General features: G+C 60.2%; 56 protein-coding genes (1 of these 56 cut by a window edge). 22 read left to right on the plus strand and 34 right to left on the minus strand.

Annotated elements, in window-relative coordinates; genetic code table 11:
• Positions 1–813: 813 nt before the first annotated feature.
• The gene (locus tag C9E91_RS06555) at positions 814–1,875 is read left to right on the plus strand and encodes a porin (RefSeq protein ID WP_107107563.1); all 1,062 of its coding nucleotides are present in this window, start codon (positions 814–816) and stop codon (positions 1,873–1,875) included.
• A 474-nt stretch (positions 1,876–2,349) separates the two neighbouring features.
• Positions 2,350–3,444, plus strand: coding sequence for a porin (locus C9E91_RS06560; RefSeq protein ID WP_107107564.1), 1,095 nt, complete (start codon positions 2,350–2,352; stop codon positions 3,442–3,444).
• Positions 3,445–3,575: 131 nt separating this feature from the next.
• Here the strand turns inward: C9E91_RS06560 and C9E91_RS06565 are convergent, their stop codons facing one another.
• The gene (locus C9E91_RS06565; RefSeq protein WP_107107565.1) at positions 3,576–4,466 is read right to left on the minus strand and encodes an alpha/beta fold hydrolase; all 891 of its coding nucleotides are present in this window, start codon (positions 4,464–4,466) and stop codon (positions 3,576–3,578) included.
• A gap of 84 nt (positions 4,467–4,550) precedes the next feature.
• Positions 4,551–6,605: a lytic transglycosylase domain-containing protein gene (locus C9E91_RS06570; protein WP_107107566.1), complete on the minus strand. Its 2,055-nt coding sequence runs from the start codon at positions 6,603–6,605 to the stop codon at positions 4,551–4,553.
• Between the two features lie 218 nt (positions 6,606–6,823).
• On the opposite strand from C9E91_RS06570, the gene dapA reads away from it, so the two are divergent.
• Both dapA and smpB read left to right on the plus strand, forming a co-directional pair.
• Entirely contained in the window at positions 6,824–7,708 is an 885-nt protein-coding gene (dapA, locus tag C9E91_RS06575; RefSeq protein ID WP_107107567.1) for a 4-hydroxy-tetrahydrodipicolinate synthase, read from the plus strand.
• 137 nt (positions 7,709–7,845) lie between these two features.
• Positions 7,846–8,325, plus strand: coding sequence for an SsrA-binding protein SmpB (gene smpB / locus C9E91_RS06580; protein ID WP_107107568.1), 480 nt, complete (start codon positions 7,846–7,848; stop codon positions 8,323–8,325).
• Between the two features lie 63 nt (positions 8,326–8,388).
• On the opposite strand, the gene C9E91_RS06585 is transcribed toward smpB, so the two are convergent.
• Entirely contained in the window at positions 8,389–8,970 is a 582-nt protein-coding gene (locus C9E91_RS06585; RefSeq protein WP_028753432.1) for a LabA-like NYN domain-containing protein, read from the minus strand.
• Between the two features lie 311 nt (positions 8,971–9,281).
• On the opposite strand from C9E91_RS06585, the gene rpoZ reads away from it, so the two are divergent.
• The 11 genes from rpoZ (at position 9,282) to recO (ending at position 18,617) form a co-directional block, all read left to right on the plus strand.
• On the plus strand, positions 9,282–9,686 hold the full coding sequence (rpoZ, locus tag C9E91_RS06590) for a DNA-directed RNA polymerase subunit omega (protein ID WP_028753431.1): 405 nt from the start codon (positions 9,282–9,284) through the stop codon (positions 9,684–9,686).
• Between the two features lie 99 nt (positions 9,687–9,785).
• Positions 9,786–12,011 carry a RelA/SpoT family protein gene (locus C9E91_RS06595; RefSeq protein ID WP_107107569.1) on the plus strand — a complete coding sequence of 742 codons (2,226 nt, stop codon included), beginning with the start codon at positions 9,786–9,788 and terminating at the stop codon, positions 12,009–12,011.
• 188 nt (positions 12,012–12,199) lie between these two features.
• Positions 12,200–12,349: a DUF3563 family protein gene (locus C9E91_RS06600; RefSeq protein WP_107107570.1), complete on the plus strand. Its 150-nt coding sequence runs from the start codon at positions 12,200–12,202 to the stop codon at positions 12,347–12,349.
• A 231-nt stretch (positions 12,350–12,580) separates the two neighbouring features.
• Complete coding sequence (locus tag C9E91_RS06605; RefSeq protein WP_107107571.1) at positions 12,581–13,165, plus strand: DUF2062 domain-containing protein; 585 nt, start codon at positions 12,581–12,583, stop codon at positions 13,163–13,165.
• Between the two features lie 40 nt (positions 13,166–13,205).
• Positions 13,206–13,610 carry a holo-ACP synthase gene (gene acpS, locus C9E91_RS06610; protein WP_107107572.1) on the plus strand — a complete coding sequence of 135 codons (405 nt, stop codon included), beginning with the start codon at positions 13,206–13,208 and terminating at the stop codon, positions 13,608–13,610.
• A 115-nt stretch (positions 13,611–13,725) separates the two neighbouring features.
• Complete coding sequence (gene lepB / locus C9E91_RS06615) at positions 13,726–14,472, plus strand: signal peptidase I (protein ID WP_107107573.1); 747 nt, start codon at positions 13,726–13,728, stop codon at positions 14,470–14,472.
• Positions 14,469–15,188 carry a ribonuclease III gene (rnc, locus tag C9E91_RS06620; protein WP_107107574.1) on the plus strand — a complete coding sequence of 240 codons (720 nt, stop codon included), beginning with the start codon at positions 14,469–14,471 and terminating at the stop codon, positions 15,186–15,188. The genes lepB and rnc overlap by 4 nt, the downstream gene beginning before the upstream one ends.
• Positions 15,189–15,216: 28 nt before the next feature.
• On the plus strand, positions 15,217–16,158 hold the full coding sequence (gene era / locus C9E91_RS06625; protein ID WP_107108102.1) for a GTPase Era: 942 nt from the start codon (positions 15,217–15,219) through the stop codon (positions 16,156–16,158).
• A gap of 82 nt (positions 16,159–16,240) precedes the next feature.
• Positions 16,241–16,993 carry a Crp/Fnr family transcriptional regulator gene (locus C9E91_RS06630; RefSeq protein WP_107107575.1) on the plus strand — a complete coding sequence of 251 codons (753 nt, stop codon included), beginning with the start codon at positions 16,241–16,243 and terminating at the stop codon, positions 16,991–16,993.
• A gap of 200 nt (positions 16,994–17,193) precedes the next feature.
• The gene (locus C9E91_RS06635; protein WP_245407443.1) at positions 17,194–17,709 is read left to right on the plus strand and encodes a response regulator; all 516 of its coding nucleotides are present in this window, start codon (positions 17,194–17,196) and stop codon (positions 17,707–17,709) included.
• Positions 17,710–17,837: 128 nt separating this feature from the next.
• Positions 17,838–18,617: a DNA repair protein RecO gene (recO, locus tag C9E91_RS06640; RefSeq protein WP_107107577.1), complete on the plus strand. Its 780-nt coding sequence runs from the start codon at positions 17,838–17,840 to the stop codon at positions 18,615–18,617.
• Between the two features lie 70 nt (positions 18,618–18,687).
• Here the strand turns inward: recO and C9E91_RS06645 are convergent, their stop codons facing one another.
• The 5 genes from C9E91_RS06645 to C9E91_RS06665 form a co-directional block, all read right to left on the minus strand.
• Positions 18,688–19,368 carry a peroxiredoxin-like family protein gene (locus C9E91_RS06645; RefSeq protein ID WP_107108103.1) on the minus strand — a complete coding sequence of 227 codons (681 nt, stop codon included), beginning with the start codon at positions 19,366–19,368 and terminating at the stop codon, positions 18,688–18,690.
• Between the two features lie 72 nt (positions 19,369–19,440).
• The gene (locus C9E91_RS06650; protein WP_107107578.1) at positions 19,441–22,686 is read right to left on the minus strand and encodes an adenylate/guanylate cyclase domain-containing protein; all 3,246 of its coding nucleotides are present in this window, start codon (positions 22,684–22,686) and stop codon (positions 19,441–19,443) included.
• Between the two features lie 122 nt (positions 22,687–22,808).
• Entirely contained in the window at positions 22,809–23,657 is an 849-nt protein-coding gene (locus C9E91_RS06655; RefSeq protein ID WP_107107579.1) for an MOSC domain-containing protein, read from the minus strand.
• 9 nt (positions 23,658–23,666) lie between these two features.
• Entirely contained in the window at positions 23,667–24,320 is a 654-nt protein-coding gene (locus C9E91_RS06660) for an HD domain-containing protein (protein WP_181316027.1), read from the minus strand.
• A gap of 73 nt (positions 24,321–24,393) precedes the next feature.
• Positions 24,394–27,147 (minus strand): DUF2339 domain-containing protein, encoded by a 2,754-nt coding sequence (locus C9E91_RS06665; protein WP_107107580.1) that lies wholly within the window; start codon positions 27,145–27,147, stop codon positions 24,394–24,396.
• A gap of 301 nt (positions 27,148–27,448) precedes the next feature.
• Here C9E91_RS06665 and C9E91_RS06670 point away from each other — a divergent pair, with 301 nt between their 5' ends.
• The 3 genes from C9E91_RS06670 (at position 27,449) to C9E91_RS06680 (ending at position 29,109) form a co-directional block, all read left to right on the plus strand.
• Entirely contained in the window at positions 27,449–27,778 is a 330-nt protein-coding gene (locus C9E91_RS06670) for a hypothetical protein (RefSeq protein WP_107107581.1), read from the plus strand.
• 144 nt (positions 27,779–27,922) lie between these two features.
• A complete protein-coding gene (locus tag C9E91_RS06675; protein ID WP_107107582.1) occupies positions 27,923–28,429 on the plus strand; it encodes a superoxide dismutase family protein in 507 nt (168 codons plus the stop codon).
• Between the two features lie 260 nt (positions 28,430–28,689).
• Positions 28,690–29,109 (plus strand): hypothetical protein, encoded by a 420-nt coding sequence (locus C9E91_RS06680; RefSeq protein WP_245407444.1) that lies wholly within the window; start codon positions 28,690–28,692, stop codon positions 29,107–29,109.
• Between the two features lie 58 nt (positions 29,110–29,167).
• Here C9E91_RS06680 and C9E91_RS06685 read toward each other — a convergent pair whose 3' ends face one another.
• From C9E91_RS06685 to C9E91_RS06715, 7 genes are all read right to left on the minus strand, one after another.
• On the minus strand, positions 29,168–29,701 hold the full coding sequence (locus C9E91_RS06685) for a tyrosine phosphatase family protein (protein WP_107107584.1): 534 nt from the start codon (positions 29,699–29,701) through the stop codon (positions 29,168–29,170).
• Complete coding sequence (locus tag C9E91_RS06690; RefSeq protein WP_107107585.1) at positions 29,698–30,315, minus strand: YfbR-like 5'-deoxynucleotidase; 618 nt, start codon at positions 30,313–30,315, stop codon at positions 29,698–29,700. The genes C9E91_RS06685 and C9E91_RS06690 overlap by 4 nt, the downstream gene beginning before the upstream one ends.
• Positions 30,312–31,151, minus strand: coding sequence for a CAF17-like 4Fe-4S cluster assembly/insertion protein YgfZ (gene ygfZ / locus C9E91_RS06695; protein ID WP_107107586.1), 840 nt, complete (start codon positions 31,149–31,151; stop codon positions 30,312–30,314). Before ygfZ ends, C9E91_RS06690 begins: the two co-directional genes overlap by 4 nt.
• A gap of 73 nt (positions 31,152–31,224) precedes the next feature.
• On the minus strand, positions 31,225–31,992 hold the full coding sequence (locus C9E91_RS06700) for a hypothetical protein (RefSeq protein ID WP_107107587.1): 768 nt from the start codon (positions 31,990–31,992) through the stop codon (positions 31,225–31,227).
• 15 nt (positions 31,993–32,007) lie between these two features.
• Entirely contained in the window at positions 32,008–32,265 is a 258-nt protein-coding gene (locus tag C9E91_RS06705) for a hypothetical protein (RefSeq protein ID WP_028753410.1), read from the minus strand.
• Positions 32,266–32,369: 104 nt separating this feature from the next.
• The gene (locus tag C9E91_RS06710) at positions 32,370–32,807 is read right to left on the minus strand and encodes a TIGR02301 family protein (protein WP_107107588.1); all 438 of its coding nucleotides are present in this window, start codon (positions 32,805–32,807) and stop codon (positions 32,370–32,372) included.
• Positions 32,808–32,906: 99 nt separating this feature from the next.
• The gene (locus tag C9E91_RS06715; protein ID WP_107107589.1) at positions 32,907–33,329 is read right to left on the minus strand and encodes an NUDIX hydrolase; all 423 of its coding nucleotides are present in this window, start codon (positions 33,327–33,329) and stop codon (positions 32,907–32,909) included.
• Positions 33,330–33,491: 162 nt separating this feature from the next.
• On the opposite strand from C9E91_RS06715, the gene C9E91_RS06720 reads away from it, so the two are divergent.
• Both C9E91_RS06720 and C9E91_RS06725 read left to right on the plus strand, forming a co-directional pair.
• Positions 33,492–33,812 carry a YnfA family protein gene (locus C9E91_RS06720; protein ID WP_107107590.1) on the plus strand — a complete coding sequence of 107 codons (321 nt, stop codon included), beginning with the start codon at positions 33,492–33,494 and terminating at the stop codon, positions 33,810–33,812.
• 43 nt (positions 33,813–33,855) lie between these two features.
• Positions 33,856–34,620, plus strand: a complete 765-nt coding sequence (locus tag C9E91_RS06725; RefSeq protein ID WP_107107591.1) for an SOS response-associated peptidase — start codon at positions 33,856–33,858, stop codon at positions 34,618–34,620.
• 75 nt (positions 34,621–34,695) lie between these two features.
• Here C9E91_RS06725 and C9E91_RS19755 read toward each other — a convergent pair whose 3' ends face one another.
• The 6 genes from C9E91_RS19755 to C9E91_RS06750 all read right to left on the minus strand — a co-directional run bounded on the left by C9E91_RS19755 (position 34,696) and on the right by C9E91_RS06750 (position 41,973).
• Positions 34,696–34,836, minus strand: coding sequence for a hypothetical protein (locus tag C9E91_RS19755; protein ID WP_172831040.1), 141 nt, complete (start codon positions 34,834–34,836; stop codon positions 34,696–34,698).
• Positions 34,837–35,154: 318 nt separating this feature from the next.
• The gene (gene pssA / locus C9E91_RS06730; RefSeq protein ID WP_028753405.1) at positions 35,155–36,015 is read right to left on the minus strand and encodes a CDP-diacylglycerol--serine O-phosphatidyltransferase; all 861 of its coding nucleotides are present in this window, start codon (positions 36,013–36,015) and stop codon (positions 35,155–35,157) included.
• 20 nt (positions 36,016–36,035) lie between these two features.
• Positions 36,036–36,734, minus strand: a complete 699-nt coding sequence (locus C9E91_RS06735) for a phosphatidylserine decarboxylase (RefSeq protein WP_107107592.1) — start codon at positions 36,732–36,734, stop codon at positions 36,036–36,038.
• 311 nt (positions 36,735–37,045) lie between these two features.
• On the minus strand, positions 37,046–37,744 hold the full coding sequence (locus C9E91_RS06740) for an acid phosphatase (protein WP_107107593.1): 699 nt from the start codon (positions 37,742–37,744) through the stop codon (positions 37,046–37,048).
• A gap of 94 nt (positions 37,745–37,838) precedes the next feature.
• Complete coding sequence (locus tag C9E91_RS06745) at positions 37,839–39,725, minus strand: ABCB family ABC transporter ATP-binding protein/permease (protein WP_107107594.1); 1,887 nt, start codon at positions 39,723–39,725, stop codon at positions 37,839–37,841.
• A 184-nt stretch (positions 39,726–39,909) separates the two neighbouring features.
• Positions 39,910–41,973 carry a LysM peptidoglycan-binding domain-containing protein gene (locus C9E91_RS06750; protein WP_107107595.1) on the minus strand — a complete coding sequence of 688 codons (2,064 nt, stop codon included), beginning with the start codon at positions 41,971–41,973 and terminating at the stop codon, positions 39,910–39,912.
• Positions 41,974–42,128: 155 nt separating this feature from the next.
• On the opposite strand from C9E91_RS06750, the gene C9E91_RS06755 reads away from it, so the two are divergent.
• Complete coding sequence (locus tag C9E91_RS06755; protein WP_107108105.1) at positions 42,129–42,752, plus strand: LOG family protein; 624 nt, start codon at positions 42,129–42,131, stop codon at positions 42,750–42,752.
• A 28-nt stretch (positions 42,753–42,780) separates the two neighbouring features.
• Here C9E91_RS06755 and rarD read toward each other — a convergent pair whose 3' ends face one another.
• The 11 genes from rarD to radA all read right to left on the minus strand — a co-directional run bounded on the left by rarD (position 42,781) and on the right by radA (position 54,203).
• Positions 42,781–43,692 (minus strand): EamA family transporter RarD, encoded by a 912-nt coding sequence (rarD, locus tag C9E91_RS06760; RefSeq protein ID WP_107107596.1) that lies wholly within the window; start codon positions 43,690–43,692, stop codon positions 42,781–42,783.
• A gap of 110 nt (positions 43,693–43,802) precedes the next feature.
• The gene (gene cimA / locus C9E91_RS06765) at positions 43,803–45,419 is read right to left on the minus strand and encodes a citramalate synthase (RefSeq protein ID WP_107107597.1); all 1,617 of its coding nucleotides are present in this window, start codon (positions 45,417–45,419) and stop codon (positions 43,803–43,805) included.
• A 91-nt stretch (positions 45,420–45,510) separates the two neighbouring features.
• Positions 45,511–46,470 carry a prolyl aminopeptidase gene (gene pip, locus C9E91_RS06770; protein WP_107107598.1) on the minus strand — a complete coding sequence of 320 codons (960 nt, stop codon included), beginning with the start codon at positions 46,468–46,470 and terminating at the stop codon, positions 45,511–45,513.
• Complete coding sequence (locus C9E91_RS06775) at positions 46,467–46,943, minus strand: GFA family protein (RefSeq protein ID WP_107107599.1); 477 nt, start codon at positions 46,941–46,943, stop codon at positions 46,467–46,469. The genes pip and C9E91_RS06775 overlap by 4 nt, the downstream gene beginning before the upstream one ends.
• On the minus strand, positions 46,936–47,427 hold the full coding sequence (locus tag C9E91_RS06780) for a GFA family protein (RefSeq protein WP_107107600.1): 492 nt from the start codon (positions 47,425–47,427) through the stop codon (positions 46,936–46,938). The genes C9E91_RS06775 and C9E91_RS06780 overlap by 8 nt, the downstream gene beginning before the upstream one ends.
• Positions 47,424–47,903 (minus strand): GFA family protein, encoded by a 480-nt coding sequence (locus C9E91_RS06785; RefSeq protein ID WP_107107601.1) that lies wholly within the window; start codon positions 47,901–47,903, stop codon positions 47,424–47,426. The genes C9E91_RS06780 and C9E91_RS06785 overlap by 4 nt, the downstream gene beginning before the upstream one ends.
• Positions 47,900–49,291, minus strand: coding sequence for a cysteine--tRNA ligase (gene cysS, locus C9E91_RS06790; RefSeq protein ID WP_107107602.1), 1,392 nt, complete (start codon positions 49,289–49,291; stop codon positions 47,900–47,902). The genes C9E91_RS06785 and cysS overlap by 4 nt, the downstream gene beginning before the upstream one ends.
• 361 nt (positions 49,292–49,652) lie before the next feature.
• Entirely contained in the window at positions 49,653–50,393 is a 741-nt protein-coding gene (locus C9E91_RS06795; RefSeq protein ID WP_107107603.1) for an SDR family NAD(P)-dependent oxidoreductase, read from the minus strand.
• 51 nt (positions 50,394–50,444) lie between these two features.
• Entirely contained in the window at positions 50,445–51,929 is a 1,485-nt protein-coding gene (gene purF, locus C9E91_RS06800) for an amidophosphoribosyltransferase (protein WP_107107604.1), read from the minus strand.
• 164 nt (positions 51,930–52,093) lie between these two features.
• Positions 52,094–52,705, minus strand: coding sequence for a CvpA family protein (locus C9E91_RS06805; protein ID WP_107107605.1), 612 nt, complete (start codon positions 52,703–52,705; stop codon positions 52,094–52,096).
• 94 nt (positions 52,706–52,799) lie between these two features.
• Positions 52,800–54,203 carry a DNA repair protein RadA gene (gene radA, locus C9E91_RS06810; protein ID WP_107107606.1) on the minus strand — a complete coding sequence of 468 codons (1,404 nt, stop codon included), beginning with the start codon at positions 54,201–54,203 and terminating at the stop codon, positions 52,800–52,802.
• A gap of 255 nt (positions 54,204–54,458) precedes the next feature.
• On the opposite strand from radA, the gene C9E91_RS06815 reads away from it, so the two are divergent.
• Positions 54,459–55,094, plus strand: a complete 636-nt coding sequence (locus C9E91_RS06815) for a LysE family translocator (RefSeq protein ID WP_107107607.1) — start codon at positions 54,459–54,461, stop codon at positions 55,092–55,094.
• 4 nt (positions 55,095–55,098) lie between these two features.
• Here the strand turns inward: C9E91_RS06815 and alr are convergent, their stop codons facing one another.
• Both alr and C9E91_RS06825 read right to left on the minus strand, forming a co-directional pair.
• Positions 55,099–56,262: an alanine racemase gene (alr, locus tag C9E91_RS06820; protein WP_107107608.1), complete on the minus strand. Its 1,164-nt coding sequence runs from the start codon at positions 56,260–56,262 to the stop codon at positions 55,099–55,101.
• 111 nt (positions 56,263–56,373) lie between these two features.
• A protein-coding gene (locus C9E91_RS06825; RefSeq protein WP_028753385.1) for a replicative DNA helicase crosses the window boundary here: on the minus strand, positions 56,374–56,602 show its end. The gene runs 1,268 nt beyond the window's last position; only the last 229 of its 1,497 coding nucleotides appear in the window; its start codon lies off the right edge, out of view; its stop codon occupies positions 56,374–56,376.

Here is a 56,602-nt window from a genome sequence, read left to right on the forward strand (position 1 = left end):
CCCGCCCATATTGGGCTGAACCCCCTCGCCCATTTCTCCCCCCCCCCCGCCCCTCCTTTTTTTTAAGATTTGCGATCTTTCCCCCCGCCCTTCGCCGGGATGGTGCCCCCCCCCCCCCCCCCCCGGCAATCGTCGCTCATTCCTTCGCCATCCAGCAACGGTACAGAACGTTCCGTATCTCTCAGGTCGGGCAATTCCGCCCGCACGCGCAGCGCAGAACAAGTCCGTCCAAATTTGCGGTATGAAGCAGGACGTCTCTCAATCTCGTCCGCATTCGATTCTCTTTTGTCATTCCGCTGCAATCTTGCTGGCAAATAATCGGCGCTGCCGATTCTCGATCGAATCGGCGACGGCGGAATCATCGACTCGCGATGCCATGTTGAGATGGCGAAGGTGGATTCGCTTGTTCCGCACTGTTGATAGCTATCCCGGCAAATGCCGAAATGGCGAACATCACGTCGCGGCAGCCATGGATTTGCCCTGAATCGGCCATTGTGACGGCCGGGCCTGTCGCCGCGTCCTCATTGAGAATTGGCCTGTAAGTGCCGGTACCGTAAGGGATTTCTTAACAGAATATAAAGAAATGGAGCATCCGCATCGTGGACTTGTGTCCTTTCGGCAACAGGAATTAGGGAAGGCTCACGCAAATCCCCCTTTCCGGTAAGATGTAGATTGCGTGACAGTTCGCGTCTTGTATTTTCAATCTCGGAAGCGAGGGCGATTGATCGTCCACTTCTTGAAACACGAGGATGGGGCAGGGAATGCCTTCGGGTAGTTCTCATTCTCGATTGAAACTTTGACTGGAGGTCAATAATGAACATCAAGAGCCTTCTTCTCGGCTCCGCTGCTGCCCTCGCAGCAGTTTCCGGTGCTCACGCGGCTGACGCTGTTGTTGCCGCTGAGCCGGAGCCGCTCGAATACGTTCGCATCTGCGACGCATACGGTGCAGGCTACTTCTTCATTCCGGGCACCGAAACCTGCCTCAAGATCGGCGGTAAGGTTCGTACGGAAGGTGAATGGTACGACGCTTACAACCCGAACAACGTTCGTGGCACGCTTTGGCATACCCGTGCTGAGCTCAACATCAACACGGCGACCGACACCGAATATGGTCCGCTGAAGACCAACACCATCCTGCGTTGGGATTGGCAGGAAGGCGGCTCCACGAGCACGAACCTTCTCTGGGCATACATCAGCCTCGGCGGCTTCACCGTTGGTAAGACGGACTCCTGGTTCAACCAGTTCACTGGTTACGCTGGCGACGTCATCAACGACGACGTGGTCTATGACGGCCCGTACGAACTCAACCAGATCACCTACAACTACGACGCCGGCAACGGCTTCACGGCTGTGATCTCGTTGGAAGACAGCAACTCTGGCGTTGGCGCACATGGCTCTAACGGCGAAGACAGCTCGGATCACTACGCTCCGGACGTCGTTGCCGGTGCTGGCTACAAGGCTGGTGCATGGTCCTTCAAGGTCGTCGGTGGTTATGACTCCATCGTCGAAGAAGGCGCTATCAAGGCTCGCGTCGATGCTGACTTCGGCGTCTTCTCTGCCTTCTTGATGGGCGGCTGGAACACGGACGGCGACAAGCTGAACAAGTACGCTGGCTCGAACGGTGGCGGCGACGCTGCTGACATCGGCTGGGGCGACTGGGCAGTTTGGGGCGGCGTTGGCGTTCCGATCAACGACAAGCTGAAGTGGAACCTGCAGCTCGCTTACACCGACTCCAAGATCTTCGCCGCTACGACGAACATCAAGTGGAACCCGGTTAAGAACCTGCTCATCGAGCCGGAAGTATCCTACACCAACTGGGATTCGATCAACGAAGACCAGTGGGCTGGTATCCTCCGCTTCGAGCGCACTTTCTAATCTGATTTGACCTCGGTCAAAATCTGATTGTCACATTTGTGACGAAAAGCCCGGCTTTCGAGCCGGGCTTTTTGCATTCTGTGCCCGTCGATCGCGGTTGTTTCGAATACCGGAGAGACGCTGAATATTATTTTCCAACTTTAGAATATGCTAATTAAGTATAGATTTGCAACTTGAGTGTTTTTTGAGAGTAATGCCAAGTAGAGTCCGATTTTAAAACTTGGAAACTATGTGACAGTTTTGCGACGTGATTTTTGTGCAACGCGAAATTCGAAACGAACGTCACATATGATTATAGTTTGTCTCTGATATTGCTCTGAAAAATTCGATCTGTAGGTTCGCAAATCGGAAGCGAGACTTATCGTCTTGGTTCTCCCAGATCAGGGGTCAACTTTGAACACAGGGTGGGGTAGGGCCCGTCGATTTCTCGGCGCGAATTCTCATACCTAATCGATATTTAGAACTGGAGTTATTATGAACATCAAGAGCCTTCTTCTCGGCTCCGCTGCTGCGCTGGCAGCAGTTTCCGGTGCTCATGCAGCCGATGCCGTCGTTGCTGCCGAGCCGGAGCCGCTTGAATACGTTCGCATCTGCGACGCTTATGGCGCTGGCTACTTCTTCATTCCGGGCACCGAAACCTGCCTCAAGATCGGCGGCATGGTCCGTACCGAAGGCGGCTGGTACAACGCCTACAATCCAGGCCCGGGCGGCGACCGCGGCACCTACTGGCACACCCGCGCTCAGCTCAGCGTCGACACCGCAACGGACACCGAATACGGTCCGCTGAAGACCAACACCGTCTACCGTTTCGACTGGAACGACGGCAACGCTACGACCACCAAGCTGCTCTGGGCTAACATCAGCCTCGGCGGTTTCCTGGTTGGTAAGCAGGACTCGCAGTACAACCTGTTCGCAGGTTATGCCGGCGACGTCATCAACGACGACGTGGTCTATGACGGCCCGTACGAACTCAACCAGATCACCTACAACTATGACGCAGGCAACGGCTTCAAGGCTGTCGTCTCGCTCGAAGACTCCAACTCCGGTTCGGATTCGTCTTCCTACGGCGGTGCTTGGGTTCAGTCCAAGGCTGACCACTATGCACCGAACGTTGTTGCCGGTGTTGGCTACAAGGTCGGCGGCTTCGGCTTCAAGGTTGTCGGCGGTTACGACTCGATCGTCGAAGAAGGCGCCATCAAGGCTCGCGTCGACGCCGACTTCGGCGCCTTCACTGCCTTCTTGATGGGCGGCTGGAACACCGACGGCGACAAGCTGAACCAGTACGCTGGTTCGAACCTGAACGCATCTGCTTGCCCGGTTGGCCGTGGCGATCTCTGCGGCTGGGGTGACTGGGCTGTTTGGGGTGGCGTTGGCGTTCCGATCAACGACAAGCTGAAGTGGAACCTCCAGCTCGCTTACACCGACTCGAAGATCTTCGAAGCCACGACGAACCTCAAGTTCAACCCGGTTAAGAACCTGCTCATCGAGCCGGAAGTTACCTACACCAACTTCGATTCTGTGAACCAGGATCAGTGGGCCGGTATCCTCCGCTTCCAGCGCAGCTTCTAATTCGGTTTTCAAAACCGAATTTGACATAGCCTACACTCTGATCCGACCTCCGATCAGAAGGGATTGGCCCGGTTTTCCCAACCGGGCCTTTTCTTTTTCCGCCGGGCATGTCGGTGGTGCTATGCGAGGGCTTAGATGGTTGCGAGAAAATGCCGGATTGCCGCCGGAATATCTGCGAGATGCAGGATGGGGGCATGTCCTTGCCCGACGGCGATCCGTGTCGCCAAGCCCGGATGCCGCCTTGCCATCTCCTGGACGGTCGCTGCCGCCAGCAGTTTCGAATTCTCGCCGCGAATCACCATCAAGGGAATCGTCTGAAACGCTTCGAACTGCGGCCAGAGATCCGGCAGCGGCGCTTCAAGGTCGAGCGACTTCATTTGCGCGGCAATAGCGGGATCGAAATCGGCAAGGACTTTTCCATCGCTGACCGTATAGATCGCCCGCGCCATGTCATGCCAATCGTCTTCCGTCAGCGCTGTGAAAGCACAGCCGTGATTTTCCTTGAGGATTGCGACAGCCTCGTTCCAATCGGTCGGCTTCCTGTCTCGGTTCAGATAGTCGCGGATATTGCCGAGCCCTTCTTTTTCCAAAACGGGACCGATGTCGTTGAGAATGACGGCCTTCAGGATATCGGGATGGCTTGCGGCCAGCAGATGCAGGACGAGACCGCCGCGTGACGTGCCGATGAAGACGGCTTTCGGTATGTCGAGGGCGACGCACGTTGCGAGCACATCCTGGGCCTCGACGGCGAGATTGTAGTGGCTTTTGTCGTCGTCCCAGGCCGACAATCCGCGCCCACGGAAATCGAGCGTAATCACCCTGCGCGGTGCCACCGGATCACGCGATAGAAGCAGCGCCAGATCGTGAAAGTCCCGAGAGTTGCGGGTCAGACCCGGCAGACAAACGATCGGCGGCAGGCTTGAGCTCGACGAATCGCCACCGTAATCGCGTGCGTAGAGCCTTAGCCCGTCCGGCGCCGAAATTGTTCTGCTGACAAAGCCGCTTTCATCGTCATTGCGCATGGATAGCCCTCGTGAATGGCGTTTCACGAGGGATGTAACGCGATTTCATCGTTTTGAACAATCGCGCCTGTGCCGGTGCGGAACTCAGCCGCGTCCGTCGATCAGATCGTGCTCGATATCAGTCTTCTGCCCAAGTCGGGCCTTGTAGACCTGATAATTCTCCATGACGCGCTGGACATAGTTGCGCGTTTCAGGGAAGGGGATGCGCTCGATCCAGTCGACGACATCGTCGATCGATTTGCCGCGCGGATCGCCGTAGCGGTTGACCCACTCCGGAACCTTGTTCGGGCCGGCATTGTAAGCAATGAAGGTCAGAATGTAGGAGCCGCCGAAGGCATCGATCTGCTCGCCAAGATAATGCGCTCCAAGCGTGGCGTTGTAGCCGGCATCCTGCGTCAGCTTGTCAGCGGAATAGGCGATGCCGTGACGGCCGGCGACGGCCTTGGCTGTCTTCGGCAGAAGCTGCAGCAGACCGCGCGCATTGGCGGAGGAGACTGCTGCCGGGTTGAAGGCGCTTTCCTGCCGGGCGATGGCGTAGGCGAGCGCCTTGCCGGAGCCGGAAATATTGGCACTGTCGGGAATGACGCCGATGGGGAAGGCAAGGGCTGCGACATCGACGCCGCGGCCATAGGCGATCTTGCCGACCTGCAAGGAAAGCTGATGATTGCCGGAGCGCTCGGCCTGTGCCGCCAGCATGGCGATTTCACCGGGGCTCTGCAATTGTTTGGCCAGCGCTCGATAAAGGGCGTCAGCCCGCCAGCCATGACCTGCCACTTCGAGATGCGCGATGGCCCGGACGGCTTCGCGCGCTTGGAAGCGCTGCCGGTCTTCTGTCGTTGGCGAGGGGTAGGTGACGTTCAGCGTCCGCCGGCCCAATTTTTCGGCCGCGAGCTGACCATAGAATGTGCTCGGGTAGGAGGCTGCCTTGGCATAAAAATCCGCCGCCCTGCCAGGCCCGCCCGCTTCGGTGGAGCGGCCAAGCCAATACCAGGCGCGCGACATCGAGATCGGGCCGTTCGACACCTGCAGAATCTTGCGGAAATGCGTTGCGGCTGTCGCTCCGTCCTGCATTCCGCGCAGCGCATACCAGCCGGCGTGGAATTCCGCCTCGCCGACATCCTGCGGGCTCTCTGCAACATTGGCGTCGACGACGCGATACGCTGCTTTGAATTCGCCTTGATCCACCAGGCCGCGGCTGACGATGCGCTGTTCATCCCACCATTGGCTGGCATTGACGAGTACGCTGCGGTCGCGCGGCATCTGCATCAGAAGATTGGCGGCATCGTCATATTTGTCCTGGCGACGCAGGTTCTCGACCTGCATGAAGAGATAGGCAGGGTCCTTGCGCCATTGCGGATCGATGGTGGCCAGCAAAGTCCCGGCATTGGCGGAGCGATTGTTGATCGCCGCCCAGGTCTTATAGAGTGATTGCGCCTTGCCGAGATCGCCGAAACGCTTCGCCTGGGCGGTGCGGCCGCGATAAAGCAGATAGTCCATGCGCGCCTTGTGATCGGCAGGCGTCAGAAGGCTGGAGAATTCGGCAAGGATCTTGTCTTCGAAGGGCTTGTCTAGCCCCTCATTGCGCCAGATCCTGCGGATAAGCTTGGCGGCTTGCGCCGATGAACCGCGCGAAACCAGCGCGCGCGACAGGATAACCGCGCCTTCCGGAGTTTCCGGCTGCGTATTGCCAAAGGCGGCAAGCACTTGATCGGCCGGCGGATTTTCAGTGTAAAGCGCGCGTTCGGAATTGCCGCGCAGGCTGGCGAGGCCCGGCCAACCGGCAAGTTCACGCGCCGCTGCGGCGATTTCGCCGGAGGGAACACCGGGCTGGCCGGACGTGGCGATTGCCCAGGTCAGAATGTGGCGATCGAGCGTGCCCTGGCTCATGCTGTTGCGGATGGCGAGCGCCTGCATCGGGTTCTTGCCGGTGAGGGCGTCGAGACCGGCTTTCAGGTCGCCGCTGACGGGAGCAATCGCAGAGCCGCGCGGGATAGATCCGGTATTCAACGGATCCGGCACGGTCATCGCCACATCGGTCGTTTCTTGGGTTGCTGTCTGTTCGCCAGGAAGCTGTGAGGCAAAAGCGCTCCACGCGACCGCCATGCCCATAGCGGTCAAGATCACGACAGGTCTTTTCATCCGGCTACTCACAACAAAAAACAGGCCCCCTCCATTTGCCGAAGTTTATATTAACGAAACCTTAGCGTTGGCCCGAATTTCAATCAATTATGATATCGGAAACTGCCCTTTACCATCGAAAGCGCGCTTGTCGCCGTCAAGTGGGCGCTCTATGGTGCGCGGATTCATAACCATGGATTGCGGCTGAAGCATGAAAGCGGCGCCGCGAGGAGACTTGCATGTTCCAGGGGTCCATTCCCGCACTCGTTACGCCCTTCACTGACGCCGGCAAGGTGGATGAAGCATCCTTCGCTTCCCATGTCGATTGGCAGATCAAAGAGGGCAGCAGCGGGCTCGTTCCCGTCGGCACGACGGGTGAATCGCCGACCCTGTCGCATGATGAGCATAAGCGCGTCGTCGAACTTTGCATCGAGGTGGCTGGCAAGCGCGTGCCGGTCATGGCCGGCGCCGGCTCCAACAATACCCGCGAAGCGATCGAGCTTGCCCTGCATGCCGAGAAGGTCGGCGCCAACGCGGTTCTGGTCGTCACACCCTATTATAATAAGCCGACGCAGAAGGGGCTTTACGCACATTTTTCGGCCATAGCCGAAGCGGTGAAGCTACCGATCTATATCTACAATATTCCCGGCCGTTCGGTCGTCGACATGACGCCTGAGACGATGGGCGCGCTTGCCAAGGCGCATTCCAATATCGTCGGTGTCAAGGATGCAACGGGCAAGATCGAACGCGTTTCCGAACAGCGCATCACCTGCGGCAACGACTTCCGCCAGCTTTCCGGCGAGGATGCGACGGCGCTTGGCTTCAATGCCCATGGCGGCGTCGGCTGTATCTCGGTGACCGCCAATGTCGCGCCGCGCCTCTGTGCCGAATTCCAGGCGGCGACGCTTGCCGGCGACTATGCCAAGGCGCTGGACTATCAGGATCGCCTGATGCCGCTGCATAAGGCGATCTTCATGGAACCGGGCCTCTGCGGTGCGAAATACGGCCTTTCCCGGCTTGGCCGGATGAGCCGCAATGTGCGCTCGCCGCTACTCTCGACACTGGAGCCCGGCACGGAGGCGGCCATCGACGCCGCCATGCGCCATGCCGGCCTGTTGAACTGACGGCACGCCAACGCGCTCATGAAATCCTCTATCGAGACCGCTCTCTTCACAAGGAGGGCGGTCTCGCTTATTTAAGGTTTGAAACCTTATCGCCGGTGGCCGCTGCCGGAATTGATGTACGAAAAAGAAGAAGAACCATGGCACCCAAAGGCAGCCAACGTGTGGTGAAGAAGATTGTCGCGGAAAACCGCAAGGCACGCTTCAACTACGAGATCATCGATACCTACGAGGCAGGGCTCGTGCTGAAAGGCACGGAGGTCAAATCGCTGCGCGAAGGCAAGGCTAATATCGCTGAATCCTATGCCTCCGATGAGGATGGCGAGATCTGGCTGATCAATTCCTATCTGCCGGAATATCTGCAGGCAAACCGCTTCAATCATGAGCCGCGCCGCCGCCGCAAGCTTTTGCTCTCCGGCCGGGAGATCGGCCGGCTGCGTTCAGCCGTCAATCGCGAAGGCATGACGCTGATCCCGCTGAAGATCTATTTCAACGATAGCGGCCGCGCCAAGCTGGAGTTGGCTCTCGCCAAGGGCAAGAAGATCCACGACAAGCGCGAATCCGAGAAGGAACGCGACTGGAACCGGCAGAAGAGCCGGCTGCTCAAGGATAATGGGTGAAATAAGCAAATGCGGAGCTTCATCTCGGCCTTACCGGCGAGATGAAGCTCCGCATTTCTTCGATTACTCGTCGACCTCGACGGCAGGCGCCGGTTCGACCGGGCGCTGCGGGCGCTCGGAGGGGTCGCGGCCGATTTCCGCCTTCAGCGATACCAGATCGATGAAGTGATCGGCCTGACGACGTAGGTCGTCGGCGATCATCGGCGGTTGTGTGGCCATCGTAGAGATGACGGACACTTTGCGGCCGCGGCGCTGCAATGCTTCCACCAGGGTGGTGAAATCGCCGTCTCCGGAAAAGATGACCAGATGATCGACGGTTTCCGACTGTTCCATGGCGTCGATTGCCAGCTCGATGTCCATGTTGCCTTTGATCTTGCGGCGGCCCATGGAGTCGGTGAATTCCTTCGCCGGCTTGGTAATGACCTTGTAGCCGTTGTAGTCAAGCCAATCGATGAGCGGCCGGATCGAGGAATATTCCTGGTCTTCGATAAGTGCGGTGTAGTAATAAGCCCGAAGCAGATATCCGCGCTTCTGGAAGGCCTTCAGCAGCTTGCGATAATCGATATCAAAACCAAGACTTTTCGATGCAGCGTAAAGATTGGCGCCGTCTATAAAAAGTGCAATTTTTTCGCGTGGGTCGAACATCGCTTACATATCCATTGTTACCAAAACGCAATTACTTTTACCCAAAATGCAGTCAAAACAATGACTTGTATGACGCCCAAGAATAATTCGTATTACTTTATGAATTATTCATATATCCGAGATTTAGGGCACGATTTATGATATTCCAAGCAACTGTAGGTTGAATACGTAATTTGTCTAATGAATTTTAGCCCATTGTGGAGGGATTGGCAGCCCTGAAGCAGGAAAAACTTGAATTTGCCATCGTTTGCTTGTATCGGGCGTGCTACTCCGAGACATGATGACGACATCACGACCGCAAAGGACAGGCAATGGCCCGTGTCACAGTAGAAGATTGCATTGATAAAGTAGAGAACCGGTTCGAGCTCGTGCTGCTTGCCAGCCATCGTGCTCGCCTGATTTCGCAGGGTTCCTCGATCACCATCGACCGCGACAACGACAAGAACCCTGTCGTCGCGCTGCGCGAAATCGCCGACGAGACCCTGTCTCCCGATGATCTGAAGGAAGATCTGATCCACTCGCTGCAGAAGCACGTCGAAGTCGATGAGCCCGAGCCCGATCCGGCAAGCCTGCTGGCCGCTGGCGGCACTGCTTCGGCTTCGGGCGACGAGGAAGAAGATCAGCCGGAAGCCGTTACTTTCGACCAGATGTCGGAAGAAGAGCTTCTTGCCGGTATCGAAGGCCTTGTTCCGCCAGAAAAAAGCGACGATTACTGATCGTCACGCTTGATGCTCTAACCAAGAGCGATATGATGAAATAATGCGTGCGCCGGTCGTATGACTGGCGCGCTTTTATTTTGCGGGAGTAGCTTGGGAATGATGCGGCAGTACGAGCTTGTCGAGCGTGTGCAGAAATACAAGCCCGATGCCAATGAAGCGCTTCTCAACAAGGCCTATGTTTATGCGATGCAGAAGCATGGGCAGCAGAAGCGCGCCAGCGGCGATCCCTATATTTCCCATCCTCTCGAAGTTGCCGCCATCCTGACTGACATGCGTCTGGATGAATCGACGATCGCTGTCGCTCTCCTCCACGATACGATTGAAGACACGACCGCGACGCGGGCTGAAATCGACGAACTGTTCGGCGAGGATATCGGCCGGCTAGTCGAAGGTCTGACCAAGATCAAGAAGCTCGACCTCGTCACCAAGAAGGCGAAGCAGGCTGAAAATCTCCGTAAGCTGCTGCTCGCCATTTCCGACGACGTCCGCGTTCTCCTAGTCAAACTGGCCGACCGCCTGCACAATATGCGCACGCTCGACCATATGTCGCCGGAAAAGCGCGCCCGCATTTCCGAAGAGACGATGGATATTTATGCGCCGCTTGCCGGCCGCATGGGTATGCAGGATATGCGTGAAGAGCTGGAGGAGCTTTCCTTCCGCCACATCAATCCGGAGGCGCATGACACGGTCACCAAGCGCCTCGAAGAACTGTCGCGGCGCAACGAAGGCCTGGTGAAGAAGATCGAGACGGAACTGCGCGACCTGCTGGTCGCCAACGGCCTCGCCAATGCCATGGTCAAGGGCAGGCAGAAGAAGCCCTATTCGGTCTTCCGCAAAATGCAGTCGAAGTCGCTTTCCTTCGAACAGCTCTCCGACGTCTATGGTTTCCGCCTGCTTGTCGACGATGTTCCTTCCTGCTATCGCGCACTCGGCATCGTACATACGCGCTGGCGCGTCGTGCCTGGCCGGTTCAAGGATTATATTTCCACGCCGAAGCAGAACGACTACCGTTCGCTGCACACCACCATCGTTGGTCCGTCCAGCCAGCGCATCGAGCTGCAGATCCGCACCAAGCGCATGCATGAGATCGCCGAATTCGGCATCGCTGCCCATACGCTCTATAAGGACGGCACCAACAATAACGGCGACGGTGAGCTGCTGTCGCGCGAAAGCAATGCCTATTCCTGGCTGCGCCATACCATCGAGGCGCTGGCCGAAGGCGACAGCCCCGAAGAATTCCTCGAACACACCAAGCTGGAACTTTTTCAGGATCAGGTCTTCTGCTTCACGCCGAAGGGTAAGCTGATCGCCCTGCCGCGCGGCGCAACGCCGATCGATTTTGCCTATGCCGTGCATACCAATATCGGCGACACCACTGTTGGCGCCAAGATCAACGGTCGCATCATGCCGCTGGTGACGCGTCTGACCAATGGTGACGAAGTCGAGATCATCCGCTCCGGCGTGCAGGTGCCGCCGGCCGCCTGGGAAGAGATTGTCGTGACCGGCAAGGCGCGCGCCGCCATCCGCCGCGCAACCCGGCTTGCCATCCGCAAGCAATATGCCGGCCTCGGCCATCGCATTCTGGAGCGCACCTTCGAGCGCGCCGGCAAGGTCTTTTCGCGGGAAGCGCTGAAGCCGGCGCTGCACCGCCTCGGCCAGAAGGATGTCGAGGACGCGATTGCCGCCGTCGGGCGAGGGGAGATGTCCTCTCTCGATGTGTTGCGTGCCGTCTATCCCGACCATCAGGATGAGCGCGTTACGATCAAGCCCGCCGGCGACGAAGGCTGGTTCAACGTCCGCAGCGCAGCGGGCATGATCTTCAAGATCCCCGGCAAGACCAAGGCCGATCTCGCCGCCAGCGTCGAGGGCGTCGATGCCTTGCCGATCCGCGGTCTCGCGGCGGATGTCGAGGTGCATTTCGCCCCGACCGGCGCCGTTCCCGGCGACCGTATCGTGGGCATCATGGAAAAGGGCAAGGGCATCACCATCTATCCTATCCAGTCGCCGGTCCTGCAGCGTTTCGACGACCAGCCCGAACGCTGGATCGACGTGCGCTGGGATCTGGATGAGGCCAACAAGTCCCGCTTCACCGCGCGCATTCTGATCAATGCGTTGAACGAGCCGGGCACGCTTGCCAAGGTCGCGCAGACGGTCGCCGATATCGACGTCAACATCCGCCTTCTCAACACGGTGCGCGTTGCCGCCGACTTTACCGAGATGGCGCTGGATGTCGAAGTCTGGGATTTGCGCCAGCTCAATCAGCTCCTGGTGCAGCTTAAGGAGCTCGATTGCATCGCCACCGTGAAGCGGCTTTACGAATAATTAGCCTTCCCGGCTTCGATTGCGGCAAATTGCATAGTTTGTGATCATTTTATGGTCAACTTCGCGTGGATTCTGGCGAAGGCATGCGCCATTTGCATGGCTGCCTCTATTTATGAGCTGTGGTAATTAACTTTTGTCATGCCTATCTTCTGGTTATCGAAGAAACGAAACAGAGAAGAGAGAAGACAATGTTTGGTCCGATCAAGAAAATCGCCCGCGCCCTGCGCGTTCCGAGTGCTCAAGAACGTGAAATGGCCTACCTGAATGGCTCGCACGACCGTTTTGATCTTGAATATCGTCAGCGTCAGGTCGATCAGGGCATCTTTCGCCAGCGTTAATCGCTGACAATACTTCCAAAGTGGGAAGGGGCGTGCCTGTTGCCACGCCCTTGGAGCGTCCCGCCGAAAACAGGCAGGATGATTCGCGTCAAATAAAGCCAGAGCGGCCTGTTTCTATTCGTTGAACGTGTGGCACTCTGGAGAGTATATAGGCGCTGCGGTCGGATAATCGACGCATGATATGCTTCGCCGCCCTTGTCATGACGGCCCTCCCTGCACTAGATAAGCCGCATGTTATTTCGCCGCCGAAAACCACTGACCTTGAGTGAAAAATTGCGGGAGCACCTTTGGCCCCGCAAAGGTTTCGTTCGTTCGTTCCAATATTTTGGAAAGCGCTTGGTGCGCCTTGCCGCTTCGCCGCATTCGGTGGCCGCTGGCTTTGCCGCGGGCATCGTCGTGTCCTGGACACCCTTCATCGGCGTGCACGTCATCATGGCGATCATCATCGCCTATGTCATAGGCGGCAACGTGATTGCGGCCGCGCTTGGTTGTCTGGCGGCCGGCAATCCCATCACCTATCCTTTCATCTGGGGCCTCACCTGGGAAATCGGTCATCTGATCCTGGCGCGCGACAGCGGCCAGAGTGGCGGCATCGATTTGCCGGCGCTGTGGCATAAGGGCGATCTCCTGCAGCTTTGGGACCCGATCCTGAAGCCGATGCTGATTGGCGGCATTCCGCCGGCAATCGTCTCCGGCGTCGTCGTCTATGCACTGACCTATTATGGCGTGAAGAGCTTCAAGACCCGCCGCAAGGCCCGGCTGATGGAGCGGGCGCGCGAACGCCTGGCCCTTGCCGAGAACGCATCGAGCGTCTGACGGAACGCGACGTCGCGGCGGCCGGCTGGAGGGCCTTTTCATGATCATCGGCATCGGCAGTGACCTGATCGATATCCGCCGCGTCGAAAAGTCGATCGAACGTTTCGGCACTCGGTTCACCGAGCGCTGTTTCACCGACATCGAGCGCGCCAAATCCGAAGGGCGCAAGAACAAGGCTGCGTCATACGCCAAGCGCTTCGCCGCCAAGGAAGCCTGCTCGAAGGCGCTTGGCACAGGTCTGGCGCAGGGCGTATTCTGGCGCGACATGGGTGTCGTCAACCTGCCGAGCGGCAAGCCAACCATGCATTTGACGGGCGGTGCCGCCAAAAGATTGGCCGCGATGCTGCCGGAAAATCATCGCGCCGCCATTCATTTGACGATAACCGATGATTTTCCTCTCGCTCAGGCCTTCGTGATCATCGAAGCACTGCCGATTGCGGGCTGAATGACGACCGTGTGTCGCTTTTAATACCTGCGCCATTGCCGCCGTGGTATGAAGCGGATAGAGAGTGCCTGAAAGTGAAGTGCGCCGGTGGGGTGCGAAAAAGGAATAAGACTGCGTGTCCGAGAAAGCCGAAAAACAGCAGAATGTCCTGTGGGAAAATATAAAGGTCATCGTACAGGCTCTGGTCCTGGCCATGATCATCCGCACGGTGCTATTTCAACCCTTCACCATTCCGTCCGGCTCGATGATGCCTACGCTTCTTGTTGGCGACTACATCTTCGTCAATAAGTTCGCTTACGGCTATTCGAAATATTCTCTGCCTTTCTCGCCGGATCTGTTCAGTGGCCGTATCTTCGGCAGCGAACCGAAGCGCGGCGATGTGGTGGTCTTCCGCTTCCCGCCGAATCCGGATGTCGACTATATCAAGCGCGTCATCGGTCTGCCGGGTGACCGTATCCAGATGAAGAACGATATCCTCTACATCAACGGCCAGGCCGTCCCGCGTCAGCCGCACGGAACCTTCGCTTCGGATTACAGCCAGGAGCCGGGCGACGATATCCCCGTTTACAGCGAGCGCCTGCCGGATACCGGCAAGGTCTACGACACGCTGGACCTGTCGCAGACGTCGCGTGGTGACAACACGCAGGAATATGTCGTGCCGCCAGGCAACTATTTCATGATGGGCGACAACCGCGACAATTCCGACGACAGCCGTTTCGATGTCGGTTATGTGCCGGCTGAGAACCTGATCGGCCGTGCCAGCGTTATCTTCTTCTCGCTCGGCCACGACACCTCGTTCCGCGAAATCTGGAAATGGCCGACCAACATGCGTTGGGACCGCCTCTTCAAGGTTGTCGAATGACGAAGACGCAGACGCTCCCGCAGGCGGATCGTGTCAGGCTTGAAGCCGTCATAGGCCACGAATTCGCCGAGAAGGGGCGCCTCGACTGGGCGCTGACGCATGCCAGCGCCCGAACGCACAAGGCCGGCAATTACGAGCGGCTGGAATTTCTCGGCGACCGGGTTCTCGGCCTGTGCATCGCCGAGCTCCTTTTTCAGACCTTTGGCACAGCGACCGAGGGCGAGCTCTCGGTGCGCCTCAACCAGCTTGTCAGCGCCGAGACCTGCGCCGAAGTCGCCGACGAAATGCAACTGCATCTCTTCATCCGCACGGGCGCCGATGTGAAGAAGTTGACCGGCAAGCGTATGCTGAACGTGCGTGCCGATGTCGTGGAAAGCCTTATTGCAGCGCTCTATCTCGATGGCGGCCTCGAAGTGGCGCGCAAATTCATTCTGCGCTATTGGGAACGCCGCGCTATTCGTCCGGACGGCGCCAGACGCGACGCCAAGACGGAATTGCAGGAATGGGCGCATGCGAAATTCGGCGTCACACCCGTTTACAGGGTTGATGACCGCAGCGGACCGGATCATGATCCCCGCTTCACGGTAACGGTGGAGGTGGCGGGAACCGCGCCCGAGACCGGTATAGAGCGCTCCAAGCGCGCCGCCGAACAGGTGGCCGCGACACGGATTTTGGAGCGCGAAGGTGTATGGCAGTCCCAGTCTATTCAGAAATGAAAATGACAGCCTAGAAATGACGGAAGAAATGACCAATCAGGAAGATCTGGCCGGCGAAGGTGCGGCTGAAAATATCGGCCCAACCCATTCGGGTTTCGTGGCCCTCATAGGCCCGACCAATGCGGGCAAGTCGACGCTTGTCAACCGGCTCGTCGGCGCCAAAGTGTCGATCGTCAGCCACAAGGTGCAGACGACGCGCGCCATCGTGCGCGGCATCGCCATCCATGACAATGCGCAGATCGTCTTCATGGATACGCCCGGCATCTTCAAGCCGCGCCGGCGCCTTGATCGCGCCATGGTGACGTCAGCCTGGGGCGGCGCCAAGGATGCGGATCTCATCATGCTGCTGATCGACAGCGAGCGGGGAATACGCGGCGATGCCGAAGCCATTCTCGAAGGGCTGAAGGAAGTTTCCCAGCCGAAAATCCTTGTTTTGAACAAGATCGACCGTGTTCGCCGCGAGGACCTGCTGGCGCTTGCCGCCGCCGCCAACGAGAAGATCACCTTCGACCAGACCTTCATGATTTCGGCCGAAAACGGTTCGGGCTGCGACGATGTCATGAACTATCTGGCAAAGACCCTGCCGGAAGGTCCGTGGTATTATCCCGAAGACCAGATTTCGGACCTGCCGATGCGTCAGCTCGCCGCCGAAATAACCCGCGAAAAGCTGTTCCTGCGCCTGCATCAGGAGCTTCCCTATTCCTCGCATGTCGAGACGGAAAAATGGGAAGAGCGCAAGGACGGGTCCGTTCGCATCGAGCAAGTGATCTATGTCGAGCGCGAAAGCCAGAAGAAGATCGCCCTCGGCAAATCAGGCGAGACGATCAAGGCGATTTCGACGGCCTCACGCAAGGAGCTGTCCGAAATTCTCGAACAGCCGGTGCACCTCTTCCTCTTCGTCAAAGTGCGTGAGAATTGGGGCGACGATCCCGAACGCTTCCGCGAAATGGGACTTGAGTTTCCGCGCTGACGGAACGATTTCCCGTTGAGTGGCTTACCTCACGACAGCCATCGGAAAGATCGCCTCAACCGGCGCGATCCAAGGGGCGTGAATGGTCAAGACCACGACGACGCACAAAGAGAAAACGCCGTGCCAGCTCTGTCCGCTGCGGCGTTTGCCGCATTTCCGCGAATTCAGTCGTGAGGAACTGGGTTTCGTCGCGGATTTCAAGAAGGGTGAACTCGTCGTCGATCCCGGTGCGACGATCTTCCTGGAGGGCGCCCACAGTGCTCATCTCTTCACGATTCTGTCCGGCTGGGGCTTTCGCTATAAAACCCTCGAGGACGGGCGCCGGCAGATTCTCAACTATGTGATGCCCGGCGACCTCATCGGCCTGCAGGGCTCGATCATGGGCGAGATGCAGCATTCGACCGAGGCTTTGTCGCCGGTCTCGCTCTGTGTTTTCGAGCGTGCGGAATTGATGGCGCTCTATAACAAGCATCCGTCGCTCGCCTTCGATCTCACCTGGATCGCTGCGCGGGAAGAACGTATTTTGGACGAACATCTCTTAAGCATCGGTCGCCGGTCCGCGCTGGAAAGAGCCGCTTATCTGCTCGCCTATCTGCATCAACGGGCCGGTGCCCTGCATCTCTTCGATGGCAGCAAGGGCATTCCGATCACGCAGCAGCACATTGCCGACACGCTTGGCCTCTCCATCGTTCATACGAACAAAACATTGAAAAAACTGTCGGAACGCGGAATGATCCGCTGGCAGGAGCGCGGCTGCGACGTGCTGAACGGTAAAGGACTCGCCGCTCTCGCCAAATGGGACGGCTTGGATTCGGGCAGGCGGCCGTTCATCTGAGACGGCGGCATTGATGTGGCTGCCACATGTCATTTTTAAATGTTCATGGCCGGTGTATCAGCATAGACTACATTTTCGTCACTTTTCGACCAGTTTCACCTTTTACTAACCGCGGCGGCAAAAGCGATTGGAGCACGTTGACGAGCCCATAGTCCCGCGAGACAAAAAGTGCGAAGCGGGTCAGGGCAAGGTCATGTCACATGAGATCTAGCCAACACGGATGGGGGAATACCATTCATTCAACACGGGCCGATGATCGGCGCCGGAGGGATAGATGTGGGAATGTTTACGGGGCACGGCGCCGCTTGGCGCAGGCATGCGGGGATGGCGCTGATATGACGGTTCAGCGCGTTCTCATTTTGGAAGACAATCTGATCATTGCCATGGAGGCGGAGGAAATCCTGCGTCTCATCGGGGTCAAGGAGGTGGAAATCGCCTCGAACCTCGAGCAGGCGGTGAACGCAATTCATACGGAGCGTTATGATTTTGCGATGCTGGACGTCAATCTGGGGGAGTCGATGAGTTTCGGCTTTGCCCGGTTGCTGGTAGAGCGCGGCATCGCCTTCGGTTTCGTCAGCGGCTATCCTGATACGCTCGATTTCCCGCCGGACATGCGGCATGTGCCGTTGCTCAACAAGCCTTTCGACGAGGCCGCTATGTGGGCATTCGTCGACAGGCTGGCATCGGTGGACGACCCATCAAGCAGCCAGCCCTAAAGTCTGTCGCGCCAAAGTGTGTAGCGATTTTGCGATCGCGGCGCGCTCTCGCTGATCGTCTGACATGTGACAGCGCCTGCCGTTTGTCCTAAACTCGAATCACGACATTCTGTGGGACGAACCGGCCGATGCAGTGGCAGGATCAGGCGATCATCTTGGGCGTCAAACGCCTCGGCGAGACCAGTGTCATTGCCGAGGTGATGACGCGTGATCGTGGCCGGCATATGGGATTGGTGCGCTCCGGCCGGTCACGCGCCATGCAGCCGGTGCTACAGGCGGGCAATCTGGTCGAAGTGACCTGGCGGGCGCGGCTGCACGAGCATCTCGGCGAGTTCCGCATGGAGCCGGTACGGTTGCGGGCGGCGCGGCTGATGGAGACGGCGACCGCCGTCTATGGCGTGCAGGCCATGGGCGCAGTGCTCCGCCTGCTGCCTGAGCGCGACCCGCATCCACATCTCTATGATGCGCTGAACGTCATTCTCGAAAACCTGCAGAACCCCATGGACGCCGGTGAACTTTTCGTCCGCTTCGAGTTGGCGGTGCTCAACGATCTCGGTTTCGGCCTTGATCTGACCGAGTGTGCGGCGACGGGCGTGCGCGACGATCTCGCCTTTGTGTCGCCGAAAACCGGGCGTGCCGTTTGCCGTGCCGCCGGTCTGCCCTGGGCCGACAAGATGCTGGCGCTGCCGCCGTTCCTTGCCGCCGGCGCCGTCGAGGCGGCGGATGGGGAAAGCCTCGCTGCTGCCTTCCGCTTGACCGGCTTTTTCCTGCATCGCCATGTCTACGAACCGCGCGGCATAGAGATCGCAGCCGCGCGCGACGGTTTCATCCAGGCCGCGTTGAAAGCGCTGAATGCGGCCACCTTGGAAGCGCCGCAGGAGCGGCCGACCATAGCCGCAAAAAGATAGAGCATGATCCCGACCGCGCGCGGATGGGATCATGCTCAAAATATGATTCGGAGCTGAAAGAGCGATCGCTTCAAATAGCCATGTTCGATGCTGCCGACATCACCTCTCTTGGGGCGGGGACGCCGAACATATGACGGCCGGCCTCTTCGACTTCCGTGAAGCACCAGCGGATGACGCCATCCCGATCAAGCAGGAATTCGCCGACAAGCTGGCCTTCACCGGTGGCGATCATCCGCTTGTCATCCTCGGTGACTTCATAGCCGTCCGCCTTGTCGAGGTATTCCATCGCGGCGATCGGATTCATAGGTTCTGGGAGCTCGCCCGGCATATCGATGCGCATCGACATCACCGCATCCATGCTGACCTTGTGCGGCCAGTTATTCTCGGCTTCGGTGAACTGAATATTCGGCAGGCCGAAGGCCTTGTGCGATACCCGCTCCGGATCGGAGGCGGCCAGCAGATTGGGAAGCGGATGATATCGGAAGTAGAGGCGGGCGCGGTCGATCGGCGTATTAACGACGGTCAGGCTGTCGATGCCCTTTTCCTGCAACGCATCGGTGAGTTCGGCCATGGCGGCGATCTGCCGGCGACAGAAGGGGCAATGCAGTCCGCGGAACAGCCCGACAAACACCGGTCTCTGGCCGCGAAAGTCGTCGATGGCGATCTTGCCCTGGCGGGTGATCGCATCCAGCACGACATTCGGTGCGCGATCTCCAGGCTGCAATGGTCTTTCGGCGTGGTTCTCCTGCATCTTCATTCCTCCCTCTATATGCTTGAATAGATTCTCCCACTGGTTTTCCGGCGATCGTCACGATAGGGACGGTCAGTCGAGAAACGGCAATACGACGAGTGTGCCCGGATCGAGGTTGTGGCGTGTGCACACATCCTGTGCCAGCGTGAAATACCGTTCCGCCTCATCCATGTCATCATGTTCAAGGCTCAGCGTCGCCAAGCCATCATAGCACGGAAAGAGCAGTTGCGGCTCGTCAATTTCCTTAGCTACCTCAAGGGCTTCCTCGTAATACTTACGGGCTAGCTTCGGCTGCCCGTGGCATTGATGAATCTGCGCGAGGACGATCAAGGGCACGGAGAGATGGTCGCGCTGATCGAGCGCGCGGTCGATTTCCACCGCCTTCTCCGCTGCCGGCACACCCTCGGCGGCGCAGCGGTCGGTAAAGGTGCAGCAGGAAACGGCGAGGTTGGCAAGAAGGCGCGCCTGGAAGCCGAGATCGCCGATGCGGGTCGCCACTTCCAGCCCGCGCCGGCAGACCTTGATGGCGTTGGCCGGATCGACAATCGTGTAAAGCACACCGAGATTGGAGTAGGCGCGACAGGCGGCACTTTGCAGATCGGCCTTTTCGGCAACAGTGAGGCTGCGCTCCACTTCCTGCACGGCATCGCGACGGCGGCCGAGCCGCGCAAGTGCTGCGCCTTTAGTGTTCAGCGCCTCCGCCATCGCGCGCGCTGCCTCTCGTCCGGCCTCGGTCGTTCCGTCGATGGGCAGCGTTTGCAGCCGTTGCAGGGCCTGCGTCGCCCATTCTGCGGCGGCGGCCTGGTCGCCCATGCGGAAGGCCAGATGGCCGCGCTCCTGCAGGAGATGTGCATGCTCGACCGGCGCATCGATCGTCGCGATCATGGCTTCGGCTTCAGCACAATGCGCCTCGGCCTGATCGCGGCGCCCCGCTTCGTGGTGCAGTCGGCCGATCTTGCGCAATATCCTCGCCGCCGCGATCCGATCGTCTCCGGTGCGATGCATCGCCAGCGCTCGCTGATAATGATTCAAGGCGGCGTCGCGGTGACCGGCCGGGCCGCAGAGATCGGCAAGACGCTCCAGGAGCGCCAATTGCTCCGGCGCCACCCCAGGCTCGTTCGCGAAGGCGGCAAGCGCCTGGCGGTAGAGGCGCATCGCGTCATCATTGGCGTAGGTCTTGCGTGCCAGATCGCCGGCGGCCATCAGATAGCTGGCCCCCTTCGCCTTCTCTGTGGTGAGGCTGAAGTGATGGCCGAGCTGGGCCAGATGCTCGGGCCGGTCGGGTGCTGCGCCATATTGGCGTTCCAGAACCCCGCCGATCCGGCGATGAAGCTCCATGCGCCGTTGCTGCAGGAGATTATGGTAGATGACGTCGTGCAGCAGGGACTGGCTGAAACGATAGGTGGGAGAAGCACCGGCATCAGGCCCGCGCAATTCCTCGATGATGTTGGCATCGCAGAGATAATCCAACCCGGCATCGATGGCAGCCGGATCGCTGGCGACGGTGCGGAGCAGGGCGGTGTCGAACTTCGGGCCGACCACCGCCGCCTCCTGCGCCAACCGTCTGATTTCCTGCGGCAGGCGATCGACGCGGGCAAGCAAGAGGGCCTGCAGATTGACCGGAATATCGACATCCGTATCTTCCGCCGCCACTTGCCAGCGCTGACCGTCATTGTGCAGCCTGCCCATATCGATCAATCCGCGAAGAATCTCTTCGATGAAGAGCGGATTGCCGCCGGCGCGCTCAAGGATGCGCTTGCGCATCGCGACCGGCAGCTTGGCATGACTTTCCCCGAAGAAAGCGGCGAGCAGCTTCTGCCCGTCGGCTGCGTTGAGCGGGCCAAGACGTTGTACGGTGACGCTGACGCGATTGGAATCGAGCGGGTCGATCTGCGATGTCGGCCGGTAGATCGCAAGCAGCATCAGCCGGCTGCGTTCCAGCCGATCCATCATGAAGCGAAGCACTTCCAGCGAGGCGGCGTCGGCCCAATGTAGATCCTCGATCACAAGCAGCAGGGGACCCTGCGCCAGCCGCCGCTCGAAGACGGTGCGGACCGCATAGAAGATCTGCCGCCGCAACTGTTCCGGCTCGATATGCCGCAGCGCTCCGCTGAGGTCGCCGAGGCCGAGGACGTGCAGAAAGAGCGGCAAAAGCCCGTCAATATCCTCCTGCGTGAGATCGAGTGCGCGAAATCCCGTCGCCAGCAATTGTCGTGTCCTGTCGAGATCGTCCCGCTCGCCGATGCCGTAGGCGCTGCGCACGACCGCGGCAAGCGTGCCGTAGGACTGTTCGCCGAGGGGGGAGCAAGTCGCCTTGCGAATGGCGAGGCCCTGGTAGCGAGCTGCATTGCCGGCTATGCCGATGAATTCATTGACAAGCCGCGACTTGCCGATACCCGCCTCGCCGATAAGGCGGACAAGCTGTGCCGCACCGCCACAGGCAAGGTCGAGGCAGGTCAGCAGCCGCGACAATTCCGTATCCCGTCCGATCATCGGCGCCTGAAGGCCAAAACTCTCGAGCCCGCGCGCCGTATGCGGCGCTTCCAGTGGTCCCGTCAGCCGATGGACAAGCACATTGCCGCTTTTGCCGCGCAAGGCTTGGGCGCCGAGGCTGTCGAAGGCGAAGGCATGGCGGGTGAGGCGGTAGGTTAGCGGCCCGACGAGGATATCGTTTTCGCCCGCCATGGATTGCAGACGTTGGGCGGTATTCACCGTGTCGCCTGTCACGGAATAGGATTTGGTGCTGACGGCGCCGAACCCGCCGGTGACGACGGGGCCGCTATTGATGCCGATATGCAGGCGCAACGGCACGCCGGCGCGCGCTTGCCAGCGCTCGCCGACCTGCGTTGCCCGATCGATCATGTTGAGCGCGGCATTGAGCGCCCGCACCGGATCGTCTTCATGAGCGACCGGCGCACCGAACAGCGCCAGCAGCGCATCGCCGACGAATTTGTCCACGAAGCCGCCATAGGCCTCAACTGCCTGGGTCATCTCTTCGAACAATTCGTTCTGCAGCACCCGCATGACTTCGGGGTCGATCTGCTCGCTCAGCGTCGTGAAGCCGCAGAGATCCGCAAAAAGCACGGTCACCGGCCGCCGGTCGGCATCGTCCTCGGATTTTGCCGGTGCAGCCTCGATGGTCGGCTTGGCTGCGGGTGGGGCTTTGTCGGAAATCGCGCCGCCGCATCTGGGGCAGAAGGCAAAATCAGGCTGGCAGGGATAGCCGCAGGCAGCGCAGGAGATAGGCTGCTTTGCGCCGCATCGCGGACAGAACGCAAAGCCGCTTTGAATATCGAAACCGCAGCCGGCGCACTCCATCGGACGCACCTCGTCAAACCCCGTGCGCCACGGCCGGTTCAGCCGCAACCGACGGGTTCAAAATGAGCGATCAGCATGCGCCTGCTACCTTGGGTCCGCAAGCTAAACAAACGGTGGAACGACTATCGCCGCTTGAATGCCCAGCCCTCCGGCCGCTCCTCGATCACAGTCACCGTATCGCCGATCTTTACCGAGCCTTCGCCGCGCGGCACGGCGTTCCAGCCGAAGAGCGGGCCGGGGACGCGGCGGTCGGCGGACATGCGGACGCGGCCCATGGCAGGCATGGGGTTCGGTACCTCGCGCGAACCGGTCTTCTGGTCCTGCGTCGTCATGATGCAACGGGCGCATGGCTTGACGAGATCGAGGCGAATGCCGCCGATCTCGATCGCCGCCCAGCGGTCCTCCGGCCATTCTTCATCGCAGTCGATAACGATGTTGGGGCGAAAGCGCTCCATGCCGACCGAACCTTCGCCATGGGCGGCAAGATCGGCATTGAGCGCCTTCAGCGAGCCGGTGGTGGTGATCAGGATCTGGTATCCGTCGGTAAAGGTGACCGGCGTGTCACTGCCGGCCCATTCCGGATTGGCGACGCGCTTCGCAAGCCTGTCAAAGAAGACCATCTTGACGTCGCGACCGAGCGAGGCGGACAGCGCGTTGTTTGTCTCCTCATCGGCGACGGAAGCGTTGACCGTCGATTTCCAGACGACGACATCCATGCGGTGGTCCGGGTGCGGCGGTGGCACGATGATGTCGGCCTTGCCCTCCATTTTCAGGCGCAGATAGGAAGGACCGGGCTGGATGTCGATGCGGGCAAGATCCTGCATTTCGCGTTGCGTGATGAAATGGCCTGATGGTTCGACCAGCATGGCGCGACGATCGCCGATCAGGCCGAAGGCGTCGATCGTGGCGGATGGAATGGCAATGCCGCGCGCGCTCTTGAGCGGATAGATGAAGAGATCGCTGACCTGCATGAATAGCCCTCAGATTTCGTCGATGAACATTGCCAGGATCGTCTTCAACCGATCATGCCGCTCGCCGGCAAATTTCCGGCCGGTTTCGGTCTGGAACCCGTCCGCCAGTTTGAACAGCTTTGTCTCGAAATGGTCAATGGCGAAGCGCTTGTCGTCGAGCGGCCGCTCGGTGGCAAGCGGGTCGAATGGATCGTAGAGGCCGGAGCCCAGGCGGCCCGCAATATAGAAACAACGGGCAGCGCCGACCATGCCGATCGCATCCAGCCGGTCGGCATCCTGCAGCATTTTCGCCTCCAGCGTTTCCGGCGGAATATTGGCGGAGAAGCTGTGCGTGATGATGGCGTGCGCTACGGCGGCGATATCTTCGCCAGCCCATCCAAGCTCCCTCAGGATGCCGGAAGCCTTTTCGGCCGCCAGCCTCGATGCCTGGGCGCGATGCGGCGAATTCTTCTCCACCGCGACGCAGTCATGCAGCAATACCGCGGCGGCGAGGATGCGGGCATCGCCGCCTTCTTCAGCCTGGATGGACATGGCATTCTTGAAGACCCGCAGGATGTGGGCGACGTCGTGCGAGCCGTCGTCGCCATCAGCCGCATGTGGAATGAGCTGCGCAGCCAGCGTTTCGAACGGGGCGAACGCCCGCGCCATACTGTTGATATCCATCTTCGGCCCCATGTCGGAATGATCTGTCGGAATGATCTCGTGCGTTCCTACCGAGCACAGAGATTCGCCGCAATCATTCCGTCGCTTTCTTGCCGGTCAGGACCTTTTGGTAGAACAGGCCGATGCCGATCAGCACCGCGCCGAGGCCGATGAAGGATAGCGCCCGCAGGAAGCCTTCGAGGTTTGACATGTCGATCAGAAAGACCTTCACGACAGCGACGAACACCAGCGCGGCCGAAGCGATACGCAGGCTGCGAGCTTCGAGACGCGCTCCTAGCCAAAGAAGGGCGATGCCGATCAGCAGCCAGACGACGGAATAGGAATAGACTTCCCCCTGGATGAAACCGTTCCAGAACGGGATGTATTCGCCCTGCCAGAAGCGGCGCACCGACAGCGTCGCCCAGGCAAAGGCCATAACCGCGCCGGCGACGGCCAACATCGTCACATAGGGCAGGGGCCGCTTGCCTCGGGCATAAGCCGCCAAGCCGCCATAGGCGATCGCCGGCAGAAGATAGCCGAGCAGCAGCAGATTGAAGAAAGGAATCCGACCCGTGCTTTCACCTGTCATGAACGGATTGAGCCCGATCAGATGCAGCGTCAGGATCAAAGTAACAGAGAGGACGCCGAGCGCCATTCCGCCATAACGGAAGACGAGGCTCGATGCGCTGAGATCAAGCGCCATCAGCGTCGCGGAGGCGCCAATTGCCAGCAATGTGTAGATCGATTGTTCGCCGAGCGTCGGAACGTTTGCATTCAAGACGCCGCCGTTCATCGCATGGCGCACCAGGATGGCGATGGTCAGCAACACCAGGAAGCTCGCAAGCGCCTGCAGAGCATTGCGCAGCCTGAGGTCTGGCGAATGGCGAACCTCGAAGGCAGCCCAGACGGCGAGCACCGCCGGGATACCGTAACCGGCAAGCAGCATATTGAATATCGGTGTCGTGCCGAGCTCGCCCGGATCGACGATGGTCGGTTGCCAGGCAATGCGCCCGAGGGTGATGATCAGCGCCGCGACCATCGTCCATGGCAGGACTGGCCAGGAGCGGGCGCGCCCGGCGAGCAGAAAGGCCATGCCAAGCACGGGCAGCAGCATCGTTGGAATAGCGTCATGAGCAAGCGTATGCAGGGCGAAGACCAAGGCCGCGAAGGAACCTGCCGCCAAAACATTGGTCGGCAAGGCCATGTTTTCCGCGGATCGGCGATACTGCAATTCGGCGAGTGTTATCAGGGCGATAGCAAGCACGATGCCATAGAGCCCATGCAGCGAGTCACGCGTCCAGTTGCCGAAGGTGACATAGCTGATCACGGCGATCGTCAGCGGCGTGGCAACCATGATGACGCTCCACAGAGCCGCAAAGGGCTTCTCGCTTTCGCCAAAACGCTTGAGAAAGAAGAAGCCGACGATGACGAAAACCGCGCCGAGGCCGAGACCGTCATAGACGACAAGGTGGGACAAGGCCGGAACGATCTGCGCTACATTCAGCTCCGCACCGATCTCCGGCTGCATCAGAGCGAGGAACATGCCAAAGCCGGCGGCGAGGGCCGACAGAATTGCAGCCCAGGCCGCATGCACACGGCTGGCCCCGAAGGCGGCAATAGTTGCAACAATTGCCGCAAAGTGGAAGGACGCGTCCGGCAGCGGGTAGGCGTACAAAAGGCTGTAAGCCAGGAGAGACAGAGCCACCACGGCGCTGCCTACGGATGCCGTCAGCGTCATTCCAAGCGGCGCGCGCGCCAGGAATGTTGCCCAATGGCTGGCCGGTGATAAGGCCGGGCGTTCTTCGATCTCGTCCGACCGGACAGTGCTTTCCTCACTCGTTGCGGTGACTTCATAGCGTCCCGGCCAAATGAAAATCGTGCCGGCCATCATTGCCAGCATGGTCAGGGTAACCGGCGCCAAGTCGACCACTTCGCTGTTGAAGATGTAAAGCAGCGGCCAGATGCTGAGTAGGGCATTGGCAAAGGAGGGTACGGTGTGCCAGCGGCGCAGCCGCGAGGCGGCGATGGTGGCGAGCCAGGTGAAGACGAGATAGCCGAAGAACGTCCAGGGATTCGGCGCCGCTGGCGCGACGAGCACCGGCGTGATCATGGAAGCCAGGAGCCCGAGACCTGCAAGCGCTTGCCCATGCAGCAGCGACAGGCCAAGCGTGGCGAGCGAAATCAGCCCCAGGAGGACGAAGGCGGTGGCCGGTCCGATGAAGCCGTAAATGCCGTGGGCGGCATAGGTTGAGCCGAACAGCGCGACGACGCCCGCCGCCGTCAGCACGCCAGGGATCATCGCGTTCTGGAAGGTGTTGGCCAGCACAGGTTCGGAGCGGCGCCGGATAATTTCGCCGGCAGCGACGAGCACCAAGCCGAAGATCGCGGCAAGCACCAGCCGCACGGCGGGGCTGAGCAGACCGCTTTCGATCGAATACTTGACCAGGAAGATGCCGCCGAGCGCCAGAGCAATGCCGCCCACCCAGACAGCCCAACGGGCGCCGATGGTGCTCTCCAGGCTTTCATCCTCCCGGGCAAGGGCTGGGGCGACTACATCCTCGGTTGCTTCCAGGCTGCCGCGTGCAGCGAGAGCAGTATCTTCCTCTTCCACCGCAGGTTCTGCGACTGTTTCAACGGATGATTCCGTTGCGCTTTCGGAGGGCTGAATGGCTTCTTCAGTAGGCTCTGCCGCTGTTGCTGATTCGCGCACACCAACCGCCAGCACTTGGCCGGCAAGCGCGTTTTGCAGCTCCAGAACGCGGCTTTCCAGCCGTTGTAGCCTTTGGTTGTAGCTGCGCAGGATCAAAATGCCCACGACCACAATCACGATCAGCAGCAGTTCCGTCATGTCCCCTCCATGGGCTTCTGTCGCCACATTATACGAAATGAGCAGGACAGGAAGGGTAAGGCGGTCGATTTCCTCTATGATTCCAGGCGATTACCCGAGGAGAAGTGGCACGCGCTGCACCGCCCACCTTCATCATTCTATTAGAAAATTAGGATTCATAACTCGCAAACTATTGTTAATACCCATTAACAATTCGTCTTTACCCGCGCGGCAAATCAGCCTATCAACGCCAATAGTTAACCAGAACGTATTGCGTACAAACGACGTCGCATGAGGCGGCTCCTGACCCTAGGAGGTTTGTATGTCCCATGTATCTTCCATATCCAACAGTACCTATCCTTATCGCGGTACGCTTTCGCGGCTCGATGCGAATGGCGACGGTGTTTTGAGCCAGGAAGAGCGCGAAGCCGACGAGCGCCCGGGTATTCTCGAAACCGATGCAGTCGATAGCGGTAGCGCGAATGGCGCAATGGGCAGCCTGATGGCAAAGCTCATGCAAATGCCCACCGGTGGCGTGATGACGGGCGAAATGTCTCAGGCCAGCAGTGCTTTCGACCTCGGTACGCTGACGCCGATGGATGCCTATAACAGCACTTACGGCCAATACGACACGGATAGCATGGCCGCCTGAGCGGCCGTCTTTCCCAAATTATCGCAACGGCCCGCTGGACAATGGCGGGTTGTTTTGCGGTTTGGGCCTGCTCATTTCTCTCTTCGCGGGAACACCCGACCCTGTGATGCGTTGCATTCACGACTCAAACGGGAGGAATGCTCCATGAGATCTATCCTTATTGCTGCGGCTCTGACCTTGGTGGCGGCTCTGCCTGCGACCGCGCAGGACAAGCAGACGGCAATTGCCAATTTTGTCGGCCTCGACGGCAAGCAGGCGGGACGGGCGGTCCTGACTGAGGGGAAGGCGGGCGTTATGATCGAACTCGACGTTTCCGGTCTGCCGGCCAATCGCTGGGTTGCCTTCCATATCCATGAGAACAATCATTGCGACCATACGCACGGGTTCGAATCGGCCGGCGGTCATTTCAATCCTACCAATGCCGAGCACGGCTTGCTTGCGGCTAATGGCCCGCATGCCGGCGATATGCCCAACCAATATGTCGACCAGGACGGCAAGCTCAGGGCGCAAGTCTTCAATGGCATGGTGTTGCTGGACGGCAAAAGCGGCATTCGCGGCCGAACGCTGATGATCCATGCGGAGTCGGATGATTACCGCAGCCAACCCGTTGGCGGTGCTGGTAAACGGCTGGCTTGCGCGGTCATCGAATAACCTTGCACAGAGGTGATTCGCCCATTCGTCGGGAACTTTGCCAAGCAGCGGTTGTCCCTCGTTCGCAGAGGCTCATCGCCAATATGATTCGCGGCCTGTCAATTGGGGTTAATAGTCAATTGACAACTATCTTTGACCGTCTTCGAAAATCGGCTATCCCAATTGCCATTTCAACGAGCGTACTGCGTCTCACCGAAAACGCCCGACGGCGTTTACTCCAGGAGATTTGGATGAGTGGTATTTCTTCAGTTGGAAGCAGCATGAGCGCTGCCTCGTACAGTCCCCTTGATAAAAATCATGACGGCGTTGTGGACGCTCAGGAACTGCAGGAAGCAGCGCAATCCGGTCTTCTGTCTGCAAGCGTTCTTGCCGACGAAAGCAGTGACGACAGCAGCGATTCGAGCGCTACGGATGCCTTCTCGGGCAATCTGGCGTCCATGCTGCTGCAGATGCAGCAGAGCAACGGTAGCGGTGGTCAGACCGCTACGAATTCGTCCACCGCCGGCACATCGTCTACGGGACAAACTTCCAGCGGCACGAGCGACAGCACTACCACCGGCAGCAATTCCAATGAGAACGCGTTGGAAGTCTTCATCCGCGAGATGGAGGCCTCGATGAATGCCTACCAGAATACCTACGGTCAATACGCTCCTGATTCGTCCGACAGCGTTGCCGCTTGATCGGCCGTTTCGCAAGGACTGCAAATGGACGGAGATTGCGCGAGCGCAGTCTCCGTTTTCATCTGACGCCGATGTCCGGCGACAGCGACAGGACGAAGGGCGCATTGCCGTCCGCATCCGCACCACGGCCGATCGCCTTGACGGCGTCGACGAGCCGGCCTTTGCGGTCAAGCATCTGGTCGCCGATCATAATCAGCCGTGTATTCGGCGTCGCATAGGGCGAGGCGGTGCGCAGGAGATGGACAAGCGCCAGATCGTCCGTTTCGGGATGGACGGCAAGCGCAGCGATCAGCGCCGCCGCCGGGGATCGTGACACGCCCATCCAGCAATGAATCAGCAGCGGCGCGGTGCGGTCCCAGCTTCTGGCGAAATCGATGATGTCGTGGACATGCGTCTCCTGCGGAGCGACGAGATCGCCGGTGCCGGCAAAGCTGATGTCGTTCATGCCAAGCAGCAGATGCCGTTCCGCCTTGATCACGGCCGGCCGGTGAAACGTTTGTTCCTTTGCCATCAGGCTGATCATTTCGGATGCGCCGTGACGAACGGCCATTTCTGCGATGCGTGCCAGCGGCGATACGACGATCGTGGTCATGCGTCGGCTCTCACGGCGGTGCGTTCGGCCTCGATCGCCTCGAAGCGCGCCAGGAAAAGCCGCTGCGCTTCGACCGCCGGCATCGGCTCGATCGGCAACATCTCACGCGTGATGCTGCGCGGTTGGCCGAAGAATTTGCGCGCTTCCTGCGGGGTGAAACCGGCAAGCAATGTCGCTTCGAAATAAGCGGAAACCGTATCGGCCTTCTTGATCTTATCCTTCAGCTCCGGGCTGCAATGCGGCGGCAGAGCAAAACGCCTGTAGATGGCGGCCTCCAGGCGCTTCTCCACCACCTTATAGTCCCCGCCGACCACGGATTTGAACGGCGAGATCATGTCGCCGATGACATATTCGGGGGCATCGTGCAGCAGCGCCGCCAACATCTCGTCCGGCGTCGCTCGATTGAGATGGCGGAAGATCGTCTCCACCACGAGACTGTGTTGCGCCACCGAAAAGGCATGATCCCCGGAGGTCTGCCCGTTCCAGCGTGCCACGCGGGCAAGCCCATGGGCGATATCGCTGATCTCGACGTCGAGCGGCGAGGGGTCGAGCAGATCCAGCCTGCGGCCGGACAGCATGCGCTGCCAGGCGCGCGCGGTATTGCCGGCTGTCATGCCGAAGCCTCATCGGTCTGCGTGGGGAAGGAGAGGCCGGACCACGGCGGTAACGTGAGCGAAACTTCGCGATCCGCCGCCAGGATCGGCGTGCCGGCCGCCATAGCTTCACCGGCGCGGTCGATGCGGACGATGGCGAGGCCCTTGGCGCCATCAATGGAACCAAGTGTGCCGATCGGCTTGCCGCTGGCGGTCAATTCGGTACCAGTGGCTGGCAGATCGGCACCACCGGACACGATGACGACCCGCCGCCTTGCGGTGCCGCGATGTTGCATGCGGGAAACCACTTCCTGCCCGACATAGCAGCCCTTGCGGAAGCCGAGGCCGCCGTTGATATCCATCATCACATCATGCGGAAAAGCGTCCTGCAGGGCGAAATCCGGGCCGGAAACGGCGATGCCATTGGCAATGCGCAGCGTCCTATGGAGCGTCTCGGCGTCGTCGCCGTGCTGGCCGGGAGTGCGCGTCAGCGTGATCCCTGCCTTGGCGAAACGGCTATCCCTATGGCTTTCGGCCGTATTCTCGTCCCAGGCGACGGTGACGCCTTCGGTGTCGATCGCAGCGAAATCGACCGGTGCGCGCAGCCGGTACATGGTGAGCCGCTTCAAAAGGCCGTCTCGCTGTTCCGCGTCGGTCTCCAGCAGAAAGCCCGGACCATCCCGCCAGATCATGAAGTCGAACAGGATCTTGCCTTGCGGCGTCAGCAGTGCGCCGGGACGAGCCTCGTCCGTGCCGAGCGAGGCGAGATCGGTAGTGATGAGATTGTGCAGAAAAGACTCGGCATCCGCGCCGGTGACGCGGAGAAAGGAGCGATCTCTGAGGAATACGGCTGGCATTGTGGACCCGCTAATTTGCCCTGTCGCTCAGAGGTAAGGCCTCTGGTCGGGAACCGCAAGTTCTGCGTCCGGATCATTCGCCCGAAGTAAAGAATTTCCATCTACCATCGGGCGTGATGCCGACGCGGTAGAAATTATAGCCGCCGAATTCCAGCATGTCGGAGTAATCGCCGGCGGTGACGATGCGCATCAGATCGACCTTCTCAGGCGCGGTCAGGGACTTGATGTCTTTTTCGGCGAAATAGGGCCAGACATACATTTCATCCGGTGTGCCCTGGCCGGTATGGGCAAAACCGGTCGACATGATGTCGAGCAGAATGGAGAGGATCTCGATGCCGTCGGGGTCGCCGGAAAGGTCATGCAGCGTCTTGATCGGGTCTTCGGTCGGATCATCCGCCGTCACCTGCGTCTGCTTGAGGCCGCCACCGACATTCATCAGTGGACGCAGACGCTCGAGATCACCGGAGGCGGCCGCCTCGACGATCGCTTCGCGCAGCTTGCGTACCGGCTCGGGCGCCTTGCTGATATCGAAGAGAATTTCCGCCTGTTTGCCGCCATTCGAGGCATTTCCGGATGCGGTGCCGCCGCTCTGTCCAGCCTGGTTGTTGACCAGCGGATCGGGCATGGGAATTGTTTTCGAGGGCGCCTCCAGCGCCTCTTCGACCGGCTTGTCATTGCGCTGCTGCGCAGATTTCCCGGCGACGCCCGGCTGGTTAGCCGACGGATTGAGCTGGGAGAAGGCAAGAGCCGGCAAAGGGAGGGCGAGGCTGCCGAAAAACATGGTCGCTACGGCAAGCGAGGCAATGGAACGTCGAAACTCATTGCCCGGTACGGTGTGCATAGGGATCTCTGGCTGTTATTGCAGGGTGCGGTTCGGAGAGAATTCACCAGCAAGCATGCGGTCCCTAAGTGATTCGAGCAAGGCTTCCGCGCCCTGTTCTCCTTGAATGCGAATAGTCTCGCGAATGGCATGGGCAATTGCAGCGTCGGCGATGATTTCCGGCTCGATACCATCAGCCATGCCATCGGCCCAGGCCTCGTTCTGGTATTCCAGCGCCGCCTGCCTTTTTTCGTGGACAATCATGTCGTCGATGTCGTTCAGGCTTGGTTCCATTGTTTCGTTCCTCGAGACGTCCATGTCCTTACCGCTTGATTAACGACTTTATCAGCCTTTTCCTAAAACGACACGGCTCGGCACGAAAAGGGGTTAATAAATCGTCAATTTCCAAAGCGAGCGGTTATTTCTGCGGCAAGTGTTGCACCTTCGTTACGGTATCGCTCCTCTGCCACGATGGCCTGCGGCGTGCAATCCGTGTAAACCGATGCGAAGGATCTATATCCTCGGTTGAACGAGGCGGTCAGTTTTTCCCTGCGTTTCGGCTCGTCTTTCGTCTCCGTGTCGAGCAGACGCTGCATGTCGGCGCGCCAGGAATCCTCTTTTCCGGTGTTGCAGAGATTGCGCAGATAGTGGATCGAGCCAAGAATTTCGGCGAGCCGCGACAGTTGATCGTCATAGGGCGTCGGCCGCTCGGCATCGCCGGTGTCGCTGGGCGCCTGCACCGCCGGAACAGCCGCCGTCGGCTGCGCAAAGGCCGGAAATGCGGCCGCAAGCGCGGCGCAGATCGGAAGCAGGTTGATGAGGCGGCAATGATTCATACGCCTAGTTGATATGGCAAGAGTGACGGTAACAAGGCGAAAATGCCACTTTCCACGCCGTTATTGCTTTGCATCGTTAACGCGGGAGCCCCGGAAGCCTCATCGGGTTCGAGCCATCGTCAGCCGTTCGGCGCATTCGAGCACGCTCGCCGGAACGGGCAGGGCGCGGATATCTTCGAGAGAATACCAGCCGATCGCGGCGGCATCATCGGCAGCCTCGACAACCACATCCGCGTCGGCATCGACCAGAAAAACCGACAGAACGAAATGACTGACGAGCCTCCCATCTGCTGCATGGCTCCTGAGGTCGTAGGTCTCGAACAGGCGGGGGTTTCGGGCGGTGATTCCGGTCTCTTCCCAGAACTCCCGCAATGCTGTTTCCGCCGGCATCTCGCCATCTTCGGCGCGCCCGCCGGGAAAGGCATACATATCGGCGGATGGCGGATTGCGCCGCAGCACCAGCAGGAACCGGCCGTCACGTTCGAGGATGGCGGAAGAGGCGGGGCGAGGAATAGAGATCATTGGGCCAGGTTTGGTTCAGATGAGGATATCGGGCGACGAATAGGCGTGCGGGGGCTTTCAACTCCATAAGATAGGGCCCTTGTCGTCCGAGAGGGAAGCCCTTTTACTCGCAAATGAGAATGGCGGCGATTCGGGTCCGCCAACCAGGCCGCCGAAATCATGATGACCTATGGACTTTACGCGCTCGCCGCGCTGGCCGAAATCGCCGGCTGTTTCGCCTTCTGGGCATGGCTGCGGCTGGCAAAGCCGATCTGGTGGCTTGCTCCAGGCCTAGTGTCGCTGGCACTTTTTGCCTGGCTGCTGACGCTGGTGCCGAGCGATGCGGCGGGTCGCACCTTTGCCGCCTATGGCGGCGTCTATATCGTCGCCTCCATTCTCTGGCTGTGGCTGGTCGAAGGACGGCCGCCGGACCGTTGGGATCTTTCCGGCGCGGCCGTTTGCCTTGCAGGCGCAACCATCATTCTCTTCGGCCCTCGCAACTGACCTTCACCTTGACCCGGCGCCTTACGGGTGCAACACAAGCTGCATGTGCGGACGATTTGCATTGACGGAAACGGAGAAGAAGGTACGGGAATTGCTCGGTTATCTCGAGCACGAAGACTTTCCCGCGCGCTTCAACATTGCCCCGACGCAGCCGATCCTGGTCGTCGTTTCAGGCGATCGGCAGGAGCGGGGCAGCAATTTGCCGGATCGCCGCGCGCTGCTCGTCCGCTGGGGTTTTACGCCGGCCTGGGTGAAGGATCCCAAGGAGTTTCCGCTGCTGATCAATGCCCGGGCGGAAACCGCGATTGGCAAGGCCTCGTTCCGGGCGGCTATGCGTCATCGGCGCATCCTGATTCCGGCGTCGGGATTTTATGAATGGCATCGCCCGTCGAAGGAAAGCGGCGAGAAATCGCAGGCCTATTGGATCCGTCCGCGCCATGGCGGCGTCATCGCCTTTGCCGGCTTGATGGAGACCTGGTCATCGGCTGATGGTTCCGAAGTCGATACCGGCGCGATCCTGACGACGTCGGCGAACCGAACAATGCGTCCCATTCATGACCGAATGCCCGTTGTCATCAAGCCGGAAGATTTTACGCGCTGGCTCGATTGCAAGACGCAGGAGCCGCGTGAGGTCCTGGATCTGATGGTGCCGGTTCAGGAAGATTTTTTTGAGGCGATTCCGGTTTCGGACCGCGTCAACAAGGTCGCCAATATGGGGCCGGAGCTGCAGGTGGCGGTAACAATCGAACCTCTGGCCAAGCCGTCGAAGAAGCCGGATCCCGGCGACGGCCAGTTGAGCCTCCTCTGAACGGCATTCATTCGAATCGGCGCTGCCATGAACCCCGGTGTTCAACCAGCGGGGTCATTGGCAGATGCTGCAAGCTTAGGCGATCTTCTTCTTCAGCGGCTTGGTTTTCAGCATCAGATGTGCTGCCAGGACGGCTTTGAGGCCAAGCGGACGATAAAGCAAGGTCGGGTCGATCTTTGCTTGCGGTTGTACAGTTTCGTCTTTTTTCTTGGTCATGTGTTACTTCTCAACGTGTTCCCTAGGGTGTCTTTTGATTCACGGCCCCGCCTCGTTGTTTTGTCATAAAACATGACAAATCAAAGGCATTTGCCGATCAGCTTTTGTAAACACCGACCATATTTCGCGAGGCTTACGCGAAATTTAACGCAAACTATATCTAATTTAGTTGTTTATTTTTCGTTAATTAGTTGCGTTCGGCGTGGCCGAATCTCATCGCAGAGGCGATAGGGGCCGCATGACCTTTTGTCGCAGCAGCCGTCTTCGATTCTTGGCGGCAATCCATGACCGTCGCCGCCAGATCGTCCCTGATTTGGGTTAGATATGCCGGCCGATGTCGTCGTTTGAATCGTCGACGTCAGGATCGGCCGGGCCGTTGATGGTGAAGGTGCCGTATTTGCGCGTCCAGGAACGGGCGCCCAACGGCAACGACAGGAGATAGGCAACGACGGTGACCACCATGACATGCCAGGTATAGCTCATCAGCAGCGCCACATAGACGACGAGGGCAAGCATGATCGGCAGCACCAGGTCGCGGCGGATGCGGCTGCTTTCCGTTTTTCCGGACCAGACGGGCAGGCGGCTGACCAGCAGGAAGCCGATCAGCACGGTGTAGGCCGCACCCCAATAGGCGAATGTCTTGGTGGGCGTTAGGCCCAGGAAGCCGAGATAGACAGGCAGCAACACCAGCATCGCCCCGGCCGGCGCCGGCACGCCGACAAAATATTCAGACTGCCAGGACGCCTTGTTCTCCCGCTCCGCCATGACGTTGAAGCGTGCGAGCCGCAGACCGGCCGCAATGGTGTAAATCAACGCCGCGATCCAGCCGAGCGAGCGTGCCTGATCCAGCAGGAAGACGTAAACCACGAGCGCCGGCGCGACACCGAAGTTGACGATGTCGGCAAGCGAATCCATCTGCGCGCCGAACTTGGATGTGGCCTTCATCAGCCGCGCCACACGTCCGTCGATGCCGTCGAGGAAAGCGGCAACCAGCACGGCCACAACGGCGAGCTCGTACCGATTTTCGAAGGCGAGGCGGATGCCGGTCAGGCCGGCGCAGATCGCCAGCACCGTGATCATGTTCGGCACCATCAGCCGCAGCGGGATTTCCCGCAGGCGCGGCCCGCGCGCCTCGTCATTGGGACCATGCGGCTCGAAGGGCGGAAAAGGCGTCTTCATCTCGCTCGTTTTCTCCGGGCTCAGCTACGGCGGCTAATAATGGGGCCCTTCAGCGAGCCGAATTCGGCAATGACGGTTTCGCCGGCGATTGCCCTTTGGCCGACTGCAACGCGCGCTGCCGCTTCAGCCGGCAGGAACACATCGAGGCGTGAACCGAATCGGATCAGGCCGATACGCTCGCCGGCGTCGAGCGGCTCGTTCTCGTTGACGAAGCAGAGGATGCGGCGGGCGACGAGGCCGGCAATCTGCACCACACCGATCTCGCCATGCTTTGTCTCGATGACGAGGCCATTGCGCTCGTTCTGTTCGCTTGCCTTGTCCAGCTCCGCATTGAGGAAGCTGCCCTGGCGATAGGCGACAGTGGTGATGCGGCCGCGCATCGGCGAGCGGTTCACATGGCAATCGAAGACGTTCATGAAAATCGAAACGCGCAGCATCGGCTCGTGGCCGAGATTGAGCTCAGCCGGCGGCGTCACCATCTGCACGCCGGAGACCTTGCCATCGGCGGGCGATACGACGAGATCGTCGTCCTGCGGCGTCATGCGCTCTGGATCGCGGAAGAAATAGGCGCACCAGAGCGTGAAGATCAAACCGATCCAAAAAAGCGGCTTGAAGATCCAGCCGAGAACCAGCGACGCAACAAAGAAACCCGCGACAAAGGGATAGCCTTCCTTGTGCACTGGGACGATGACGTTGCGTACACTGTTCAACAAGCTCATCTACGGCCTACTCCGTTAGGGCACCCTCACCAAAAACCGCGATCCGGTTGTCGGACGAGATCATGCCAGTCCAAAGAATGAAAGCAAGATAAGCGGTCTTGCTCTGAATACTCGTTGAGCGTGACTACAGGCAAACTCTGTCATGGGCAATGCTTTCGCACGCTCGCCCCCAGCGCAATCCGCGCGGGGCCAAGATGCCAACGATCCGTAGCGTTGAAAAGCGTTGCCTGTGGAAACTCGCACCGGGCGCAAAGAAAAGGCCGCCGACGGGAAGCGGCGGCCTTTCATGACCTTCGATCATAGGGCGGAATTTAGAGGCCGAGAGTGGCGCGCAGCTCGGCCTTGGCGCCTTCATATTCGCTCTTGTAGTCGTCATGCGTCATGATGGTTTCGGCGATGACGGTGCCTGCGATGTGAGCGGCTTCGATGTCGGAGGCGTAATGGATGCCGCCGACAACGCGGTTGTGACCGTATTCCCAGGCGCGGGCCATGATGGTGGCGCGCTTCTCCGGCACCATATTTGCGAGCACAATGCCCATCAGCGTGCCGACCGTGGCGTGGCCGGATGGATAGGAGCCGGACTTGGACAAGGGTACGATTGGCTTTACGAGATCGCTGTAGAGATGCGGACGCGGACGTTTCCAGACATCCTTGGCCGGATCGACGACGGCGCCTTCGGTCTCGACGACGCGATCGAAGAATGCCGAGAACTTCGGCAGGTTTTCCTTGGTGAATTTCGGATTGTCGATGACGTCGGAGAAGCGCCAGACGTTCTCTTCCGCATCGGCAACGGCACGAGCCGCCATTTCCGGCGTGCGGGTAACCTGGATTGTCAGGATTTCGCCGAGTTCGGCCTTCATCTGCGCCGAATCATTGGCCGGCGGCGGCGGCAGCAGGTTGAGGAGGTTGATCTCCTTGGCATCGGCAAACGGCTTGGCATCACCGGCAAAAACCGGCGAGGCGACGCCAACGACGAGCAACAGCGTTAAAGCTTTGGCGAAATTACGCATTTGGGGCTCCCTTGATGTGAGAACCCGTACCTATCAAGCTGTCATCTCAACTGCGTGACAAGCGAAGTCCGCAACGTCGCTACGCCGCCATTCTTCAGTTCGCGGGCGCCAGCCGGTTGACTACGCCGAGTTCGTCGCTCTCGCGCACCTGCTTCAGATGTTCTTCCGCCTGTGTCGCCTCGCGCTGGCGGTTCCACATTGAGGCATAGAGGCCGTTCTGCTCCAGAAGGGCGGCATGCGTGCCGCGCTCGGCGATCTCGCCGCTTTTCAACACGATGATCTCGTCGGCGCCGATGACGGTGGAGAGCCGGTGGGCGATGACCAGTGTCGTGCGGTTCTTGGAGACGACATCCAGTGCCGCCTGGATTTCCCGTTCGGTCGTCGTGTCCAGGGCTGAGGTCGCCTCATCGAGGATAAGCACGGGCGGCGCCTTGAGGATGGTACGGGCAATGGCGACGCGCTGCTTCTCGCCGCCGGAGAGTTTCAGGCCGCGCTCGCCGACCTTGGTCTCGAAGCCCTCGGGCAGATGGCGGATGAAGTCGCCGATCTGGGCGATCTCCGCCGCGGTCGTCACCTCGTCCTCGCTCGCAGCCGGACGGCCGTAGCGGATATTGTAGGCGATGGTGTCGTTGAAGAGCACCGTGTCCTGCGGCACCATGCCGATCACCTTGCGTAGGCTCTTCTGCGTCACCGTGCGCAGATCCTGGCCGTCGATGGTGATCGTGCCGTTCTGTACGTCGTAAAAGCGGTAGAGAAGCCGAGACAGGGTCGATTTTCCGGCGCCCGAAGGGCCGACAACGGCGACCGTCTTGCCGGCCGGCACCTCGAAGGAAATGCCCTTCAGGATCGGACGGGCAGCATCATAGGCGAAATGCACGTCCTTGAAGGAGATGGCGCCGTTGCCGATGGCCAGGTCCCTGGCGCCGGGAGCGTCCGTCACCTCGGGCTTGACTTCCAGCAGATCGAACATCTCTTCGATATCGGTCAGACCTTGGCGGATTTCGCGATAGACGAAGCCGATGAAGTTCAGCGGCACCGAAAGCTGCAGCAGCATCGAGTTGATGAAGACGAAGTCGCCGACCGTCTGATGCCCGTTGAGCACAGCCCAGCCGGAAAAGACGAGCATGACCGTGGTGCCGAGACCGAAGATCAAGCCTTGACCAAAGTTCAACCAGCCGAGCGAAGTCCAGACATCGGTGGCGGCCTTCTCATAGCGCGACATCGATTGATCGAAGCGCCGGGCTTCCATTTCCTCGTTGCCGAAATATTTGACCGTTTCGAAGTTCAGAAGCGAATCAATCGCCTTGGTGTTGGCATCGGTGTCGCTCTCGTTCATCGAACGGCGGATGGAGATGCGCCAGTCGCTCGCCCGGACGGTGAACCAGATGTAGAGCCAGACCGTGACCGCCGTGATGGCGAGATAGGAAAAACCGTAGCCGCGCCAGAAGATAACCGCGGTCAGCAGGAATTCGACGAAAGTCGGGACCGTGTTGAGAATGGTGAAGCGGACGATCGTCTCGATGCCCTTGGTGCCGCGTTCGATGATGCGCGACAGTCCGCCGGTCTTACGCTCGAGATGGAAGCGCAACGATAACTCGTGCATGTGCACGAAAGTCCGGTAGGCGAGCTGGCGCACGGCATATTGGCCGACGCTGGCAAAGAGCGAGTCGCGCAATTGGTTGAGGCCGAGCTGGATGAGGCGCGTGACGTTGGTGGCAACGATCAGCGCGATGGCGCCCACCATGAAGGCCGGCAGGATCCCCTGCATGTCGAGCTTGCCGTTCAGGGCATCGACGGACCACTTGAAGAAATAGGGAACCAGCAGCAGGACGAATTTCGAGATCAACAGATAGACGGTTGCCCAGACAACCCGCATCTTCAGGTCCATGCGTCCCGCCGGCCACATGTAGGGCCAGAGATTGACGATCGTATTCAACGGATTGCTGGAATCCGCCGATATTGTCTTCTTGCGGTCTGCCATGTCCGTCTCCGGCGAATATCTGAGCCAGCCGGGCAAAGGCGCACGCACAGCCTGGCTGGGAGGCCCCGTCAGGTGATGAGCGGGGCAATGGGGGTCGGCGGGAGGCTTATACTATTTTTATGTCGGGTAAAAGCAGAGGCCAGGCGTTGATTGCGCCTGGCCTCCTGATGTGAGAGGTGAACCTTTAAAGATGGCTGCCTGAAAGCCGCTTGCGGTGCAGTTCTTCCGCATTCGGCAGCGCGTCCTTCGGCAGGCCGAAGACCTGGCCGGGCAGGATGCGGTCCGGATTGTTGATCTTGTCCTCATTGGCGAGATAGATCGTCGTGTAGCGCACGCCAGCGCCATAGGTGCGGCGGGAGATCTGCCAGAGCGTATCGCCGCGGCGAATGATGACCGCATTTGTATCTTGCGAAAGCGGTGCCTGCTGCAGAGTCTTGGGGCCGCTACCGCTGGAGGAGGCTTCGGCGCTCGCCGGTGCCGGGGTGGCATTCTGGGGCTTGGTGACGGCGGCGATCATCTGTTCGAGATTAGGCAGTCCATCACCGACCGACTTCGAATCCTTCGGCAGAGCCTGCAGCGCTGCCAGCGCCCGGCCAGCCGCACTTGCCGCGTCGGCTGCAGCCTGTTTCAGCGCCGGGCTGGCATCGATCGCCGGACGGAATTCCGAAAGTGATTTCAGAGCAATTTCAGTCCCCGAGCGGGCGGCGGCGAGTTGTTCTGCACTCGGCTGCTTGCCATTGGCAAAAAGGTCCTTCAGCAGGGCGAAAGCCTTGGCTGTGTTCTCCCGCAGCTTGCCAAGCTCACCTTCATCGAGCGGAACCATGGTGGGGGCCGAGGCGTTGCCGCTGCCGCCGGCAGCCGCCGGGGTTTGCGCCGCGACCGTCACCTGATTGCCTTCTGGGCGGGTGAAATTGACGCTGGTGCGCACTGTGACCTTGCCGGCGCCGTCGAGGACGTCAACGCGGATCTTGTGGTCGCCGACCGTCAGCGGCATCGTGCCGTCGACGACGAAATGGCCGTCGGCTCCCGCTACGATCTCGCCGATCAGCTTGTCGTCGGCATAGGCGCGAACCTTGACATTCGGCTTTGTCGTGCCGGCAACGAAGATATGATTGTTTTCGATTTCGACTGCATTGACCATGACTTCGGGCTGGCTACCCGTCGTCGTTGCAGGCGCGGTCCCAGCGTCGCTAGCCGTATTGGCGGAGGCGACGGCAGTGTTGTCCTGCGGTTTGGCGCCGGTGCCATCGGTGGCGGTCGCGCCGCCTGTGCCGTTTGCGGGCGTATTGGCCGCTGGTGTCTGCTCATCCGACGCGACGCGCCCTTGTTTGGCCGACGGCGCGGTGATGATGCGGCTTGCCGTGCCAGGCTTGGAAACCATGGCGAGAAGCTGGCTCTTGTCGTCCTTCGGGACCGAGACGGTAGCAACTTCCTCCGAAGTGACGGCCTTGCCGTCCTTGCCGGTTGCGCGCAGCACCAGTTCGTGATCGCCTGGCGGAAGCGGATTGTCGAGCACGGCGGCGAAGTCGCCGCTTGGGCCGACTTCGGTTGTCGTCACCACCTTGTCGCCGTCGACGATCTCCAGCTTGGAATTGGGCTCCGCCGAACCTGCAATAACGGTGGAGCCATCCGGCTCGACACGCAGCACGTCGAAGGAGGGAGTGACCGGTCCCGCGGCTTGCGTCTGCGGAGCACTCTGGCCGGTCAGCGCTGCCCGCGCCTTGTCGATTGCCGCGGTGGCATCGGCAATGTTCTCCGGAAGCGATTGGATGATGGCCAGTGCCTTGCCGGCGCCGTCATGTGCCTTGTCGACCACGGCGGTCGTTGCAGCATCCGTGCCTTGGGGAGCGGCAAAACCAACGATCGCCTGCAGCGCAGTGATCACCTTCGTCTTGGCCGAGGTGAAGACATCCTCCGTCGGCCCCTTGCCGTCCTTGAAGAGCGCCTTGAGATCGGAAAGAGAGGCGACGGCCGTGGTGCCGAGATCGGTAAGCTTCTTCGTGACATCGGCAGCGTTGGTTGCTGTCGCCGCGGCACCCTGCGTTGCTTCACCGGCCTTTTTCGCGGCGTCATCAGCCTTTTGGCCATTCTCAGTGATGGTGTTCTTCACCGCGTCGCTCGCCTGATTGATGGCATCACCGATCGACTTCTTATCGCCGTTGATGCGCGGCATCACAAAGAAGACCATCAGGATAGTCGCAACTACCAGTACCAACAGAGCCAGCAAGCCGGCACGGTTCTTCATCATCATTTATCTCCAAGCGGCGGAGTCATCTCCACTCTTGAAATTGCTAACGATTTCGCCTGCTTTTACAAGCTTTCTCAGTCATTTCAGCGTGCTCTGGCACAAGTTTTCTTTTGAAAATTCTTGACTGAGCACTTGCAGCATAGTTGTTTGCATTCATGACTGACGATTCTGTGCCAATTCGATCCATCTGCGTCTATTGCGGCTCCAGGCCGGGTCGCGATCCTTCTCACATGGCTGCGGGCCGTGAGCTGGGCAAGAACATCGCCGAGAGCGGGTTGCGCCTGGTCTATGGCGGCGGCACGAAAGGCATCATGGGCGCTGTCGCGAGCGGCGTCCTGTCGCATGGTGGTCAGGTCACCGGCATCATTCCGGAGTTCCTCGTTGACATGGAAGCGACGCGCCATTCGCTCGGCCAATTGGACGAGCTAATCATAACTCCGGACATGCATACGCGCAAACACACCATGTTCGAGCGCGCCGACGCTTTCGTGGCGCTGCCGGGCGGCATCGGTACGCTGGAAGAAATCGTCGAGATCATGACCTGGGGCCAGCTCGGCCGCCACGAAAAGCCGATGGTCTTCGCCAATATCAACGGTTTCTGGAATCCGATGATGGAGCTAATTCGTCATATGACGGAGGAAGGCTTCGTCCACACCGCCCATCGCGTGCAGCCGCTGGTCATCGACCAGGTCGCCGACATCATCCCGGCGATCCGCAAGCATGCCGCCGAAACCGTGGGATCACGCGGCGGCGAAGAGGCCGTCATCGCAAAGCTCTGACTAGAGATTTGCTAACCGTGTCTTGTGGTTAGCGCGCCCGGCTCTGACGCAGCATCGACCAGCTATAAAGCGCCAGCCCCGCCCAGATCAGGGAGAAGGCAATCATCTGCGTCGTGCCGAAAGGCTCCCTGAACAGGAAGACGGCGATGAGGAAAACCATGGTCGGCACGATATACTGCATGATGCCGATGGTGGAGAGCCTGAGAAGCTTCGCTCCATTGGCGAAGATCATCAGCGGCAGGGCGGTTACGAAACCGCAACCGAGCAGCAGCGCCATATCCGAGACGCCGGTGCGATAGAGATGGCCTTCGCCGCGCGTCTCCAGATAGATGATGTAAAGCAGCGCGGGGATGCAGAGCAGCAGTACCTCGAGGAAGAAGCCCTGATTCGGCCCGACCGGTAGCGTCTTGCGGAAAAAGCCGTAGAAACCCCAGGAGAACGTCAGCGACAGCGCCACCCAGGGCAGGGTGCCGGCTTCGACGGTCAGGATGACGACCGCTGCGCCCGCAAGGCCGATCGCGACGATCTGCACCGGCGCAAGCCTCTCCTTCAGCAGCAAAGCGCCGAGCGCGATGCTGAATAGTGGATTGATGAAGTAGCCGAGGGCCGCATCGAGCGAATGTCCTGCGCCGATCGCCCAGACATAAGTGCCCCAATTGATGGTAATCAGCATCGCCGTCACCGACGCCATGGCGAGCGTGCGCGGGTTGCCGAGCGCTGCCTTCACGTCGCCCATGCGGCCGAGTGCCAGCAGCACGGCGCCGGCGACCGGAACCGACCACAGGATGCGGTGGGCAATGACCTCCATGGCCGGGATATGCGCCATGGCCTTCATGTAGAGCGGCAGGACGCCCCAGAGCAGATAGGCCGTCAGCACGAAACCGAATCCGCGTGCGCTGTCCTCGTTCTTGATCTCAGGTGCGACCGTATCGGTAGCCATTGGTATTTCCCGCCGTTCTATTTTCTTTTACGACGGGCTTACTCCAATGCGGGTTGTGGTGCCAATTCATTTCCTTGACGGCATCGTCAAGGTTTTTGATGGGCGGCGGATCACTCCGCCGCGATCTTGCCGGCCATGTGCCGGTTCTTCATCAGCTTGTAGATGACGGAATCCATCAACGCCTGGAAGGAGGCGTCGATGATGTTTTCCGAAACGCCGACCGTCCACCAGCGTACCCCGCTGCTGTCGGTGGATTCGATCAGAACGCGGGTTATGGCTTCCGTGCCGCCATTGAGGATACGCACCTTGAAGTCGGCGAGCACAAGGTCGTCGATTTCATGCTGGTATTTGCCGAAGTCCTTGCGCAGGGCTAGGTCGAGCGCGTTGACCGGGCCATCGCCTTCGGCGACGGACATGATGGTCTGGCCGTCGATGATGAGCTTGACCACCGCTTCCGAGACGATCTTCACCCGGCCGTGGGAGTCGAAGCGACGCTCGACCATGACGCGGAAGCCGTCGATCGCGAAGAATTCTGGGATTGTGCCGAGGGTGCGGCGGGCCAGGAGCTCGAAGCTGGCATCGGCGCCTTCGTAAGCGTAACCGGATGCTTCGCGCTCCTTGACGATCTGGATCAGCCGATCGAGCTTCGGATCGTCCTTGCCGACCTCGATGCCGCGTCGCTTGAGCGCATTGATGAAATTCGACTTGCCGCCTTGGTCTGACACCATGACCTTGCGGAAATTGCCGACGCTTTCCGGCGGCACATGCTCGTAGGTGCGCGGGTCCTTCAGCAATGCCGAGGCATGGATACCGGCCTTTGTCGCAAAGGCCGAGGCACCGACATAGGGAGCCTGATGGTCCGGCGAGCGGTTCAGCAGCTCGTCGAAGGCGTGCGACAGGCTGGTCAGGCCAAGTAGCCGTTCGCCATCGATCGCCGTTTCGAAGCGCTCGCCATAGGCCCTTTTCAGCGCCAACGTCGGGATCAGCGTGATCAGATTGGCATTGCCGCAGCGCTCGCCGACGCCGTTCAGCGTGCCCTGGATCTGCCGCACGCCGGCCTCGACGGCGGCGAGTGAATTGGCCACCGCCTGACCGGTGTCGTTGTGGGCATGGATGCCAAGACAGTCGCCGGGTACGCCCTCGGCGATCACGGCTTCGACGATGGCGCGCACTTCCGGCGGCTGCGTGCCGCCATTGGTGTCGCAGAGCACGACCCAGCGCGCACCGGCCTCATAGGCCGTCTTGGCACAGGCCAGCGCATAGCTCGGATTGGCCTTGTAGCCGTCGAAGAAATGCTCGCAGTCGACCAGCGCTTCCTTGCCGGCTGCGATCGCGGCTTTGACGCTTTCGGCGATGCATTCGAGATTTTCCTCGTTGGTGCAGCCGAGAGCGACCTTGACGTGATAATCCCAACTCTTGGCGACGAAACAGATGGCGTCGGCCTTTGCCTGCAGAAGGCTGGCAAGACCGGGATCGTTGGAGGCTGAAACGCCGGCGCGCTTGGTCATGCCGAAGGCGACGAAGGAGGCGGTCTGCGTCCGCTTTTCATTGAAGAAAGCGGTATCGGTCGGATTGGCGCCGGGATAACCGCCTTCGACATAGTCGAGGCCGAATTCGTCCAGCATGGTGGCGATGGAAATCTTGTCCTCGACCGAAAAGTCGATGCCGGGCGTCTGCTGCCCATCGCGCAAGGTCGTGTCGAAGAGATAGATTTTTTCGCGTGTCATTCTGTTTCCTCCGGCGAGCCGGTTTCTTCTTGCTCAGTCGCTCCCTCTCCGCGTTAACAAGGAGAGGGCTTGGGTGAGGGGCCTGCCGGGATCAAATTTTCCCGGCAAACTTATCCGTCGCGCGGATCAACTGGTCCAGTATCCCCGGTTCGGAAAAGGCGTGGCCGGCCCCTTCGATCAGGTGGAACTCCGCTTTCGGCCAAGCCTTGTGCAGAGCCCAGGCGTATTTCGCCGGGCAGGGCATGTCGTAGCGGCCGTGGACGATGACGCCAGGGATGTCCTTCAGCTTGTGGGCATCTCCGAGGAGCTGGCCTTCCTCCATCCAGCCGGCATTGACGAAGAAGTGGTTTTCGATGCGCGCAAAGGCATGCGCATATTCCGCGTCTTCGAACGGCCCACTGGTCGCCGGGTCCGGCAACAGGGTAATCGTCTCGCCCTCCCAGATTGCCCAGGCCTTTGCGGCCTCGAGGCGCACGGCCTTGTCCTCGTGTGTCAGCCGGCGGTGATAGGCAAACATCATTTCGTGACGCTCTTCCGGCGGGATCTGCGCGATGAAGCGCTCCCATTTGTCCGGGAACATTTCCGAGACACCGAACTGATAATACCAGTCAAGCTCGGCCTTGGTCAGCGTGTAGATGCCGCGCACAACCAGTTCGGAAACCCGCTCCGGATGCTTTCCGGAATAGGCAAGCGCCAGCGTCGACCCCCAGGAGCCGCCGAATACCAGCCACTTGTCCACGCCGGCCATCTCGCGCAGCCGCTCGATGTCGGCGACCAGATGCCAGGTGGTGTTGGCTTCGAGGCCGGCATGCGGCGTCGACTTGCCGCAGCCGCGTTGATCCAACAGGGTTATGTCGTAAAGCGCCGGATCGAACAGGCGGCGATGCGTCGGCGAGATGCCGCCGCCTGGGCCACCATGCAGGAAAACGGCAGGCTTCGCCCCGGGCGTGCCAACGCGTTCCCAATAGACGACATGGCCGTCACCGACATCGAGATGACCGGAGGCATAGGGTTGGATTTCCGGATAAAGCGTACGCAATATTTCCGTCATATTTTCAGCCCCTCGGCAGGCCAGACGTCCGTATCGTGATCGGGATGCTGGAAGGAGATGATCTGCTCCTGCCGTGCATAGAAATCCGGATCCTGATGGACCGGCTGCTCGAATATGGTGTCGACCCAAGGCAGGCGCGAGGCGTAATTGACCTGGATCTGCGGCGCCAAATCGTCGCGCTCGTCGAAGGCGCCGATGGCGATCTCCAGTCCGCCGGGATGGCGGTAGGTCAGCGGCGTGCCGCAATTCTTGCAGAAGCCGCGATCGATGTTGACGGAAGACTGGAAATAGGTCGGCTCCCCCCGCGTCCATTCCAGGCCGTCATCCGGCGCCGTGACCAGGGCTGAGAAGAAGTTGCCGAACTGCTTCTGGCACATACGGCAATGGCAGATCGATGGGCGGCCGAGCTGACCGCGAATGCGGAACCGCACCGCGCCGCATTGGCATCCTCCGCTTCGGATGGCTTCAGTCATGGCTCTTCTCCTGTGGCCAGGTTTGGGTATCGTGATCGGGATGCTGATGGTTGGATGACCGGATCGTCAAGGCACGGTCGGAACCATCACTATCTGGTTCCATCGGCAGCCCATCGAGCGTATGGAACCATGACATTTTTCCCGCGGGGTTCGATTGGGCAACAGGCTGCACCGCCATCGGTTTGTCGAGGGAGCCGAGCGTCAGATTAATGAAATCCGTGCCCGGAATGTCGTAGAATAACGGCGTACCGCAAGCGTTGCAAAAGCCGCGGCGCACGAGGTCGGACGAGTGAAACCACGAGGGTTCGCCGCGCGTCAGCTCGAAATCAGCGCGTTGGACGCTGCCGAGCGGCAGGGCGTAATTGCCCGAAGCCTTCTGGCACATGCGGCAATGGCAGAGATGAGGGTAGCCGATTGGACCGGCCGCGCGGTAACGGACCGCGCCGCACTGGCATCCGCCGCTATATCCCTCCGCGATTGTCATTTGCCTGTTTCCGGTGGCCATATTGCCGTCTCGTGATCCGGATGCTGGTGGGACACGATCTCCAGCACGAAGGGCGCCTGTTCCGCATCCTCTTCCGTCCGATGCCCTGGCAGCAGATGCAGCCTGTCGACGAAATCTATCTTGCCTTCCATGCCGAACTGCACCACCGGCGGCAACAGCGACGGATCATCGAAAGCACCCGCCGCGACCGCCACGCCATCGGGCGCCTCATAGGTCAACGGCGTACCGCAATCGCCACAAAAGCCGCGCTCGACGAAATTCGACGACCGGAATTTCTTGCGCTCTCCCCGCGTCCAGACAAGCTCAGCGCCGCGGGTCGAAACCAGCGGCGCATAATAGGCACCGAAGGCCTTCTGGCACATGCGGCAATGACAGATCGATGCGTCTTTGAGCTCGCCCCGCACCCGGAAACGAACCGCACCGCATTGACAGCCACCGGTGTAGGTTTCACTCACCGCTTGACCTCCCACGTCGTTGTCCGCTCACCGGTCGCCGGGTCCTTGCCGTCCTTCAACTGAATGCCCTCAGCCAAAAGCACCTCGCGGATTTTGTCTGCTTCGGCAAAGTTCTTCGCCTTCAGCAATTCCAGCCGCGCCTGAACGCGCCTGTTGATTTCCGCGACGACTGCGTCATCCACCTCCACTTTCTCGGGCAACAGGCCGAGAAGTGCTGCGCTTGCGGCGAAAGTGGGCAGGACGCTGGGATCGGCATTGGCGGCCTGCGCCAGGGCATGCAGTGCCTGGATGGCGGCGACGGTGTTGAGATCGTCGGCGAGTGCCGCCACGATGGCGGCATCCGGCGTTGCATCGCCGATGTCAGCCGCCGGCCATTTGGCCAGAAGCCGCTCAGCCTCTTCCAGACGCTTCACGGAAAAGTCGATCGGCTCGCGGTAATGCGTCATCAGCATGGCAAGCCGCAATACCGCGCCCGGCCAGACGCGGCCGCCGAGTTTTTCGGTGTGCAGCAGCTCGTAGATGGTGACGAAATTGCCTTCCGACTTCGACATCTTGCGGCCTTCGACCTGCAGGAAGCCGTTATGCATCCAGATATTCGCCATGACATCCGTGCCATGGGCGCAACGCGATTGGGCGATCTCGTTTTCATGGTGCGGAAAGATCAGGTCCAAACCGCCGCCATGAATGTCGAAGACATCGCCGAGATAGCGCCCGCTCATGGCGGAGCATTCGATATGCCAGCCCGGACGGCCACGACCCCAGGGGCTCTCCCAGCCAGGCTCGTTCTCGTCAGACAGCTTCCAGAGCACGAAGTCGCCCGGGCTCTTCTTGTGTTCTTCGACGGCGACGCGGGCGCCGGCTTGCTGCTCATCGAGGTTGCGCTTGGAGAGCTGGCCGTAATCCACCATGGATTTGGTATCGAACAGCACTTCTCCAGCCGCCTGATAGGCATGGCCCTTGGCGATCAGCTTTTCGATGATCTCGATCATCTGCGCGATGTTTTCCGTCGCCCGCGGCTGCACTGTCGGCTCAAGGGAGCCGAGCGCGATCGCGTCTTGGCGATATTGCGTTTCGGTCTTCTCGGTGACCAGGCGGATCGCTTCGTTGAGCGGCAAACCGGGATGATCACGCAAGGCCCGCGCGTTGATCTTGTCGTCAACGTCGGTGATGTTGCGCACGTAGGTGACGTGGCTTTCGCCATAGATCTGCCGCAGCAGCCGGAAGAGCACGTCGAAGACGATGGCCGGGCGGGCATTGCCGATATGGGCGAAATCATAGACCGTCGGGCCGCAGACATACAGGCGGACGTTCTCGCGGTCGATCGGCTTGAAGTCGACCTTTTCGCGCGTCAGCGTGTTGTAAAATTTCAGGTGCGGCTCGGTGCCCATTTCACTCTCCCAAAGGCATAAATCCGAAAAAATATCGTCACCGGCAGGCCGGACGTTTGTCATCTTGGATTTTGGGAGACGAAAACGGCCAGGCCAGCGGAACGCTAGCGAATAATCTTCCGGCAGATAATGCAGATAACCGTTTTCATGGCGGGCTTTATCGCGCGACTACGGTGATTGGTCAAGGGGGGAGTGTCCCCTTCTCCCCGTCGGGGAGAAGGTGCCTGAAGGGCGGATGAGGGGGCTGTCGAGCGCGGCGAGACAGGGCGTTGAGCGGCAAGCGAAAGGCAATCCCCTTACGGGTGCAACGCCCCCTCGACCCGCACTGCACGCATCCTTCTCCCCCCGGGAGAAGGTAATGTTATTCCGGCATCCGGTAGTCGACGAGCTTGTTCTCGCTAATGACAAAGAGTTTGCCGGTTTCAGTGACATCGGGACCGGCGAGCGGCAGGATGGCTTGTGCTACATCACTGGGATGCGGCAGCGTGTCCGGATCTTCGCCGGGCATTGCCTGGGCGCGCATTGCGGTGCGAGTGGCGCCTGGGTCGACGCTGGTGATCCGCAGCGCCGTGCTCTGGGTTTCACCGGCCCAAGTGCGGGCAAGCGCCTCGACGGCCGCCTTGGATGCCGAATAGGGACCCCAGAACGGCCGGCAGCGATGGGCTGCGGCCGATGACAGGATGATGGCGCGGCCTGCGTCAGCGCGCATCAGCAGCGGCTCGACCGAACGGATCAGCCGCCAGGTGGCGGTGACGTTGATGGTCATCACCTTTTCGAAGACCTTGGCTTCGACATGGCCGATCGGCGAGATGACGCCGAGGACGCCGGCATTGGCGACGAGGATATCGAGCTTGCCCCAGCGCTCGAAGATAGACCCGCCAAGTGCATCGATCGCGGCCATATCGGCAAGATCGAAGGGCACCAGCGTTGCCGATCCGCCGACAGCCTTGATGGCGTCGTCGAGCTCTTCAAGGCCACCCACCGTGCGGGCGCAGGCAATCACATGCGCGCCTGCCTTGGCGAGCTCCAGCGCGGTGAAATAACCAATACCGCGCGACGCGCCGGTAACCAGGGCGATTTTGTTCGTGAGGTCTATGCTCATGCTGTCTTGGTCCGAATGCGCTGGAAAAGGTGAGCGGCGAAAAGCCCCGTGTCAGCCGTTGCTGGCGAGCACGGAAAGCTTGCGCACATTGCTGGTGCTTTCCTTGTCGAGCAGGCGCGTCGGATAATCGCCGGTGAAATAGTGGTCGGTGAACTGCGGCTGCGCATTGTCCCGGCTCTCGCCGCCGACAGCCTGGTAAAGACCGTCGATCGACAGGAATTCGAGCGAATCCGCGCCGATGTAATCGCACATGGCTTTCAGGCTGTTGTACTGATTGGCGAGTAGCTTGTCGGCATCCGGCGTATCGATGCCGTAGAAGTCCGGATGATAGATCATTGGGCTGGCGACACGGATGTGCACTTCGCTGGCGCCGGCCTCGCGGATCATCTGCACGATCTTCACCGACGTGGTGCCGCGTACGATGGAATCGTCGACAAGGACAACGCGCTTGCCGGCAATGATGGCGCGGTTGGCGGAGTGCTTCAGCTTCACGCCGAAAGCGCGGATCTGCTGTGTCGGCTCGATGAAGGTGCGGCCGACATAGTGGTTTCGGATGATGCCGAGCTCGAAGGGAATGCCGCTTGCCTGGGCATAGCCGATGGCCGCCGGCGTGCCGCCATCCGGCACCGGTACGACGACGTCAGCCGCGACAGGCGCTTCCTTGGCAAGGTTGATGCCCATGTTCTTGCGGGCGACATAGACGTTGCGGCCGCCGACGACGGAATCGGGGCGGGCGAAATAGACATATTCGAACAGGCAGAGACGCTCGGGGCGGGAAACCTCGGGCTTGCGGGCATCGATGGTGATCGAGCCGTCGGGCTGGATCTCGCAGATGACGACTTCGCCGTTTTCAACGTCGCGGACGTATTTCGCACCAATGATGTCGAGAGCACAGGTCTCCGAGCAGAAAATCGGCTTGCCGTCGAGTTCGCCCATCACCAGCGGCCGGATGCCGATCGGATCGCGGGCTGCGATCAGCTTGGTGCGCGTCATGGCCAGCATCGAATAGCCGCCTTCCATCTGGCGGATCGCGTCGATGAAGCGGTCGGAGGAAGAGGGATGCTTGGAGCGGGCGATGAGATGGAGAACGACTTCCGTGTCCGACGTCGACTGACAGATGGCGCCGTCGGCGATCAATTGCCGGCGCATGGTCAGGCCGTTGGTGAAATTGCCGTTGTGGGCGATGGCGATGCCACCAACTTCCAGCTCGGCAAACAGCGGCTGGACGTTACGCAGGATCGTCTCGCCCGTGGTCGAATAACGTACATGGCCGATCGAACGGTCGCCGGGCAGCCGGGCCAGGGTGGCAGGGTCGGTATAGTGATCGCCGACAAGGCCCATGCGGCGCTCCGAATGAAAGCGCTGGCCATCGAAGGAGACGATGCCGGCCGCTTCCTGACCGCGATGCTGCAAAGCGTGCAGGCCGAGCGCCGTCAGCGTTGCCGCGTCGGGGTGGCCGAGAATGCCGAATACACCGCATTCCTCATGCAGCGTGTCGCCGTCGATATCATTCTCGATGGAAGGGGAATGGTTCATGGCTGCAGGCCTTTGCTCTCAACATGGGACCGGTCAGGCGGCATCGCGACTGAATGCAAAAATAACTGAAAATCCGGCCGGAAAGAATATCGGGCCGGATCTTCGGATTTCGTGCCGTTCACATGGCGATTATCGCCCCGCGGGTCAAGCCTGTAAACGCACTGTTAATTGTTCGTCTGCGGCGCGGGCGCGTCATCGGACGGTGCCGCGTCGTTCGTCGTGCCATCCTGCGGCTGCGATTGCTGCTGCTGGTTCGGCGCGATCTTGTTGATGATCTCGGCCGGAAGCATCGCCTGAATGTTTTCCGGAAGCGCGGATTTGAGCTTTTCGACCATCGAATCGAGGAAAGGCTTGGACTTGGCGTTGTTGACCCAATCCGGGCGAGCGGCCGGCGCGACCAGCCAGTTCCAGAAGGCAACGACGACGACCATCAGCAGCAAGCCGCGGGCGGCCCCGAAGAGAAAGCCGAGCGTACGATCGAGCGCGCCGATGCGGCTGTCGATGATGAAATCCGCGATCCTGATCGTAATGAAGGAAATGATGATCAGCGCGATCAGGAAGATGACAGCGGCCGACGCGATCGTCGCGATGCGAACGTCCGCTGTGTAGTGCATCGCATAAGGCACGAGCAGCGAATAAAGATAGTAGGCAGCGACGGCCGAGCCGCCCCAACTGACGATCGAGAGAATTTCGCGGGAAAAGCCGCGGACCATGGCCAGAACGGCGGAGAACAAAATAACGCCGATAACAATACCGTCGAAAATCGTAATGGGCATGTATAATCCACTCCAAGACTTGCCATGCCAAGCATGGCTGCCATCGGCCTCAAATATGCGCCTTTCGCCCCGTCAAGAACGGTTCAAGTAAGGCTCAGTCTTCGTCTTCCGCGCGCTTGAGCGCGCCCTTCGATCCGGCTATGCGCGCCACCAGATCCGGCAGGCCATCGATCTCGCTCCAGCGTCCGCCATTGCCTTTCGGCAGGTCGGAGGAGGCGGTGGGGAGAAGCGCTGCAGAAAATCCCAGCTTCTCGGCTTCCTTGAGGCGCTGAGCGGTGTGCGCAACCGGCCGGACGGCGCCCGACAGGCTGACTTCGCCGAAATAGACGCAATCTGCGGGAAGGGCAAGACCGGCCAGGGATGAAACCAGTGCAGAGGCGACCGCGAGGTCCGCAGCCGGCTCAGAAATACGATAGCCGCCGGCAATATTGAGGTAAACATCGTGCTGGCCGAGCCGAACGCCGCAATGCGCTTCGAGAACCGCGAGAATCATCGATAGCCTCGCCGAATCCCAGCCGACGACAGCACGGCGCGGCGTGCCGAGCGATGTCGGAGCAACCAGCGCCTGCACCTCGACCAGCACCGGCCGGGTGCCCTCCATGCCGGCAAAGACGGCCGCGCCTGGCGATTTGGAATTGCGCTCGCCGAGGAAAAGTTCGGATGGATTGGCCACTTCCCGCAGGCCTTTGTCGGACATTTCGAAGACGCCGATTTCGTCGGTCGGGCCGAAGCGATTCTTCACCGTGCGCAGGATGCGGTAATGATGGCCGCGATCGCCTTCGAAATAGAGAACGGCGTCGACCATATGTTCGACGACGCGCGGACCGGCGATCTGGCCGTCCTTGGTGACGTGGCCGACCAATACCATCGCGGCGCCCGTCTGCTTGGCGAAGCGGATCATCGCCTGTACGCCGGTGCGCACCTGCGTCACCGTCCCGGGTGCCGATTCGGCAAGCTCGCTCCACAGCGTCTGGATGGAATCGATGATGACGAGGTCCGGCCGCTTGCCTTCGGCGAGCGTCGCCAGGATATCCTCGACATTGGTTTCGGCCGCGAGCAGCACATCCGTGTTGGCGGCGTTCAGCCGCTGGGCGCGAAGCCGAACCTGCGCCACCGCCTCTTCGCCGGAGACGTAGACGATCTTGTGCCCGCGTCGGGAAAGGGCGGCGGCTGCCTGCATCAATAGCGTCGACTTGCCGATGCCGGGATCGCCGCCGACCAGCACCGCCGAGCCCCGCACGAAGCCGCCGCCGGTCGCCCGATCGAGTTCGGAGATGCCGGTGTGGATGCGTGGCGCTTCCTCGATCTCGCCCGACAGCGCCGTCAGTGTCACCGGCCGGCCCTTCTTCGGCACCTTGGCGGGGCCGCCGCCGATGCCACCCATCGGGTCTTCTTCGACGATGGTGTTCCATGCACCGCAACCATCGCATTTGCCCGCCCAGCGGTTATGGACCGTGCCGCAGTTCTGGCAGACGAATTGTGTACGGGCTTTTGCCATCGGATGCTGTTCTCAATTTATAGAGCGGTTTAGCGTTTCAGGAATCGCTTTCCCCGCTCCATCTCTTTGTTTTTACGCATTCCGGACGGAAAACCGCTTCGCACTTTTCCTGGAATTGCTCTAGTGCCTCGCTGTTCGCCGCGAATCGCGGCTGGCTGTCAGATAATGTCTTTCCCAACAGATCAAAACTAATGATTTCCGTATCAGCGGCGATTGTGTCAGCCTTTATGCCGGGTTTTCGATCGATGGTGACGGATGTTCGACTATACGCTTGCGCATTGGATCGCGTTTCTTTCGGCCGCCGTCCTGCTCAATCTGTCGCCGGGGCCGGACATCGCCTTCATTCTCGGCCACACGATCAGAAGCGGCAGACGCTCCGGCTTTGCCGCATTGTTCGGCATATGGAGCGGCGCCTGCCTGCATGTGCTGATGGCCGCAGCCGGGCTATCGGCAATATTGGCGGCCTCGGCCATCGCGTTCTCGACGGTCAAATGGGCCGGCGCCGCCTATCTCATCTGGCTTGGAATACAGGCACTGCGCTCGAAGGGTGAAGGCGCCTGGATCACGGAAGCCGGCAAAGCATTGCCCTGGAGCCGCATCTACCGGCAAGGTATCCTGGTTTCGCTGCTCAACCCGAAAGTGGCCATCTTCTTTCTCGCGTTCCTGCCGCAATTCGTCGTTGAAGGGGCTGGCCCGGTCTGGGCGCAGCTCTTGCTCCACGGCAGCCTCATCATCGTGGTTGCCGCCTTCATCGAGCCACCGCTCATTCTTCTCGGAGGTCGCCTTGCCGAGGCGCTACGGCGCAACCGAAACGCGGGCCTGTGGCTGGACCGGGGGCTTGGAACATTGTTCGTAGCGCTGGGCGTCCGCTTGGCGGTCAGCGTGCGTTGAGCCGCTACTCGTCAGTCTCTTCAAAAACATACCGGCGCTCATGTCTCAGCCCCAGGCCGGTCAGCATCTCGTAGCCGATCGTCCCGGCGGCGCGGGCAGCGTCGTCAACGAGGATATTCTTGCCGAAGAGCTCGATATAGTCGCCGGCGCGGACCAGTTTTTCGGGGACGTCGGTCACGTCGAAGATCGTCAGGTCCATGGTGATGCGGCCGGCAACTGGCACCTTGTGCCCGGCGACGAAGCCCTGGCCGCCGGCAATGCCCGTCTGGCGCAGCGGCACGCCGCCGCTCGATTGGCTGCGCATATAGCCGTCGGCATAACCGGCCGAGACGACGGCGAGCCGACTGTCGCGGGTGAGCTCCAGCGCCCCGCCGTAACTGACCCTCTCGCCGGCCTTGACCGTGCGGGTCTGAATGATGCGGGCCTCGGCCGTTGCGACCGGCCGCATCGGGTTCGCCGTTCCGTTCACCGCCTGGCCGCCATAAAGGGCGATGCCTGGGCGAGTGAGATCGAAATGATATTCGGGGCCGAGGAAGATGCCGGCCGAGTTGGCAAAGCTCGCCTCGATGCCTTCGAAGGCGGCGCTGACGTTGCGGAACGCCTCGAGCTGTTGCCTGTTCATCGCATTGGCGGGGTCGTCGCCGCAGGCAAGGTGGCTCATCACTAGGACGGGCGCAAAACTCGCGGGGCGCGAGACATCATTGGCGAGCGCAATGGCGTCCTCTGCCTGAAGTCCCAGCCGGTTGAAGCCGGTATCGACCTGCAGCGCGCAAGGGTAGTCGCCATAATCCGCTAGCACCGACATCCAGAAGGTCAATTGCTCTTCGGAAGCGATGACGGGCACAAGATCGTTTTCGAAAAACAGTCGCTCTGTCCCAGGCCAGATGCCGCAGAGTACGAAGATGCGGGCATCCGGGGCGTAGAGCCGAAGCGTCACGCCCTCTTCAGCGGTGGCGACGAAGAAATCGCGGGCGCCGGCGATATAAAGCGCCTCGCCGACATCTTCGATCCCCAGGCCGTAAGCGTCGGCTTTCACCGCGGCTCCGGTGCGGGCCCTGCCGGAGCGGCGGGCCATATCGAGCCAGTTCTCGACCACTGCTCCCAAATCGACCGTCAGCCGAAGGCCGGCAGAAGCGAAAGCGTCATTGTCTTCGAAACTATCTGTCATGGAACCGCCTGAACAAAAAATGGCCGGAGGGGATGCTGCTCCGGCCAGAATACTGATCATCGATGGAAAGAGAAAGTGCTGCACTGCACATATGCGCAGCAGATACCTCCATCAGTGCTCTTCATATTGCAGGAAGGACGAGTCGGCGAGATCGGCGAAGCGCGTGAATTCCGACTGGAAGGCGAGCTTCACCGTGCCTGTCGGTCCGTGACGCTGCTTGGCGATGATGACGTCGGCCGTGCCTTTCACCTTGTCGAACAGGGCTTCCCATTCCGCATATTTCGGATCGGCTGGATCGCGCGGTTCGGAGTTCTTGACGTAATATTCCTCACGGAACACG

The sequence above is a fragment of the Rhizobium sp. SEMIA4064 genome (assembly GCF_003025035.1).
Classification (GTDB): domain Bacteria; phylum Pseudomonadota; class Alphaproteobacteria; order Rhizobiales; family Rhizobiaceae; genus Rhizobium; species Rhizobium paranaense.

Bases quoted from the DNA above. Each gene is read 5' to 3' on its own strand.
- ygfZ (WP_107107586.1), bottom strand. From the start codon at position 31,151: ATGCCAGCCGTATTCCTCAGAGATCGCTCCTTTCTCCGCGTCACCGGC.
- C9E91_RS06595 (WP_107107569.1), top strand. From the start codon at position 9,786: ATGATGCGGCAGTACGAGCTTGTCGAGCGTGTGCAGAAATACAAGCCC.
- C9E91_RS06555 (WP_107107563.1), top strand. From the start codon at position 814: ATGAACATCAAGAGCCTTCTTCTCGGCTCCGCTGCTGCCCTCGCAGCA.
- C9E91_RS06690 (WP_107107585.1), bottom strand. From the start codon at position 30,315: ATGACAGCCGGCAATACCGCGCGCGCCTGGCAGCGCATGCTGTCCGGC.
- C9E91_RS06715 (WP_107107589.1), bottom strand. From the start codon at position 33,329: ATGATCTCTATTCCTCGCCCCGCCTCTTCCGCCATCCTCGAACGTGAC.
- rnc (WP_107107574.1), top strand. From the start codon at position 14,469: ATGACGAAGACGCAGACGCTCCCGCAGGCGGATCGTGTCAGGCTTGAA.
- C9E91_RS06735 (WP_107107592.1), bottom strand. From the start codon at position 36,734: ATGAGCTTGTTGAACAGTGTACGCAACGTCATCGTCCCAGTGCACAAG.
- C9E91_RS06660 (WP_181316027.1), bottom strand. From the start codon at position 24,320: ATGGATATCAACAGTATGGCGCGGGCGTTCGCCCCGTTCGAAACGCTG.
- C9E91_RS06815 (WP_107107607.1), top strand. From the start codon at position 54,459: ATGTTCGACTATACGCTTGCGCATTGGATCGCGTTTCTTTCGGCCGCC.
- C9E91_RS19755 (WP_172831040.1), bottom strand. From the start codon at position 34,836: ATGACCAAGAAAAAAGACGAAACTGTACAACCGCAAGCAAAGATCGAC.
- recO (WP_107107577.1), top strand. From the start codon at position 17,838: ATGCAGTGGCAGGATCAGGCGATCATCTTGGGCGTCAAACGCCTCGGC.
- C9E91_RS06775 (WP_107107599.1), bottom strand. From the start codon at position 46,943: ATGACTGAAGCCATCCGAAGCGGAGGATGCCAATGCGGCGCGGTGCGG.
- alr (WP_107107608.1), bottom strand. From the start codon at position 56,262: ATGACAGATAGTTTCGAAGACAATGACGCTTTCGCTTCTGCCGGCCTT.
- C9E91_RS06705 (WP_028753410.1), bottom strand. From the start codon at position 32,265: ATGGAACCAAGCCTGAACGACATCGACGACATGATTGTCCACGAAAAA.
- C9E91_RS06655 (WP_107107579.1), bottom strand. From the start codon at position 23,657: ATGCAGGTCAGCGATCTCTTCATCTATCCGCTCAAGAGCGCGCGCGGC.
- C9E91_RS06755 (WP_107108105.1), top strand. From the start codon at position 42,129: ATGACTGACGATTCTGTGCCAATTCGATCCATCTGCGTCTATTGCGGC.
- era (WP_107108102.1), top strand. From the start codon at position 15,217: ATGACCAATCAGGAAGATCTGGCCGGCGAAGGTGCGGCTGAAAATATC.
- C9E91_RS06725 (WP_107107591.1), top strand. From the start codon at position 33,856: ATGTGCGGACGATTTGCATTGACGGAAACGGAGAAGAAGGTACGGGAA.
- C9E91_RS06570 (WP_107107566.1), bottom strand. From the start codon at position 6,605: ATGAAAAGACCTGTCGTGATCTTGACCGCTATGGGCATGGCGGTCGCG.
- C9E91_RS06565 (WP_107107565.1), bottom strand. From the start codon at position 4,466: ATGCGCAATGACGATGAAAGCGGCTTTGTCAGCAGAACAATTTCGGCG.
- C9E91_RS06560 (WP_107107564.1), top strand. From the start codon at position 2,350: ATGAACATCAAGAGCCTTCTTCTCGGCTCCGCTGCTGCGCTGGCAGCA.
- C9E91_RS06635 (WP_245407443.1), top strand. From the start codon at position 17,194: ATGAGATCTAGCCAACACGGATGGGGGAATACCATTCATTCAACACGG.
- C9E91_RS06720 (WP_107107590.1), top strand. From the start codon at position 33,492: ATGACCTATGGACTTTACGCGCTCGCCGCGCTGGCCGAAATCGCCGGC.
- C9E91_RS06605 (WP_107107571.1), top strand. From the start codon at position 12,581: ATGTTATTTCGCCGCCGAAAACCACTGACCTTGAGTGAAAAATTGCGG.
- C9E91_RS06665 (WP_107107580.1), bottom strand. From the start codon at position 27,147: ATGACGGAACTGCTGCTGATCGTGATTGTGGTCGTGGGCATTTTGATC.
- C9E91_RS06600 (WP_107107570.1), top strand. From the start codon at position 12,200: ATGTTTGGTCCGATCAAGAAAATCGCCCGCGCCCTGCGCGTTCCGAGT.
- C9E91_RS06805 (WP_107107605.1), bottom strand. From the start codon at position 52,705: ATGCCCATTACGATTTTCGACGGTATTGTTATCGGCGTTATTTTGTTC.
- rpoZ (WP_028753431.1), top strand. From the start codon at position 9,282: ATGGCCCGTGTCACAGTAGAAGATTGCATTGATAAAGTAGAGAACCGG.
- C9E91_RS06795 (WP_107107603.1), bottom strand. From the start codon at position 50,393: ATGAGCATAGACCTCACGAACAAAATCGCCCTGGTTACCGGCGCGTCG.
- C9E91_RS06745 (WP_107107594.1), bottom strand. From the start codon at position 39,725: ATGGCAGACCGCAAGAAGACAATATCGGCGGATTCCAGCAATCCGTTG.
- rarD (WP_107107596.1), bottom strand. From the start codon at position 43,692: ATGGCTACCGATACGGTCGCACCTGAGATCAAGAACGAGGACAGCGCA.
- pssA (WP_028753405.1), bottom strand. From the start codon at position 36,015: ATGAAGACGCCTTTTCCGCCCTTCGAGCCGCATGGTCCCAATGACGAG.
- radA (WP_107107606.1), bottom strand. From the start codon at position 54,203: ATGGCAAAAGCCCGTACACAATTCGTCTGCCAGAACTGCGGCACGGTC.
- C9E91_RS06780 (WP_107107600.1), bottom strand. From the start codon at position 47,427: ATGACAATCGCGGAGGGATATAGCGGCGGATGCCAGTGCGGCGCGGTC.
- C9E91_RS06685 (WP_107107584.1), bottom strand. From the start codon at position 29,701: ATGACCACGATCGTCGTATCGCCGCTGGCACGCATCGCAGAAATGGCC.
- cimA (WP_107107597.1), bottom strand. From the start codon at position 45,419: ATGACACGCGAAAAAATCTATCTCTTCGACACGACCTTGCGCGATGGG.
- C9E91_RS06650 (WP_107107578.1), bottom strand. From the start codon at position 22,686: ATGGAGTGCGCCGGCTGCGGTTTCGATATTCAAAGCGGCTTTGCGTTC.
- C9E91_RS06750 (WP_107107595.1), bottom strand. From the start codon at position 41,973: ATGATGAAGAACCGTGCCGGCTTGCTGGCTCTGTTGGTACTGGTAGTT.
- C9E91_RS06670 (WP_107107581.1), top strand. From the start codon at position 27,449: ATGTCCCATGTATCTTCCATATCCAACAGTACCTATCCTTATCGCGGT.
- C9E91_RS06630 (WP_107107575.1), top strand. From the start codon at position 16,241: ATGGTCAAGACCACGACGACGCACAAAGAGAAAACGCCGTGCCAGCTC.
- C9E91_RS06680 (WP_245407444.1), top strand. From the start codon at position 28,690: ATGAGCGCTGCCTCGTACAGTCCCCTTGATAAAAATCATGACGGCGTT.
- C9E91_RS06675 (WP_107107582.1), top strand. From the start codon at position 27,923: ATGAGATCTATCCTTATTGCTGCGGCTCTGACCTTGGTGGCGGCTCTG.
- C9E91_RS06710 (WP_107107588.1), bottom strand. From the start codon at position 32,807: ATGAATCATTGCCGCCTCATCAACCTGCTTCCGATCTGCGCCGCGCTT.
- dapA (WP_107107567.1), top strand. From the start codon at position 6,824: ATGTTCCAGGGGTCCATTCCCGCACTCGTTACGCCCTTCACTGACGCC.
- C9E91_RS06645 (WP_107108103.1), bottom strand. From the start codon at position 19,368: ATGCAGGAGAACCACGCCGAAAGACCATTGCAGCCTGGAGATCGCGCA.
- smpB (WP_107107568.1), top strand. From the start codon at position 7,846: ATGGCACCCAAAGGCAGCCAACGTGTGGTGAAGAAGATTGTCGCGGAA.
- purF (WP_107107604.1), bottom strand. From the start codon at position 51,929: ATGAACCATTCCCCTTCCATCGAGAATGATATCGACGGCGACACGCTG.
- C9E91_RS06700 (WP_107107587.1), bottom strand. From the start codon at position 31,992: ATGCACACCGTACCGGGCAATGAGTTTCGACGTTCCATTGCCTCGCTT.
- C9E91_RS06740 (WP_107107593.1), bottom strand. From the start codon at position 37,744: ATGCGTAATTTCGCCAAAGCTTTAACGCTGTTGCTCGTCGTTGGCGTC.
- pip (WP_107107598.1), bottom strand. From the start codon at position 46,470: ATGACGGAAATATTGCGTACGCTTTATCCGGAAATCCAACCCTATGCC.
- C9E91_RS06585 (WP_028753432.1), bottom strand. From the start codon at position 8,970: ATGTTCGACCCACGCGAAAAAATTGCACTTTTTATAGACGGCGCCAAT.
- cysS (WP_107107602.1), bottom strand. From the start codon at position 49,291: ATGGGCACCGAGCCGCACCTGAAATTTTACAACACGCTGACGCGCGAA.
- acpS (WP_107107572.1), top strand. From the start codon at position 13,206: ATGATCATCGGCATCGGCAGTGACCTGATCGATATCCGCCGCGTCGAA.